Below are 57,364 nucleotides of genomic sequence, written 5' to 3' on the forward strand. Positions count from 1 at the left end.
GCCTAATTTTTAGGCTTGTTTGACGTGCCATAAATTACAAGATTAATTATTTTCTATTTTCTCTTGACATTTGATAGCTGGTCTAAAAACAATCAAGAATCAGCCTTATCCCTATCGACATCTACAATCAATTCCATCTGATTAATCTCATCGATAAGCTTTTTAATATTGCCTATACTTGTATCAAGCATCTCAAATTCATTTTCAAGCAAATCAAGCTTTTCCTTAAACTCATCAAGACCCTTAACCTTGATATTTAAATTCAGGCTTTTAGTTTTTTCCATAATCTTTCCTCACTTCCTAAACCATCTCCTGATAGCCTCTCTCGTACACTCTTCCAAATCCTCCTGATTGATGTCATCAACATCATAATTATCAGCCATATACTTACAAAGCCCTTCAACACTAGCCTTGTAAGCTATAAGCCTAATAGTAACCACAACACTATAAATAATTAAAATCCATTTCATAATCTCTCCTTGCATTAATCTTCATAGAGCTCCCACCAATTAAACTTAAAATATTCACCTAGTTTTTTTGCCTTATCCACTGACAAGGCCCTAATACCTCTTTCATAATTACCTATTGCCCTACCATTAACTCCAATAATTTTGCCCATCTCCTTCTGGCTTAAATTGTTTTTTATTCTCAATTCTTTTATTTTTTTCATACTATATGTTGTGTCCTCCTTTCTCACTTCCACAATATGTGGTATAATAATATCAATATTTTAGAGGAAGGATATTACTATATGTCAGTCAATATAAAACTAGATATCAACAAGCTTGCTGATGATACTATAAGCCCAGTTACTAAAAGAATATCTACAACCTTAATCTCCATCTGGGACTTAACATTCGGTCAAATAGATAACTTTAATGAAAAATACCAGCTTAAAAAAGAAAAAGAATTAAAGGATTACAAGACTCTGTTAGAGTCAGAAATCAATAAAATTAATCCAGATAACCTCGTTGAACCCAAACTATCCATAGTTGGTCCAGCACTTGAGAGCTCTAAATTCTATTATGAAGAAAAGGAACTTAGATCAATGTTTGCTAAGCTTGTTGCATCGGCGATGGACAGTTCAAAAATATCTAAAGTTAGAACTTCATTCACTCACATAATTCAACAATTAGACAAAGTAGATGCTCTAAATCTATTATCGTTCCAAGATAAAACCAGAAAGCCTATAGCAAGAGCAGAAACTGGATACAATTCTTATAAATTTATCAACGACAATAGATATCAATATATTTTCTTTTCTAGTCATGATATAGAACCTCTATCAGATGCTATGTCTTCTTCAATAGATAATTTACAAAGATTAGGACTAATAGAAGTAACCTTTGATAGATGGTATGATAATGAATCTATTTATGATAACTACCATGACAGCTCCTATATATTCTCATATACATCAGGTATACCAAAACAAGGTAATGGTTACCTTCCTGCGGAGCATGGAATAATCTTTTTAACGACCCTAGGAATACAATTTATTGACGTCTGTCTCTAAAATGTTCCTTAAGCACATCAAGAGTTATATTTTTAATCTCTATAAGAAACTCTTGATGTGCTTTTTCTTTCCTTGCATTAAATCTGGTTGATATAAAAACGCTAACTACCAACGAAACTAAAAAACTTATTAATACACATGCCATAATCTCTCCTTTGTTTTAAATTCCTATCTCTTTATAATTCACTAAATTTTTTTGTCTTAATCCTCTCTTCAGCCTTTAGCAGGCAATGATTATAAACTTCATAAGTATGAGCTTCCTCAGGAAGCTCATTTTTTAAAGTTTCCAAAATCTTATCTATGCATTGTTCAATATCTCTAAGGTCATAACTTTCTCCATTACTACCAACCAGTGTTCCATAAATCTCTCCCATAATCTCTCCTTCCTTATTGATTGACAAACGAAATTTACCCTGTCAACCTAAAGTTCTCTATTTGGCAACTTTTTCTTTAAAAAAAATTTTCTCTTTTTCTTCTATACCTAGATTAAGAATTTTTGATAAAGATTGTATTTCACTAGCATAAAACTCTGTTTTCCCATTTATTTTATTGTACAATGCAGTTCGAGAAATATTCATTTTTTCAGCTATAAAGGAAAATCTATATCCGCTTTCTCTTATCTTATAATTTAACAAATAAGAATCTGTCATACATAACTCCTTTCTTATTTTATTAATCACATTATAATATCTAGTTTCCTTTTTGTCAACTTTATTTTTCAAAACTGTTTATTTTTTTAAAATATGTTCATAATTATTGACAATATAGCAACTTAGTTATATACTATTCTTAACAGGAGGATAACCTATGTTACATAAAAAAATAAAACAACGAAGAATTGAATTAAACATGAGTCAAGATGACTTAGCAAGAAGAACAGGATATAAAACAAAAAGTGCAATTTCTAGAATAGAAAGAGGAGAGCGAGACATTACTCAGTCGCAAATCGAATTATTTGCAAAAGCTTTAGAAACAACTCCCTCTTATCTAATGGGTTGGGATAGCGAAGATAAATTAAATAAAGAAGATGAGAAACTACTAAACGCATTCAACCAACTAAATAACGAAGGTCAAGAAAAAGCCATCTCCTACACCCAAGACCTAGTAGACTCAGGTAAATATAAGAAGACCATAAAAGAAGATACTTCCGACTACATTACAACAATAGATGACATGAGATCCTACCTAATGACAATCCCTATGGCAGCCTTCGACGGCAAACTAAACCCAGTCCAAATGAACGACGAAGAAATTATTTCATTATACAAATTATTAAAAGATAACGAATAAGGATTAACTATGAGTAAAAAGGAAATAGATGATACAATCAAAAATCTAATAAATAATGCAGGTTCAAGTGATCTATACGATATCATCTCATACCTTGACATAACCATCAAACCCTACCAGGGCAAGAGCTTCTACTGTCAACTAAATGACCGTAAATATATCTACCTGGATAAAAACCTAGTAGAAAACATCAAGCCCTTTGTCCTAGCCCACGAACTAGGCCACGCAGTCTTACACAAGGAAGAGATATATCACTACTCCCCTCTTTCGATTAATAAAACATCTACAGAAAGAGAAGCAGACTATTTTGCTTTTAAGATTTTAGGTAAGAGTATAGATCCAACTTTAGATTATACAATAAGTCAATATGCAAATCTATTAGCTGTAAGTGAGGATACTATAAAATATATAATGAATTAAAAAGGAGTTTAACATGGAATATATAATAATAGCCATAATTATAATTATTGTTATATCAATAGTTATCAAAGAAGATAAGAAGTTGAAGACCATGAGTGATCCAAATACAGAAGGCTATGATAATACTAGGTTAACGATAGAGGAAAAAAATAACTATGAGGAAATCTATCCAACTGGAGTTAAATATTATACTTCAAACATAGATAAGTTTATGAAAAATTTTCCACATACTGAATGGAATAATGATAAAATAGATAAATTAGTCCATTATAAATACTATGCTCAAAACAATGCACTAGTAAAATTAGAAAACGAAAATCATAAGAATGACCCAAAAGCTATTAAGGTTACTTTAAACCGTAGAACAATTGGATATATTTCTAAAGACCAAAAATCATTAGTGAGACAATTAACCAAAATACCTAATTTAGTTAGAGCTGAAATATATGGAGGTCCTAGGAAAATATACGATTCTGAAAAAAATAAGTATGTAGAATTGAAAGTATATGATTATTCCGTAAGGATATATATTGAAAAATAAATAAAAGCATCCTTATAATTAAATCAAATTAGAGATAAGTCTCAACTCTAAAACAAACTATAAATTTTGAAAAATCTTAATATGTAAACTATAATCATGATAGAATATTCAATGGTCTCGCGAAAGCGGACTGCAATCTCCCTATCACATTATAGTGGTAGGGATTTTTGTTTATACGAATATCAATGAACAAATAAAAAAAGAGACTCCCCTCGTTCCCCAACGCTGGAATCTCTTAGAAATTTAGCAGACGGTATCACTCCGCCTGCTTCTATTATACCACAAATAGGAGGAAACATGACCAAAAAAGATAAAACAAAAAGAAGAAAACTCCCCAACGGCATGGGATCAATAGAAAAAGTGGAATTTACACCCCAAGGCAAAAAAAGAGTAAGCCAATATAGGGCAAGGCTACCAAAAAGTATGGGTAGAAAAGATATAGGCTTTTTCAAATCCTACAACAAAGCCATGGATGCCCTAAAAAATTATAAAAAACCAGAACCAGAAATCACATTCAAACAAATTTATATCAAATTTACAAAATCAAACACATTTTTAAAAGTCAGTCCTAAAACCCAACAAAGGCATCAAAGGTCCTTCGAAAGATTTGAAGAACTCCACGACATGAACATCCACGACATAAAATACTCCGACCTCCAAGACGTCCTAGACCAAATGGAGCTAGAAGGCTACGATAAGCCACTAGGCAATGGAGAATATATCCACATGGACTACTCCCAAAACTCCATCAAAAGATTAAAAATTGTAGTCAGTAAAATCTACGAAAGAGCAATCAAAGACAACCTCATCCAGCTTGATCTCTCAAAATACTTAGAAGTAGGTGGAGTAGGCATAAGAAGGAAAAAAGAAACATTCTCAAAAGAAGAAATCGAAAAATTATTTAAGTCAATCCCCCACAACCCAAACGCCATGCACATCCTCTTTATGATATTTACAGGCATGAGGACAGGCGAATACCTATACCTTAAAACAAAAAACATCGACCTAGCCAAAAATCAAATCACCGACTTCGGAGAAAAAACCGAAGCAGGCAAAACAAGAAAAATGTACATCCACCCAAAAATAAAAGACCTAGTCACATACCTAATCAGCCAAAGCCAAACAGGCAACGTAGTAGAAGTCAAAAAAACAAACGGACAAGCATACGTCCCAAGCGACACCAAATTTTACAAAGACATCTACTACCCAGCCCTAGAAAAAGCCGGCATAGAAAGAAAAATCCCCTACACCTGCCGCTACACCTTCGCAACCATAGCCCACCAATCCGGAGTAAGCGACAAAGCCCTACAAAAATTAATGGGACATACAGATTTTTCAGTCACCGCCAATTCCTACATCCAAGAATACGATGACTACCTCTATAAAGAATTACAAAAAATATAATAAATATCTCAATAAAAAATTAGAAAAAAATATAAAGAGTGTGGGCAACGTGTGGGCAACAAACTCCGATAAACCTCAACAAAGCCCAATAAATATGCCCTAAAATAGCCAACCACAGCAATTCCAACACCCCAAAATCGCACTGATGGTGCACCATTTTTTTGAGGAGTATTTACTCCTCTTTTTTATTTCCTTTTTTAAATTAATAAAATTTTAAATTTCTCCTTTACAATTTTCAAAAAGACGTATAATATCATAAAATATTTATTTCCAGGAGGAATATATGAAATTTGATACAAGAAACCTAACTAGTGTTGGAATTTTGGGAGCTATTGTAATAATGCTTGGCCTTACACCGCTAGGATTTCTACCCCTAGGAGTGCTTACCGTTACAACCTTACATATACCTGTAATAATAGCTGGTATTTTAGAGGGTCCTGTGGTTGGTGGCTTGGTTGGATTAATTTTTGGTTTATTTAGTATTTTTAATGCTATTACAAGACCAGGTCCTATATCGTTTGTATTTTACAACCCTTTGATTTCAATTATGCCAAGGATCTTAATAGGTGTTGTTACAGGACTTGTGTACAAGGCTCTAAAAAATAAGGATAACTCAAAATTAAGACTCTTTATGAATATCTTTTGGTCTGTTGTTGCTATAGTTTTGGCAGTGGTGACTTTTAGGTCTTTTACTGGTGATGTAAAGCTTATAAATAAGATTTTCTCAGTAGTATTTTTAATTCTTGCTATAATTATGCTTTACTTATCTGTAAAGAATAAAAAAGCTAATTTTGCTATTGCTGTATCTTCTTTTATGGGAACTTTAACAAATTCTGGTCTTGTTTTAGGTTTAATATACCTTATATATGCTAAATCATATGCAGAAGCTATTGGAATCAGCCCAGACTTAGCTATGAATGCTATTTTTTCAGCCTTTATTACCAATGCTATCCCAGAAGCTATTGTTGCAATCCTAATAGCAAGTGCAGTTGTAACATCTTTATCAAAGAGAAGAAAATAAGAAAAATAAAAATGCACTCTCCCATCTTTGGGATCGTGCATTTTTATTTTGGAAAATATTGTAATAAAAAGTTATTTTTGTTGAATCATTCTGTTAGCTAAGTCTAAAAATCTTAAGGCAAGATAATAATCATCCCCCATAAGGTCATATATAGCATCTTCTGTCAATATTCCTTGATTTATTGTTGGATCAATCTTACCTTCATTTGAGTCATCAAAATCTTTTCTAAACTGCTCGCTATAATAATATTCTACAAGTTTATCAAAATCTTTCCTATCCTTATCAAGTTGATCTAAGATTTCATTAATCTTTTCCAATAGTTCTTTATAATGTTCATAAGTTTGAGTATGCTTTTCTAAGTGCCTATAATCCATTTTTTTCCTCTTTCAAATTTTTAATTATTCCATCTAATTCATTTTTAATTAGATAAGCTTTATTAACATCGCATTCATTCGTGCTTATTATTATAATACCCAATTTTTGTAAAAATATAATGTATTGTCCACCAGTTCCGCTGGCATATTTTATATTATCTTTACCAGTCCAAAGACTATAGCCATAATAATCATCAGATAATAAATTTGTACTTTCATAATCTTTGCTTGGCCTATATAGGTTTGCCTGCATCTTTTCTATCCAAGAACTAGCTACTATTTTCTGATTTTCATAATAACCATTATTTATTATTATTTTTCCTAATTTAAACATGTCTTCAGCAGATAGGTATAGCTTAGTAGCTCCAGCCAGATACTTACCATAAGAGTCCCATTTTGGTTTCATTATGTCAAGTTTGCTAAAGATATTTTCATCGATAAAAGTATAAAGATCATAGCCTAGGTATTCTTGCATAGTAGCTGCTAGGACATAATAACCAGCATTAGAATACAAAAACTTCTGACCAGGCTTAAAATATATAGGATATGACAAGGCGTAGTCAAGTAGATTATCCTTATTGATATTTGCTATATCTTTACTCATTAGAATTATATCCCTATAGCCCATGGTATGGGTTAAACAATCTTTTACCCTAATTTTCTTAAGTTTTTCTATATTTTTTGTATTAGAAATTCTTAGCTTATCTTTTAAAATATCATATATTAAAGTATCTTCATTAAAATTCCCATTCGATTTATCAATCAGTACCCCACAAGCAAGGCTTGTTACAAATTTTGCTATAGATCTTATATTTATAAGATTATCACTAGCTTCTTTATATAAGATACCTCTATCTTTTGAATATATTATTAAAGAATCTATATGATTTTTCTCAATATTTAGTAATTTATCATTCATTTCTAACCCCTATTTTCACTATACAAGTCTGATTTTAGAAATAAAGATTCAGTTATATGATAAATTTAAAGAAGGAAAGGAGATTTAATGGATAAATTTATAAATTATTTAGAAAAAGATAATTTAGATGCAGAAGTGTTCTTAAAAAGAGACTACTACTATTAGTAATAATCTATGTTTCTTATTTGCTAATGCAATTATTAGGAAAGTTCCTAAGAAAGATTATGAAGAATGAAGCCAGAGTGTCAAAGATAATGCGACTTTTAAGGGTTGTTGTTATTGGAGGAAATTTCGTCTTATTTTTAATCATATATTTTCCTGATATAAGGGCTCTAGGTGTAGTCATCTCGCTTATACTTGCAATAGTTGCCTTGGCTGCTAAGGACTTAATAATTGATATAGTAGCTTATTTTTACATACTTGCTAGAAAACCCTTTAATATAGGCCATGTTATAGAAGTAAATGGAATTATTGGTGAGCTAATAGATTTAGACTTCTTGCAATTTAATTTATTAGAAATGGGTGATCTTACAACTTCTATGACCCTTACTGGTAGGTATGTTTCTGTGCCAAACAGGTATATCTTTGAATATCCTGTCCTAAATTATAATCACACCTATAAATTTGTTTTTGTGGATACCTTCATTGTTGTTGATGTCGAAAAAAGAGATAGGGCGCTTAGGTTAGCAGGAAAAGTTGCTTATGAGAAATATCTGCAGATTATAGATAATTATGATAAGGAAGAAGTAGATGTCTTTGTAGAGTCGATGGATTCTTATGGAGAAGTAGCTAAACCAACAGTAAGGGCAGAGTTAGCACAAAACGGTTATAAAATTTACCTACAGTTTTTTACAACCTACAGTGAAATTGGAAAAAATAAAATGATAATGCAAAATTCAATTTTTGATGAATTTAGAAAAAATAATATAAAGATGCCAAGTCCAAAGCTTGTATATTTGGATAATACATTTGTATAAAAAAATTCCTCTTTTTAGATTATGACCTGAACCCGTAAACACGGAATAATTTAATAATCTTTTAAGCGGAATGTAATCTGTACATAACAGGAGACATTCCGTTTAATTTTGTTTTAATTCTATCTTTATTGTACCATTTAATATATTTTTCAATCTCACTTATCAAATGGTCGTAATTTTTAAAATCTTCACCATAAAACATTTCTTGTTTTAATATTCCAAAGAAGTTCTCCATAGGGGAATTATCTAAGCAATTCCCCTTTCTTGACATACTTTGCCTAATGTTCATTTTTTCTAGTTTTTTAGTCCAAGTACTGTGTTGATAATGGAATCCTTGGTCTGAGTGTATCATTAGATTAGTTTTATTTTTTGTCTTATGTAAAGCCTTATTTAACATTGTATTTGTTAATTCTATTGTTGGGTGATAGCTTAGGGTATAGCTGATTATTTCACTGTTGAATAGGTCTAATATTGGTGATAGGTATAGCTTATTTTCTTGACCTTTTATTCTAAATTCTGTTACATCTGTTAGCCATAATTGATTTGGTTTATTTGCTTTAAATTGTCTATTTAAAACATTGTCTGCTACTTTACCTATTTGTCCCTTGTATGATGAGTATTTTCTTGATCTGGTTTTAAATTTAGTACATAGCAAGGACTCTTCTCTCATTATTCTTAAAACTCTTTTATGGTTGACATTAAGCCCTTTATTTTTCAATACCTGGGTCACCCTTCTGTAGCCATATCTACCTTTTGATGCTTCTATTATGGTTTTAATTTCATCTTTAAGTTCTTTGTCTCTATCTGTCGGATTTTCTAGTTTTATTTTCCATTCGTAATATGATGTTTTTGGAAATTTGGCTATTTCTAGCCATTCGCTTATCTTACTTTTTGGATATTCTTTTAGAAGTTTGAGGATTATCTTTGTCTTTTCCTTGCTTCTGCTTCCTCTTCCAGGAGCAAGGCTTGTAGCTTTTTTTCGTAGATTATCTTCATTTTGAGAAGTCTATTTTCCTCTCTTAGTCTTATTAATTCTTCTCTTTCGTTTTCGTTTATTGGAGTATTATTTTTAGACTCCTTATTTACTTTGGTCATATCTTTTTTATGCCTTCCTCTGTTATCTTCTAGCCCAGATAGACCACGTTCTTGATAAGCTTTTTCCCATCTGTATACCATAGACCCATTAACAAGATTAAAGTGCTCTGCAGTCTCTCTAAGCGAAGTATTATTGATTTGCCTATATTGTATTACAGATAGTTTGAATTCACTAGTGTGATTATTGTTTTTTAACTTTTTAGATAAGTTCTCAAAGCCTCCAGATTTGTATTTGCTTATCCATTCTCTTAAGGTATCTCCTTGAATATCATATTTTTTAGCTATTGATTTATATCCACCAAGTTTACCTGATAAGTATTCCATTACTAGTTTTATTTTAAATTCTTTTGTATATTTTGGCATACTAAAAACCCCTCCATCCGTATTCCGGATTTTGGGGTTCAGGTCATTAACTAAGAAGAGGAATTTTTTTATATAAACTTACTCATTATTTTTAAATTAGAAGAATATTCAAAATCAAGCTTGCTATAAAAATTATCGTGTTTTTATCATTTACAGACGTTAGTTCTATTAGACTAACATTTTTACCTAGTAATTGTTTTTCTAATTCCTTGATAAACATTTTTCCTAGTCCCTTATTTTGAAATTCTTTAAAGATGACTATTTCTTCTAGCATATATGATTTTAAGTCGTCATATTCTTTTATATAACCCATTAAAAATCCTGTATACTCATTTCCATTATTTTGTATAAGGCAAAGAGAACCAGGGGTTAGGAAAACTTGCCTAATCCTCTCATAGGCTTTTTCATAGGTCCAAGATCCACCTTCATTTTCATTATAATATTTAACATAAAGACTTGTAATTATATCCAAATCTTTTTCAGTCATACTTATATAATTCATAAGCTTGCTAATAATTTTTAAGAGCTCTTTCGATTTTTCTCTTATCTTCTTTTTTCTTTAAGCTATCTCTCTTATCATATAATTTCTTTCCCTTAGCTAGGCCTATTTCAAGCTTAATGAGGCCGTCACGCTCATAAACTCTTAGGGGTACTATTGTATAGCCTGTCATGGTTTTCTTGCCTATAAGCTTATTTATTTCCTTTTTATGAAGGAGTAATTTCCTAGTACGAGTTGGATCTATATTTTGATCTGTTGCTTGGCTATAAGGGGTAACGTGCATGCCGTAAACAAACATTTCCCCTTTCTTGTCGGAAATAAAGGATTCTTTAATTGATACCTTACCAGCCTTTATAGATTTTACTTCGCTACCCATTAGGGCCAGTCCTGCTTCGTATTTTTCTTCTATAAAATAATCGTGGTAAGCCTTCTTATTATTGGCTAAAAGTTTCATCTCTTTCCTCCAAATAAAAATCTATATCTTTCTTGTATAGGTCTACATTAGTCACCATTACCCTTACTTCTTGACCTATTTGGTAATATTTTTTAGTATCGACATTAAAAGCTCTTAGGCTATCTTCGATAAATTCGTACCTATCATCAGAAAACTTGTACATAAATAGACCTTCAACTGTATTTTCAAGCTCTATGAACATACCAAATTCTGTAATTGAAGATATTCTACCTGTAAATATTTCTCCAATATATTTTTTCATGTATTTACATTTATAGAAATCTTCTACTTCTCTTTCAGTTTGCTCACTTCTTCTTTCTGTTATGGAAAGGTGTTCTGCAGCATCTTCTAACCTATTTGTTAATGATACTTGGTTTTTGCCCATAAGTTTGTTTTCTATATAAGCCTTTAAGAGTCTGTGGACTATTAGGTCAGGGTACCTTCTGATAGGGGCTGTAAAGTGGGTATAAAAGCTCGTAGATAGTCCAAAGTGGATATCCCTATAGTTAGCATACTTAGCTTTTTTCATGGTCCTAAGCATCAAAATATTAACGATTTGCTCTTCTTTTTTTCCTTCTACTTCCTTTAAAATATTTTGGAAGTCTTTTGGGTGAAGTTCTGCTCCCTTTATGTTATAACCCATCGCATTTAACGCCTTTTTAAAAGCTTCTATTTTTTCATCAGCTGGTTTTTCGTGAATTCTGTATATAAAAGGAAAATCCATATAAGCAAAAAGTGTTGCGACAGTTTCATTTGCAATAAGCATGAACTCTTCTATCATCTTATTACCTGGACCTCTATCAAGTGCTTCTATATTTAAAACCTTACCTGTCTCTGATACATCTATTTGACTTTCTTCAAAATTAAAATCTATAGATCCTCTTTTATTTCTAGCTTCTTTTAAGGTTTTGTGAAGTTTATCAAAGTCACTTAGTTTTTCTTTTAATATTTCATCATCATATACCCCATCTTGGCCTTCTAAAAAGTCGTTTACATCATCATAAACTAGTCTTTTATCAGATTTAATATATGATTTATAAAATTCATAATCTAAAACCTTGCCCTTAGGATCTATGGTCATCCTTGCTGTTAGGGTGAGTCTTATTTCACCTGGATTTAGTGAACAAATTCCATTTGATAATTTTTCTGGAAGCATTGGAATGACAATATTATAAAGATAGGTAGAATTCCCCCTGTCGTAAGCATCTTTATCAAGGGCTGTCCCCTCTTTAACATAATGACTTACATCTGCTATATGCACATATAGGTCGTAATTATCGTCAGATTTTTCTATTGAGATAGCATCGTCGAAATCTTTTGAATCCCTTCCGTCAATTGTGACTGTGTAAAGATTCGTTAAGTCCTTTCTACCTTTAAGTTCATCTGAACATACTTCATCAGCTATATAAAGGATTTCTTTTTTAGTTTGCTTAGAAAATTCTGTTGGAATCTTATTCTGTCTTATTATTGATAAGACATCAATATTTTTGTCATTTTTGCTGCCAATTATTTCTGTAATTCTTCCTTCTGGATTATTATTTTTGGGATAAGATATTATCTCTACTACTACCTTATCCTTATCTTTTGCTCCCTTGGAATATTTTTGATCTACATATATATCATCAGCTAAGACTTTATCAGCGATTACAAAACCAAAACCTTTATTGGCCTGGTAAGTACCTATGATCTCTTCATTTGCTCTTTCTAAGATTTCTACTACTTGGCCTTCAGCATTTTTGCCATCTTCTTTATCCCTTAGGATTTTGATTTTTACCTTATCATTATTATGAGCACCACTTAGTTTATCTTTTGCAATATATACATCATCAAAGTCTTTATTGTCGGATATAAAAAATCCATATCCACCTGAAGCTAGTGAAATTGTACCTTTAAGATTAATCTCTTCTTCAGTTAATGGCATTATTCTTTTTTTGTTTGAGATACGAATCTTATCATTTCTTTCTAGCTCGTCTACTATGTCCTTAATTCCCTTTTTTGTATACTTATCAGCCTTAAGATAGGTTTCAAGTTCTTTTAGAGTCATTGGTATATAGTCATCATCATAGACTAAATTTAGGATTAATTCTTTTATATTCATAAAATCTCCTTAGGATTTTAATAAAAAAAGAGTCAAATAACTTTGACCCCTCTTAGTTTACTGCTATAAATACTATACTTCCTAAAAATAAAAGTACTCCTCCAAAAATTACAACTTTGTCAAGCATTTCATTTTTTGATTTATGTGCACTTTTACCAAAAACATTTGTCTGTGTACCAGATAATGCTCCTAGTCCGTCAGTTTTAGGATCTTGTAGTGTTACTGCAACTATTACAATTACAGATGCAATCATCAATATTACTGCAAGAAAATTAGACATATAGACACCTCCGTTCATACTTTTTTATGATACCACAAATAGGCTATTTTTTCAATCTTAATTGAAAAAGACTTGCTCAATTTATAAGCAAGTCTTTTAAAGATATTATTTTAAGTTGTATAAAGCGTCAAGACCTTTAAATCTTGCATCTTCCCAAAGTTCATCTTCTATTCTTAGAAGTTGGTTGTATTTAGCAACTCTGTCTGTTCTTGAAGGTGCACCTGTTTTGATTTGTCCAGCATTTACTGCTACTACAAGGTCAGCTATTGTAACATCTTCTGTTTCACCTGATCTGTGAGAAACTACTGCTGTATAGCCAGCTTCTTTAGCCATTTCTATAGCGTTTAGTGTTTCTGTTAGAGTACCGATTTGGTTAACTTTGATTAGGATTGAGTTTGCAACGCCTTCTGCTATACCTTTTTCAAGTTTGCTTGTGTTTGTTACAAATAGGTCATCACCTACTAGTTGTACTTTCTTGCCAAGTCTTTCTGTAAGTTTTGCCCAACCTTCCCAGTCATTTTCATCTAGACCATCTTCAATTGAGATGATTGGATATTTGTTAACTAGTTCTTCTAACCAGTCAATCATTTCATCTTCAGTTTTTACTGTTCCTTCTCCGTCAAGGTGATATTTACCATCTTCCTTGTTGTAGAATTCAGATGAAGCACAGTCCATTGCTATATAAACGTCTTTTCCTGGTTCATATCCAGCTTTTTTGATTGCTTCACAGATGATTTCAAGAGCTTCTTCGTTTGATTTTAGGTTTGGTGCAAATCCACCTTCATCACCTACAGCTGTGTTGTATCCTTTGCTTGAAAGTACTGATTTTAGGCTGTGGAATACTTCTGTACCCATTTGTAGGGCGTGTGCAAAGCTTTCAGCTCCTAGTGGGAAAATCATGAATTCTTGGATATCTACTGAGTTATCAGCATGTTCTCCACCGTTTAGAATGTTCATCATTGGTGTTGGAAGAAGTTTTGCATTTGTTCCACCGATATAGTTATATAGTGGCATGCCTAGTTCATCTGCTGCTGCTTTTGCTGTTGCTAGAGATACACCTAAGATTGCGTTAGCTCCGAAGTTTCCTTTATTTTCTGTTCCATCAAGTTCGATCATTCTGTTATCAATACCGATTTGGTCTGTTACATCATAGATGCCTACTAATTCATCAGCTATTTTGTCATTTACATTTTCAACAGCTTTAAGAACTGATTTTCCAAGATAATAATCTTTATCTCCATCTCTAAGCTCTACTGCTTCCCATTCACCTGTAGATGCACCTGATGGTACTGCTGCACGACCGAAGCCGCCTAGTTCTGTTTCTACTTCAACTTCTACAGTTGGATTTCCTCTTGAGTCAAGGATTTGTCTTGCATATACACTTGTAATTAAACTCATAAATATCTCCTTTTTATATATAATATTTTTAAATATAACTTAAACTATTTTGCAAAATTTACTAAAGCAGCAAAGTCGCTTGCTTTTAGGCTTGCTCCACCTACTAGGGCTCCATCTATATTTTCTTTAGCCATAAGCTCAACCACATTGTTTGGTTTTACTGATCCACCATATTGGATTCTTACTTTTTCAGAAGCTTCTTTTCCAAACATATCAGCTATTAGGCTTCTAATATAGCCGCACATTGCATCTGCATCATCACTAGATGCAGTTTTACCTGTTCCTATTGCCCAGATTGGTTCATAGGCTATGATTACTTTTTCTATATCTTCAGCTGAAACATCTTTTAAATCTTTTTCTATCTGAGATTTAACTTTTGCTTCGTGTTCGTTAGCTTCTCTTTCTTCAAGAGTTTCACCGCAGCAAAGAATTGGTACTAGGTCATGAGCTAAGGCTGATTTTACCTTTTTATTGATTAGGCAATCACATTCTTTAAAATATTCACGTCTTTCTGAGTGACCTAAGATTACATATCTTGCTCCGATATCTGTAAGCATTAGTGGAGAAATTTCTCCAGTATATGCACCACTTTCTTCGTAGTACATATTTTGTGCACCAAAAGCAACATTAGTACCTGCAAGTTTTTCTTTTGCAATTACTAAGTCTATAGCAGGTGTACAAACTCCAGCTTCTACATTTTCATCTAGGTCTAAATTTTTGATTTCTTCAAGTAGCTTTTCTGCTTCAGAAACTGTCATATTCATTTTCCAGTTTCCTACTATAACTGGTTTGCGCATTTAAGACTCCTTATTTGTTTTCTATTGCTGTTATACCTGGTAGGTCTTTACCTTCTAGGAATTCCAAGCTTGCTCCACCGCCTGTTGATACATGTGTAATCTTATCTTTTAGGCCAGCCATTTCTATAGCTAGAGCACTATCTCCACCACCAACTATTGTTATAGCATCAGATTCAGCTAGAGCTTCAGCAACTTTGTTTGTACCATCTGCGAATTCTTTTATTTCAAATACTCCCATTGGTCCATTCCATACAACTGTCTTTGCTTCTTTAATTTTTGATGCAAATATTTCAGCTGTCTTTGGTCCTATATCTAGGGCTTCTTTATCTGCTGGAATATTATCTATATCAACAACTTCTGTATCTACGCCTGCTTCTATCTTATCTGCTATTACAACATCAACTGGTAGTAGGATTTCTACGCCATTTGCTTCAGCTTTTTTGATTAATTCTAGAGATAGGTCCATCTTATCTTCTTCAAGAAGTGATTTTCCTATTTCTTTACCTTGAGCTTTAAGGAAGGTGTAAGCCATACCACCACCGATTAGGATTGTATCTACTTTTGTTATAAGATTTTCTATAACACCAATCTTATCTGATACTTTAGCTCCACCAAGGATTGATACAAATGGATGCTCTGGTGCCTCTAGAGCCTTGCCCATTATGTCAATTTCTTTTTCTATTAGAAGACCAACAGCTGATGGTAGGATGCTTGCAACTCCAACATTTGAAGCGTGTGCCCTGTGGCTAGTACCAAATGCATCATTTACATATAGATCAGCAAGTGAAGCTAATTCTTTTGCAAACTCTTCACCATTTTTTGTTTCTTCTTTTCTATATCTTGTATTTTCTAGTAGGGCAATTTGTCCATCTTCGAGTTTATTAACTTCTTCTTTTACTTTTTCATCAACTACTACTGCTGATGGTAAAAATTTAAATTTATCGCCATAGACATTTTCTAAGTAATCTGCAACTGGTTTTAATGCGAATTCAGGATTTGCCTCTCCCTTTGGTCTACCTAAGTGGCTCATAAGTATAACTTTTGCACCATTTTCTGATAGGTAATCTATAGTAGGCATAGCTGCTTTTATTCTTGCATCATCTGCTATTTTACCTTTTTCTTCTTTGGATAAAGGTACGTTGAAGTCTACTCTTACTAAAACTTTTTTACCCTTTACATCTAAGTCTTTTACTGTTTTTTTATTCATTATTCACCTCGAAAAAAAGGCGAGAGTGTATCCCGCCTATTTAATAATCTTAAAGATTTGCTAGATAATCAAGTGTTCTAACTAGGTTAGATACGTATCCCATTTCGTTATCATACCAAGCTACAGTCTTAACAACTTGTGTTCCGTTTGCTCCTTCAACTATTTTTGTAAGTTGTGAGTCAAATACAGAACCAGCTGGGTAACCGATAATATCACTTGAAACTATATCATCTGTTTCATATGCAAATGCATCGTTAGAATATTTTTTCATAGCTTCGTTAACTTCTTCTACAGTTACTTTCTTTTCAAGAACTGAGTAAAGTTCTGTAACAGAGCCTGTGATTGTTGGAACTCTTAGAGCTGATCCATCAAGGATACCATTAACTTCAGGAAGTACTTTACCTACTGCTTTAGCTGCACCTGTTGAAGCTGGGATTGTATTTTGAGCTGCTGCTCTTCCGCCTCTAAGGTCTTTTTTAGAAGCTGGTGTATCTTGGATAGCTTGAGTTGCTGTATATGCGTGAATTGTTGACATTTGTCCTGAAACAAAGCCAAATTCTTTTAATAGTACATTAACCATTGGTGCTAGACAGTTTGTTGTACAGCTTGCGCCTGAAACTACTGTTTCTGAACCATCAAGTTCTTTATGGTTTACACCAAATACTATAGTTTTCATGTCACCTTTACCTGGTGCTGAAATAAGAACTTTTTTAGCTCCGGCTTTAAGGTGAGCTTCTGCTTTTTCTTTTTCTGTAAAGAATCCTGTACATTCAAGTACTATATCTACGTTTAATTCTCCCCAAGGAAGATCTTCAGGATTTCTTTCTGCAAAAACTTTGATGTCTTTACCATTGATTTTGAAGCCTTCATCTGTTAGTTCAGCTTCACCATTGAATCTGCCTTGTGCAGTATCATATTTGAAAGCATATAGTAGACCTGCTTTATCAATAAGGTCGTTGATTGCTACAACTTCTATGTTGTCTTCTACTTCTGCTATTCTTCTTAAGGTAAGACGTCCTATTCTACCAAATCCGTTAATTGCTACTCTTGTTGTCATTATTTCCTCCTAAATTCTTTCTACATATTAAATATACTGACTTGTTATTTGCTTGTCAATATTATTTACCAGCTTTTGCTCTCAATATACCTGTTTGCCATTACAGCTGCTATACATCCATCACTTGCAGCAGTCACTGCTTGTCTAACTGATTTTTTTCTTGTATCTCCCACTGCGAAGACACCTTCTATATTGGTTTTCATATCTTCATCTGTTATAATATAACCCTTTTCCATATCAAGTTTACCTTCAAATATTTCTGTAGAAGCTACATTACCTACAAATATAAATACCCCAATTGGAGAATTATTATCACCTTTTATGATTTTTTCTTCATTTGTTTTGACATTTTCTAATACTAATTCTTCAACTTTCTTAGAACCACGGATTTCCTTTAGTACAGAATTTAATTCAAATTTTATTTTTGGATTTTTCTTAACATTTTCTACTACTACACCGCTAGCTCTAAATTCATCTCTTCTATGGACTATTGTTACAGATTTACCATATCTTGTTAGGAAGTTTGCCTCTTCAAGGGCACTATCACCCCCACCTATAACATATATGTCAAGTCCTTGATAAAATGGTCCATCACATGTTGCGCAATATGACACTCCCCTATTTGCAAACTCTTCTTCTCCAGGCACTCCAAGGTGTCTATGTCTTGCACCAGTTGAAATTATTATAGTCTTTGCTTCATAGGCATTAGAATCTGTTACTACTTTCTTAACTTCACCTTCAAGTTCAACTTCTTTAACATTTTCAAAAACAATTTCTGCATATTCTTTTGCTTGCTCTTCCATTCTTTCTGATAGAGCCATGCCTGTTGGATCTTCAATTGATCCTGGATAATTTTCTACAAAAGCTGTTCCGGAAATTTGGCCGCCTGCTATATCTTTTTCAATTATTAATGTCTTTAGCATACTTCTACCTGCATAAAGACCAGCGGTAAGTCCAGCAGGACCACCACCGATTATTATTAAATCGTACATATATCTCCTTTAAAAATTAAAATCTACTTGTCTTAAGGCTTCATAGACCACTATTGAAACTGAATTAGCAAGATTGAGCGATCTATTAAGTTTTGTTGTCATTGGTATTGTTATGATTTTATCCTGATATCTTTCAAGTAGGATAGGGTCTATACCTTCCTTCTCCCTTCCAAATATCAAAAAATCTCCATCTTTAAAATCTATATCGGTATATCTTTGCTTACTTGGTGTTTCTACAAGATAAAAGTTTTTTCCTTCAAGATAAGATAAAAATTCTTCTAAGCAGTCATGAATAACTAAGTCTACCTTATCCCAATAATCTATGCCAGCTTTTTTAAGATATTTATCTGATAAATTAAATTTGAAAGGTCTAACCAAATGCAGTCTTGATTCGGTTAAGACACAGGTTCTTGCTATGTTACCAACATTACCAGGATGTTCTGGCATTAATAAAACTATGTTAAACATCTTTATTAAACCTTAGAACATAATCACAAGCTTCAACAATTCCAGAAGAATCGTTATCTCCTACAATTATATCAGCCTTTTCTTTTAGAGTTTCATTGGCATTGCCCATAGCAAAGCCGATTTTAGCATTTTCTATCATAGGTAAATCATTGTATGAATCTCCTACAGCTGCTACCTCTTTTCTACTTATACCCAAAATCTCACAAATCTCACTAATGGAATTCCATTTGCTAGAATTTTTGTTAGATAACTCTATAATATTTGAACCTGATGAGGTTATATAAAGCTTATCTCCAAATTCTTTATCGACTATTTTTACAATTTCTTCTTTGCTTAATTTGTTAGTATCTATTCCTGCAATTTGAAATTTATTAGCTGATTTTCCTTGTCTTAAAAGGTATGACACAGGGTCTTTCTTGATAATTAAATCTACTTGATAGTTCATACCATAGTCATTATTTATCTTAAGATGCTTGATCCTATCCAAAGTCACCCTATTTGTGTAATAATTTTCCTCATCGTAGAAATGAAAATCAAGTTTATAAGACTTGCAAAATTCATATAGGTCTTTTAAAATTTCATCATCAATATAGTATGACTTGTGTATGTTTTTTGAATCAAGAGCAATCACTGTTCCATTTGTGGCAATCATCGGATTATCATAGCCTATTATATTCTGATAATACTTTATAGATGCTAAGACCCTACCGCTTGCAAGTACGGTTTTAACGCCTGATTCATTTAATTTTCTGAGGGCATTTATATTTTCTTTTGGCATAGAAATAGATGAATCAAGTAAGGTTCCATCTATATCAAAAGCAAATAATTTAATCATTTAGCCTCCTATAATATTCGCATATTTCATTTATTGGACATTCCTCACACAAGGGATTTCTCGCCTTGCAAAGGGCCCTACCATGGGTAATAATCTGGTGGTGAGTCTTAGTCCATCTTGACTGATCTATATTTTTTTCTAGTTGATCTTCTGTCTTATCAACATTTGTGGCATTTGCAAGGCCAATCCTGTTAGATACCCTAAAGACATGGGTATCTACCGCAATAGCTGGTATACCATAGGCATTTGATACAACAACATTTGCAGTTTTTCTCCCAACGCCAGGAAGCTTCTGTAATTCCTTTTTATCCTTTGGTACTGTTGAATTGTAGTCATTAATAAGAATCTTGCTTGCAGCCTTTATATTTTTGGCTTTATTTCTGTATATCCCTATTGACCTAATATAATTTTCTAGGGTCTTAATATCCATATTTGCAAAATCTTCTGGAGTATTTGCCTCCTTAAACATTTCCTTTGTCACTTTATTTACGCTTACATCTGTAGCTTGGGCTGAAAGTATTGTAGCTACCAAAAGCTCAAAGGGGGTTGTAAAGTCAAGCATTGAGTGATCCACATCTGGATACATAATATCTAGAAGATCTAATACTTTTTTTATGTCTTTTTTAGATAAAATAATATCACCAACTTTCTTATTTATTATACTTTACTTATTTTTACCCGCTAAGAATTGTTTTTGTTAGCCATCTGCTATATAATAAATAAGAATTGGAGTGATAATATGTTTAATTTAAAAAAGAAAAATTTTAAAGACTTTGATATCATTTTATTCTTGGTAACAATTTGTCTTTCAGTTTATGGCCTGATAGTTTTATATTCTGCTTATGGAGGGAATTTAGCATCTATCAAAACACAGATTTTTGCAACAATATTAGGGTTTTTAATAATAGGAGTACTTTGTACGATTGATTTAGATGTTATAAAAAAGCCCTACATGATTATGTATGCTGGTATGATAATAATGCTGATTCTAACCTTATTTTTAGGAAGAGGCCTTGATGAATGGGGTGCTAGAAGCTGGATTTATATCGGATCTTTTTCTTTTCAACCAGCTGAAATTGCAAAAATAATTCTGATTTTCTGCTTAGCAGCCTTTCTTGATAAATACAAATATACAATAAACAATATCAAAACACTTATCTTGACTATTTTATTTGCTGGATTTCCAATATTTCTTATACTTTTACAGCCGGATTTTGGAACATCCATGGTGTATTTGTTTTTTATAGCTGCAATGATTTTTATTGTAGGAATCTCTTGGAAGTGGATTGGAATTTTACTAGCTATTGGACTTGTTGTAGGAGTTGTGCTTCTTACCAATTTAAGTGGATTTAGGGCTGATAGGATAGAAAACTTCCTTAACCCTAATAGAGATACATCCGGATCAAACTGGCAGCAACAACAAGGTATGATAGCCATTGGCTCAGGAATGGTTGGTGGAAGAGGTTACCTCAATGGAAGTCAATCCCAATATGGTTATATACCTGAAAAAGAAACAGACTTTATTTTCTCGGTTTTAGCTGAAGAACTTGGTTTTGTTGGGGCTATAATTATGCTAGTCCTATTTGCAATTTTAATTCTTAGATTAGTATTAATTGCAAAAACTTCAAATAATACTTTTATTAGCTTACTTGTAACAGGTATTGCTGGACTGATTTTTATACACGTATTTGAAAACATTGGAATGACTATCGGCCTTATGCCTGTAACTGGTATACCTCTTCCATTCTTTTCAAATGGAGGTACCTTCCAGCTGATTATTTTATCCTGTATAGGTCTTGCCCTTTCATCATCCATGCAAAAGAACCAGTATGATGATGGTATTGTCGATAATAATAGGGTTTCACCACTAGAAGTAAGAATGGTTAGACCATCCAAAAGAAAATAACAAAGCAAAAAGCCATCGTAATATTTTACGATGACTTTTTTTCTTTGTTTCTTTTAACAATTTTTGTTTTAGAAAATTCTTCTCTTTCTTTTTCTTCAATACTTTGAGAAATACTTTTAATGAGTTCTGATTTTTGTGGTATCTGAATTTTTTCCAAAGAATTAACTTTTTTATTTGATTTCCTTATTTCGATTTCCAAATTATTTATAGTACTATCAAGTTCTGCCAATTTGAAAATATCTGCTTTTAATTTATTAAAAGCTATTAATGCCTCATCAAATAGAGAGTTTGTCTGATAAAATGAATAAGATAAGGATAATTTCTTTGGACTAAAAGTTACTTCTGCTATATCAGTTTGCATGAACTTTGTATTCTTTGTTTCGATTGAATTATCAATTGGTATAAGACCGGCTAAATTTTCAAGTTTAGCCTGGCCTATGCTTGTCATAGCCTTATTAAAACTATGGCTTACCTCATTCATTGTTTGGTTTACTTTTTTATTTAAGGCATCCCTGTCTTTAATTTTGCTCTCATGAGCATTCATTAAGGCTTTTCTTTTCTTATCAAGGATGTCAAGACCAACATCTAATAGCTTTAGCTCTTCCTTAGCTTTTATGAGATTAGCTTTACTTGCTATTTGCTCATTATTCATTGGCCTTACCTATAAATTTATCAAGATTTTTCTCAGATACCCTGTGAAGTTCATTTCTTGGTAGTATTTTTAAAATGTCCCAGGCTAAATCTAAACTTTCTTCAAGCTCTCGATTCTCATTTTGAGCCTGTGATAAAAACTTACTTTCAAATACGTCACCAAATTCTAGGTATTTTTTATCAACAGCTGACAAATCATCCTCACCGACAATTTGGGCAATATTTCTAACATCTATTACCTTAGAATATGATTCATATAATTGGTTCATTACATCTTCGTGATCACTTCTTGTATAGCCTTCACCAATACCATCTTTCATAAGCCTTGATAAAGAAGGCAAGACATTTATTGGTGGATAGACTCCCTTGCTTGAAAGGTTCCTATCTATTACTATTTGTCCCTCAGTTATATAACCAGTCAAATCTGGAACTGGGTGAGTAATATCATCATTAGGCATGGTTAGGATTGGAATTAGGGTTACTGACCCTTTTACTCCTTCAATCATACCTGCCCTTTCATAAAGGCTAGCTAGGTTTGAATAAAGGTAACCTGGATATCCCTTTCTTGAAGGAATCTCTCCTCTTATAGAAGATACTTCACGCAAAGCCTCACAATAACTTGTCATATCGGTTATGATTACAAGTACGTGGTAGCCTTTTTTGTAGGCTAAGTATTCAGCTGCTGTAAGTGCGCACTTTGGAGCTAGAAGCCTTTCCATTATTGGAGAATCAGCTAAGTTCTGATACATAACTAACTTATCTTTAACTCCTGCTTTTGAAAAAGCATCCTCAAAAAACATTGCTTCATCTTTTTTTATACCCATAGCTGCAAAGACGAAGGCGAAGTCTTCATCTGTTTTTAATTTAGCTTGTCTAATGATTTGAGCAGCTATTTCATTGTGTGGTAGACCTGAACCAGAAAATATAGGTAATTTTTGACCACGAATAAGAGTAGTCAAGGTATCTATAGCTGATATACCTGTTTGGATAAAGTCCCTAGGATATTCTCTAGCAACTGGGTTTAGGGCAAGACCCTCAACTGGATAAGTTTCTTCTGCATAGATTTCCCCACCATTATCAATAGGTTGACCTATACCATTAAATGTCCTACCCAAAATGCTCTCGTTTAGAGGTAATTCTAGTGGTTTTTCGTAGAAACTAACAACAATATCTTCTACAGAGAAATTGTCGGTGTTGGCATAAACTTCAATTGTTACGGTATCATCATCAACCATTACCACTGATCCTACAAACTCCATACCTGCTGCATGAACAGAAACAAGGGCGTTGTAGGCTATATCGCTTACCTTCTCTATTTCTATGATAGAAGATTCTATTTTTTTGATTTTTGTATATTCTTTTCTCAACAGCTTACCCCCTCAAATTAGCAAAATAATTTTCAATCTTAGAGCCTAGCTGGTTAAGCTTTTCTAATTTATCATTTTCGACATTGTATTTCATCTGGCTTATTTCGTTTAATAGGTCAGAATCATAAATCTTTTTATATGAAATACCATCTTTTAGAGCTTGGTCACTTAGATTATTGTATTTATCGATTATATCAAGCATCATTATTTGCTTATCTACAGGCACGTACTTATCTATTGCATTATAAGCATTTTGTTGCAAGAAACCATTTCTAATAAGTGCTGCCACATCTAGAATATTTTTTTGTTCATCTGATAAGGCATCAGATCCAACTAGCATCATGATTGACTTGACTTCTTCTTCTGCAATTAATACATTCATAAGTTTATTTCTTATAGCTATAATATCTGAATTGTAATGCTCTTTATAGTAGTCTTGCATCTTATCTAGATAGTTAGTATAAGAAGTTAGCCAGTTTATAGCTGGGTAATGTCTTGAATAAGCAAGTTTCCTATCAAGACCCAAAAATACATTTACGCTACGTCTTGTTGCTTCTGTAACAGGTTCTGAGAAATCTCCACCAGATGGTGATACAGCACCTATTAATGTTACTGAACCCTTTGTGCCATTTAAGTTTTCAAAGAAACCTGCTCTTTCGTAGAATTTTGAAAGTCTTGATGCAAGATAGGCAGGATAGCCTTCTTCTGCAGGGATTTCTTCAAGCCTTGCGGAAATTTCCCTTAATGCTTCTGCCCATCTAGAAGTAGAATCTGCCATTAAGGCTACGTCATAGCCCATATCCTTATAGTATTCAGCTATTGTTATACCTGTATAGATACTTGCCTCTCTTGCAGCAACTGGCATGTTTGAAGTGTTAGCTATAAGGATTGTCCTTTGCATAAGGTCCTTGCCTGTATTTGGGTCAATCAGGTCTGGGAATTCCTCAAGTACCTGAGTCATCTCATTACCCCTTTCACCACAACCAATATATACTATGATATCAACATCAGAATATTGAGCTAGCTGGTGTTGGAGCATAGTCTTACCTGTACCAAATCCTCCAGGAATTGCAACTGTACCTCCCTTTGCTATAGGGAAAAATACATCTAGTACCCTTTGACCTGTAACCAATATATTTTGTAAGGTCAATGCTTTTTTAACTGGTCTTGGATTTCTCACTGGCCAATATTGGTAAAGCTTAAGGTCAAAAACACCCTCATCATTTTCTACTTTAAGAATGGTATCTTCAAGCTTATATTTACCATCTTCCTTAGCTTCAATTATTACACCATCATAACTAGACATTAGTCTATGTTCTATGACTTCAGTCTCTTTGATAGTGGCGTAAATATCAGCTTTTTTGATCTTATCACCTTTTTTAAATTTAATTTTAACATCCCAATCTTTTTCAAGATCTAGGTTATCAAAACCAATACCAGATGGTATAAAGGCACCGTGTTTATCCATTATATCTTTGAGAGGTCTTTCTATACCATCAAACATATTTCCTAATAGACCTGGACCTAGCCTTACTGATAAAGGCATAGATGTAGAGATGATATCCTCTCCTACTTTTAGACCTGATGTATCCTCATATACCTGAATTGTCGCAAGGTCACCTTCAACAGAGATAACTTCACCAATTAGTTTTAAATCACCAACTGAAACCATCTCTCTAATTTTTAAGCTTCTTGCATTTTGAGCATAAACAACAGGTCCATTAATTGTTTTAATTATTGGATTCATTAAAACGCTCACTTTCAAGAACTTGGTATAATTTTTTACCAAATTCATATTTTTTGTCTCTAATTCTTTCTTTATAGCTAAAATTATATCTAAATTCATTATTGATATCTTTTAGTATAAAGCCACCTATATAAGTGTTATCCATTGCTTGCTTATTTTTAAAATCTATTAAAGCTAGGTCATCACTAACTACACATACGACAATCTCATCTTCTGATAAAGAAAGTTCTCTCATAACCTTTTTTATTTCCACAGGTAAAGATTCTTTGTAAGCATCTGTTTTTTTATATGATCTAAGTTTACTAATTAATCTATTATAAAAATCATCAAGCAATTCTTCTTTGTAAGCATAGAAGTTGTTTTTTTCTTCTTGCTTAATTTTTGATACTTCTTCATTTTTTCTTATTTTTAGAAAGTTTTTACGATCTTTAAGCTTAGCTTCAAATTCTTGACTTCTTTGCTTATTCTTATTGTCGATATAGGATGAATTTTTTTCTGTAGATAAGAATAATTCTTGATCTGTTTTTACCTTCTCTTCATCCCAAACCATCTTTCTAAAACTTGATAGTTTTGCTTCTAAGTCTAGCATAATTAATCCTTTCAGCCATCAATAATTACAATCAAAGGCATTGTGTAATCTCTTCTATAATTATCAATCCTATTATTATTTTTATTATAAACTGACCTTGTAATTATCAATATAGCAAGATTCTCATCCTTGTATGAATTTTTAAATTCCTCTTCAAAATTATTCTCATCAACTAAGCTTGCTTCAATCGCTCCTAGTCGAAACATTGTAAGCAAGCTATTTGAATCTGTTAGAATCTTTGCTTTCATTTTATGCGTATAGGATTAGGATTGAAATAATTACACCAAAGATTGCAATACCTTCAGCAAGACCAACAAAGATGATTGTTCTACCAAGTATTGATTGGTCTTCAGAAATTGCTCCTAGTGCTGCAGATCCTACTGTACCTACTGCATAACCAGTACCAATAGTTGCAAGTCCTGTAGATAGGGCTGCACCTATATATTTAAGTCCATCACTTGCTGTAGCTGTTGCAGCTGCAGCTTCTCCTGCTGCTTTTGATGTTGATGGAAGAATTAAAACCATAATCATCAACATAAGTGGTACAAAGGTAAATAAATTTATCTTTAATGCTTTTTTTATCTTTGCTTTTGAACTATCTTCGTTATTTTTAAGTAGGTATAAACCTGAATAAATTGTCATAATGACAACTGCTAATGCAAGTAATGCTGTGTATTTAATCATATTCTTCTCCTTATAAATTAGTTTTCCTTAATTGGTCTAAATTTACGACCATTTCCTTGATAATACTTACTAAACATTTCATAAAATTCTAGTCTTAGACCTTGGATAAAGACAATCATTCCTTCAAGGCCAATGATTAAAACATTACCAAATATTAATATTATTATTCCAAATATTCCACCACCAACAAGTTTACTCATAACTTCAAAGGCCATATAAAGACCTACGTGGTTAATGGCAAATGCTCCAACCCTTGTAAATGAAACAAGATTTGAAAAAACTGAAAGTAAGGCTTCTATTATTGAAAATGAACTTTCAACATAATAATCAGATGCGCTTGATTCAAAAACTTCATCTCTTTTTTCAATCTTAGCTGCTATAGGCTTTGAAAATACAATCATTATAATTGATATTATCAATAGACAAAGAGCGACAGGCATTGGAAGCGGATTTACTTTTACTATATTGAGTATCAATAAAACAAATGAAATCATCATCAAAAGTCCAGCAAGACCTTCCTTGCCGAAGATTCCTTCTTCGATATTTTTTTGTTTTACTAATTTGTTATAAATTCCTAGACAATATGCAATTACAAGTAGCATTATACCAAAAGCTACTGATGCTATAAGGACTTTCATTATATTATCAAATGGTTTGATTAGTAATGTAGGAATTAATGTCTCAATTCCAAAAAATGATCCATACATTAAACCAAAGAAACAGGCTGAAAATCCAATTCTTCTAATAAGTGATCCAAAGGTCTTATTTATCTTATCTACAAAGAAGCTTAGAAGGATGAAAATTAATCCTTGACCTAAATCACCAAACATCATTCCGTATAGGAGCATATAAGTTACTGCGAAAAATGGTGTTGGGTCAATTTCGTTGTAATTAGGTGCTCCATACATATTTACTAGGAATTCGAAGGGTCTAAATAGCTTGTTATTTCTTAACTTAGTTGGTGGTTCTTGATTATATTTTTTTTTTACTTCTACGTTAGTTTTAGCGTATTTTCTGGCTAAAGATTCAAAATCTTTTACCTTAGAATTTGGAACCCAACCTGTAAGATATAAGTATTTTTCACCCTTGGCCATCTTACTAATGATATCTTCGCTCTTTTCATAGTATTCAACAGTACTAGGTAAAGCTTCAAATGTTTCTTCATTTTTGCCCTTGAAATTATCAATGTCTTTTTCTAAAGAATCCAATTCCTTATCTATATTCTCTAACTTAGCCTCTATTGCATCAAGATTTTCATCAGGAAGTTCCATATCGATAAAGCCCATTGTATTTACTGCCCTACCTATATCTGCACTGACCTGTTTTGGATAGACTAATAGATAATTTTCTTTTGAATTTTTAATTTTATCTGTCATTGCCATCCTCCTTTATTATCTTTCCAAAAGCTTCATCTACTAACAAGTCAACCTTGTCCTTGTATAAGCTTTCAATGCTAGATTTCTTGTCAGAAAAAGATTTTTTAATTTCACTAGCTTCTTTATTAATTTCATCTTCGTTGTTTTTATTTAGTTCTGCTACTTCTCTTGTGATTTTTTCAAGATAAGTTTGATCAATCTTATTAGCAACTTTTAAGCTTTCAGCTTTTTCATTTTCGATTATTTCATCAACACTTTTTCTTCTCTCGCTAGTCTTATTATCTAGTTCTATTAAAGTATTAATTGCATCAGCACTTTTTGTATCTTCATCATTTAGGTGGATGATTAGTGATGGTATATTTTCGTAGTTATTTTTTAGAATAAATCTACCATCTTTTGTTACCTCGCCATATCTAAAGTCGAAATAGTTTAAGTGCTTAATCTTATCAATATCAACATCTGCCCTATTTAGAATTTCCAAATTATTCTTATAAGATAATAATTTTTCTCTTTCTTCAACAAGGTCTTCTCGTCTTTTAATCATCGGCTCAAGTCTAGTATATAGTCTGTCAAGCTCTTCTTTGTCAATAACTTTTGTTATTTTACCGATTTTTTCATCATCTTTGATATCAAAAAATTTCTTTAGATAGTCAAGTTTCTCAAGTTCTTCTTTAGTAAGACCTTGAAAACTTGTAATACTATTCATATCCTCGGTCAGTTCGACATTCTCACTGCTAGCCTTGACAGAGAAAGCTCTACTAGCCACTTGACCAAAAGCATCAATTGGTTCGATTTGACCTATATTTATTACATCCTTTAATAAATCGGTAAGATTTTCTAGTCTGGATGTAATATTGACTAGGTTCATTTTTTCTACTGCCATATCTACCTTCCTATTAACAATTCTCTTTTCTGATTGTAATCGTATCTTTCATCCATTTCTAATATAGAAATAATATTTTTAATATCCAAGTATAAAAGATTCATTGCAGAAATAACATATAGGATGTCACAATTCTCATTGATTATTTCATCTCTAGAATTTTTCCAGCGCCTATCTTGTATTCTTTTATAAACTAAATCTTCATTTTCAAAAATATTTTTATACCTACTATCAGAAAAATACTCTATAAATTCGTCCTTATTAAGATTAGATATCTCTCTAAGTCTGTCTGCATTAAACAGATATCCACCCTCTATAAGGTAGTTAAAAACTTCATTATTATTTATTTCAAAAAATGATTTTAACCTGTAAAGCATTTCAAAATTTAATAAATTTATTTCTTCAGCTATATATTTGCTGATGTACTTATAATCACGACTAGGGAATTTTTCACTCATTTTTAGTAAGTCTCTATAGTATAATTTAATAAGCGCATTAGAAGATAGGAATATCAATTGGTCTTGATCCATATTTTCATTTAAAAATGGTTTTAGGACTCTATTAATATGCTTATCTTTTATAGATTCAACAAAATCATGTAATGAAAAATTAGCTGAAAGCTCCATACCTTCAAAAAATGGGCTACTAACAAAATATTTATAGTTATCTGCTAAAGAATTATTTAAGATACTTGTAATTATTTCTTGTATCAAATAAATCTTATTTATTGAGAAGTATAATTTGTAAAATTTCTTATCTAAGCCTCTTAAAAAGAACTCGATTGACCTAATTTGCTTGAAGAAATAATTATTTAATTTTTCTTCCACAACAAGTTTGTCATCATTAGCTGATAAAAATTCGTAATTTTTCTTTAAATATGAAACTTTTCTATCTAAATCATTCTCATTTATAGTTCTTTCAAGCAAATAATCATCCAAAAGTTTCCCTAATTTAGCCTTTGCTTTTACAGAAACATCTTTCATAAAACCTCCTTTCCTGACAATAACATATTGTACCGTACTTTTTTTTATAAAAAAAGCTTTTTAGATAACTATTATCATTTATATATTTATTCTAAATAGCAAAAGCCCAGCTAAGGCTGGGCTCATTCTACTAAGTCTCCTGATATTGTAAAGGATGTATTTTCATTTATTTTTACTTTTACAAACTCGCCAATTAAGCTTTTATCAGCCTTTACGTGGACGAGTTTATAATCATCAGTTCTACCTGTGAGAACTTCTGGATTATTTTTACTCTCTGATTCTAACAAGACCTCTACAGTTTTACCTATATAAGTTTTATTTTTTTCATAAAAATGAGGATATAAGACATCTAAGAGCCTATCAAATCTTTCTTGGACTACATCATCATCTAAAGGCCTAAGTTTTGCAGCCCTGGTCTTTGGTCTAGGTGAGTATTTGAAGGTAAAGGCTGTGTCATAGCGGGCTATTTCGCAAACCTTAAGAGTTTCCCTAAAGTCTTCTTCTGTTTCTGTAGGATAGCCTACAATTATATCTGTTGATATAGCAATTTCTGGTATCTCTTCCTTAAGTTTCCTTACCCTTTCGAGATATTTTTCTTGATCATAGTGACGATTCATATCTTTTAACACCTTTGATGAGCCTGATTGAAGTGGCAAGTGGAAATATTTACATATATTATCATTTCTCTTTATCACTTCTATAAGCTCATCGGATAAATCTTTTGGGTGACTTGTTGTAAATCTAAGTCTCTTAAGGTTTGGTATTTGAGCAACTTTTTCTAAAAGCTCTGGGAATGTGTGTTTGAAATCGGCTTTGTTGCCATAAGAGTTAACATTTTGGCCAAGTAAGGTTATTTCTTTATAGCCATTGTTAACCAAATATTCTACCTCTTCTATAATCGATGAAGGGCGTCTTGATTCTTCTCTACCTCTTGATTCAGGAACTATACAATAGGAGCAGAAATTATCACAACCTGTCATTATATTTACATAGGCTTGAAAATCATTTGGAGTGTTGTATTTTACAAAATCATCTTTGACATTGTCTGTTGATATATCCACAACTCTTTCATTTGTTTCAAGGTATCTAAAGATTAAATCCTTAAGGGAGTTGATATTTTTAGTACCAAAGATGATATCTACTTCCTTATGTTTGTCAATTATAACATTTCTGGCTACTTCAGTTTGCATCATACATCCTGAAACAGCTATTATTTTTTCAGGATTTTCTTTTTTTAACTTCTTTAATGATGATACTTGACCATAAAGCTTTAGCTCTGCATTTTCTCTAACTAAGCATGTATTAAACAAGATAAAATCTGCCTTATTCCTATCTTCCTCATATCTATAACCTAAATCTTCTAGGATATAGGATATTCTTTCAGAATCATGCTCGTTCATTTGGCAGCCAAAGGTTGTTATATTGTAGGTCTTTCCACTAAAGAAATCTTTGTATTTATCTAATTTATCAGACATGTTCCTCCTTTAAGTAAAAAAAGAGATGATAAAAATCATCTCCATTTTTTTTAATCTTACTCAGCGTCTTCTTCAATAGATCCAAGTAAATCTTCTGAGCCTTGTGCTGATAGAGCTTGTGCAAGCATATCACCAAGGTTGTTATTTAGATCATCATCACCAAATGATGCAGAAGAGTTATCTCTCTCTACTTTTCTTCTTGGTCTATCGTTTGTTCTAGCTTGTCTTCTAGGTTTTCTTTCTGGTCTTTCTGGAGCTTCTTTTAAAGCTTTGATGCTAAGACCAACTTTTTCATCTTCAGTATCAATTGAGATTATCTTTACTTCGATTGTATCACCAACTGTAAGCTCATCAGATGGTTTTTCAACATGATCCCAAGAAATTTCAGAAACGTGAACTAAGCCTTCTACACCATCAGCTACTTCTACAAATGCACCAAAGTCAAGTAGGTTTACTACTTTACCTTCAACTACATCGCCAACTTTGTGGCTATTTACAAAGCTTTCAAATGGTTTATCAAGAAGTTGTTTACGACCTAGAGATATTCTATTTTTCTCTTTGTTAAGTTTTAGGATTTTAACTTCGATTTCATCATCAACATTTAGGACATCAGAAGGATGTTCAACTCTTGTCCAAGCTATGTCTGAAACGTGAAGTAATCCGTCAAGTCCGTTAACTTCTACGAATGCACCAAAGTCAGTTAGTCTTGCTACCTTACCTGTAACTACTTGACCTTCTTCTAAATCTTCCCAAAGGTCATCAAGTTCTGCTTCAAGTACGTCTTTTCTAGATAGAACAAGTCTATTTTTTCTTTCGTCGATGCTGATGATCTTAAGATCCCATTCTTCACCTACGAATTTCTTTAAGTTTTTAACAAAGTATGTTGCTATTTGGCTAGCAGGTACGAAACCATTTACACCATTAACTTCAACAGTTAGACCGCCCTTATTAAAGCCAACAACTTTACCATGTACTAATTCGTCATTTTCAAACTTTTCAGCTAGTTCTTTCCATGCTTTCATACCTTCTACTCTTCTTGTAGAAAGGCTAACATTTCCTTCACCATCATCAAGTTTGATAACGAATACGTCTATATCATCACCAACTTCAAAACTGTTTTTAGGATCTTTTTGTTCCTCTTCAGTCATTTCGTCTAGTTTAACAATACCATCTGCACGATATTGGATATCTACAAATACCTCATCATCCTTAACGTTGATTACTGTACCTGTGATCACCTCTTTAGGGTAAATCTTCTTTAAACTATCCTCTAGACTGTTCATAAATTCTTCTTTTGTGAATTCATCCATACTACTTACTACCTCCTTAATAATCGAATCAGGCGTAGATGCACCTGCGATTATTCCTAATTTTTTAAATTTAGAGAGCTTTTGCAAAGGTAGATCTTTAACAGTTTCAATCCTTAAAACATTTTTACAATACAAACTTGCTACTTGATATAGCTTGTTTGTGTTAGAACTATTAAAACCACCAACTACAATCATACAATCTACAGAAGCCGCTAATTTTTTAGCAGACTCTTGCCTTAATTTTGTAGCATTGCATATTGTGTTTTCTATTACTACACTATCATTATTTTCTTCTAACTTGTTAGCAATATTTACAAAAAATTCAAACCTATTTGTAGTCTGGCTAACTACATATAGCTTCTCATAATTCTTAATATTTTTTGCTTCAGTCTCATCTGATATTACTATACCATTGTTTATAAAAGATTCCATAGCAATTATTTCTGGATGCTTCTTATCTCCAACAATTATTACCTGATAACCTTCTTTTTCTTTTGTTTCAATCTTCTTATAGATACTATTTAAGACAGGGCAAGTTGCATCATAAAGCTCGTTACCATTAGCAATAAGCTTATCTTTGAAGCTTTTATCTTCACCATGGGCCCTTATAACTATCAAAGAATCTTTGATTTTTAGAGCCTGTTCATGATCAATAACTTTTAGTCCTTTTTTTTCAAAATCTGCTACTAATTGTGGGTTGTGGATTAAAGGACCTAGGGTATATTTATTTTTTTTTGATTCCAGAGCTTTCTCAGCAAGGTCTACACTTCTTTTTACCCCAAAGCAAAATCCAGAATTTTCTGCAATTATAATTTCCATTACTTACTCTCTTTCAATTCTTTCCTATGTTCATATAAATTTATGAAAATGTGGTCAGAAATTTTTTCCATTGCTTCTTTATTTTTAAATGTTGAATACTTTTCTATCTTAATAGGCTCCTTAACATAAATATCCACCCTAGAAAATACCTTATAATTTGTAACAATCTCTATTGGTAAGATATCAGCCTTAGCTTTCAAAGCTATGAATCCAACTCCCTCTTTCATGTTTTCCCTATCAATAGTTTTAACCCTAGTACCTTCAGGGAAAATTCCAAGAGTATGGTCTTCCTTAATAAGGTTTATGGCATGTCTTAAGGCCTTTAGGTCATTTCCTTGTCTGTCTACTGGAAACATTCCTGCTTTTTTTAAAAGAGTTCTGAGGACTGGGACTTCAAAAAGTTCTTTCTTTGCCATAAAATAAAATCTTATAGGTAGGGATATAGCAAGGAAAAATGGATCGAGATTTGACCAGTGATTTGCACATGCTATAAAATTTGCATCCTTTGGTATAAATTCCTTACCATGAACGTGGATCCTGTAAAAAGGAAAAAGTAAAATCCTTACAAGTATTACCAAAAACTTATAAAACATCACTTTCCTCCACATATGAAAGTATCAGGTCAATTGTTTGGTCAATATTAAGTTCTGAGTTATCAATTAATATTGCCCCCTCTGCCACCTTCAATGGCGAAATTTCTCTATGGGAATCATAGTCATCTCTTTTTATAATTGCCTTTTCAATTTCTTCTACACTTAAGTCGGATTCACCTTGGTCAAACCTTCTTTTAGCTCTTGTTAGGGCAGAAGCAGTTAGGTAAAATTTATATTTAGCATTTGGAAATACTACACTTCCAATATCCCTACCATCTAGGATAAAAGAAGTATTTTTAGCTATTTGTCTTTGAAGATCTACCATCTTCTCCCTAACGTAGGATTTAGCAGACACCCAAGATACATTAGCTGTTATTTGATCATTTCTTAGGTCTTTAGTGACATCACTTCCTAAAAGATATAATCTTCCATCCTTAAAATCAATCTTTATATCATCAATCATCCTGGTTAATACTTTATCATCAGTACTTTCATCCATGCCCTTATCTAAGAAAAACTTGGTTACAGCCCTATACATTAGGCCAGTATTTAAGTATTCAATTCCTAATTTTTTAGCCAAAATTTCAGAAACTGTTGATTTGCCAGAACCACTTGGTCCATCCATTGCTATAATATATGTCATATCTTCTCCCTTATATATTGTCCGCATGCGTAAGCTGTAGAAAAGTAAATTTGAAGATTGTATCCTCCTGTAAGGCTATCAACATCGAGAATTTCTCCTACAAAAAATAAATTTTCAATCTTTTTTGACATCATGTTGCTTGGGTTTATTTCAGATAAGTCTACACCTCCCCTGGTGACAACCGCTGATTCATAACCACCAAATTTAAGGAAATCTAGCCTGAATTTCTTTAAATTTCCTACTATTGACATCCTCAAGTCCCTACTAAGCTCACTTGCCCTTAGATTATTATCAATTTTAAGTCTTTGACCGATTACCCCTACCAAGCTATCTTTAATTATAGATTTTAGTATATTTATAATAGATTTTTTAGGGTTTTGATTTATTAAATCGAGTAAGAGGTCATCTAATTCATTATAAGTGTATTTTGTAAAAAAATCTATATAAATATTATTTACCTTATCTGTATCAATTAATGAACTTGCCCTAAGTACAACAGGACCTGTAATAAAATTAGAATTTATTAATATATCTCCCACTTGACTTACATTATTTTTATCAGACTCTAGGCTAAGACCTACATCCTTTAGGGACAGGGCTTTGACCTTAAGTTTATCTTTAATAAAGATTGGAACTAGTACAGGACTCGTTTTTCTAATATGGTGGCCAAGTTTTTTGCATAGCTTATATCCTAGACCATCTGATCCTGTTTTAGGATACGACTTACCTCCAGTAGCTATAACGAGACTATCAAATTCAAATTTATGATTATCAGTTTTGACAATATACTTTTTATTCTTCTTAATATCTAGAACTTTTGTATTTGTTAATAAATTTATACCTAAGTCGTTTATTTTTTTATAGAAAAAGTCAATAAGGCTTTGTGACTGTTGTGATTTAGGAAATACTCTTCCATCATCTTCAACAATTGTCCCAATTCCTTGACTTTCAAATAAGTCTATCAAGTCGTAATTATTGAATTTAGCAAAGGCAGAGTAGACAAATTTCTTGTTTTTTACTACCTTATCTAGGAAATCTCCATCATAAGATAAATTGGTGATATTGCACCTTCCCCCACCAGTCATTTTTAATTTTTGACCTATTTTAGAATTTCTCTCAAGGATGTATACTTCGTTATCTTCATTTTTTGCAAGTATTGCTGTCATAAGTCCAGCTGGTCCTGCTCCAATAATTCCTATTTTATTCATATGATTTTTCCCACAAAAAAAGATAGTTTCCTACCTTTTAACTTTTTTAACAAAGAGCATCTCTTCCTTGTCAAAGTACCTATAGTCTTTTTCTTTAAGATCTGAGAGTCTAATATCTCCTATTCTTATTCTTTTTAGCCTATTTACATTGATATTAAAATATGCAAACATTCTTCTAATCTGTCTATTATATCCCTGATGAATTATCACCTGATATTTTTTATTTCCAATTAGCTTTATATAGGCATCTGATGTATGTTCACCATTTCCTATGTCTAGACCTTGCATAAAAAGATTTTCTTCTTTTTTGCTTAAGGTTTTATCTACATCTACAATATATTCTTTATCCAGTTTGAATTTAGGGTGAATGATGTTATTGGTAAATTGACCATCATTAGTAATAATCAATAGCCCTTCGCTATCCTTATCAAGTCTACCAGCAGCGTAAAACCTCTTATCTATATCTACCAAGTCATTTAAGTCTAATTTATTATAAGGGTCAAAATTTGATGTGATATAGCCAACAGGTTTGTATAATTTAATATAAAATTTTTCTTCTAACTTAAGGACTTGACCATCTACTGAGACCTCATCAGTCTCTTTTACTTTATAACCAGGTTCAGTTACTAATATGTTATTTACTTTTACCCTAGCTTCTTTGATTAGATCATCAGCTTTTCGCCTAGAAGTAAAGCCAGTATTTGCTATATATTTATTTATCCTCATTATCATCACCAATCTTTATTTCAGGTAAATCTTCAAGTGAAGATATTGAAAAATATTTTAGAAACTCATCTGTTGTTCCAAATATTATTGGCTTACCTATCTTATCTAGCCTCCCTTTTTCAACAATTAGTCCCCTATCAAGGAGCGAATCAATTGTTGATTGAGAATTAACTCCCCTTATTTTATCTATTTCTGCCCTTGTAATTGGTTGTTTGTAGGCAATTATTGATAGGGTCTCCAGGGTTGAGTTTGAGAGTTTTTTTTCTGACTTGGCCACTAATTTTTCTAGGTATTTGTCAGTTGATTTTCTTGTTGAAAATTGATAGGACTTGCCATATTTTCTAATGATTAGACCAGTATTTCTGTTATTTCTCTCTTCAATAGATTCTTTAAGAGCTGTTTTTATTTCTTTTTTGTCAATATCGAATAATATCTTTGATAGGTCATCAAAATCTAAGGGTTCGCCCCAAATATATAAAATTTCTTCTATAAGTCCTTTTATTTCATCACTTGTCATTTTCCCTCTTAACTATTTTAAACGAATTAACATCTTCTTGACTTAGGTATATCTCTTTGAGTTTTACCATTTCTAATAAGGCTAAAAAAGTTGCTATACACTCTGCTTTGGTAATGATTCTTTTTGTTATATCATTTAGCTTTAATTCTCTGGAAAAATTCAAAGTTTTCCTAAGGCTAATAAGATAATCATTAACATCTGGCATAGTCTCTTGCTCAAATATCTTGGATTCAGATTTTTCTTCATTTTTAAGCCTATTTAATAGTTTCTTAAATTCTCTAGATAGGATGTCTATATCTTGATTAATGATTATTTCCTCTTTTTCAAAGCTAGTCAAATCTTCTTGATACTTTACATGAATTTTACGAGCTTCATCTTCAAGGTATTTAAAATCTTCTTGGACAGACTTGATTTTTTTATATTCTATCAAGTAAGCCAAAAAATCTTCTTCCAAGCCTTCATTTTCTTCTTTTGGTAAGAGCTTATTTGCCTTTATCGTCAAAAGTATAGAAGACGTATATATAAATTCAGAAAGAGAAGGCAAATCGATATTCATTTTGCCGACTTCTTCTAAAAATGGGCCTGTAATATCTTCTATTTTTACATCGTATATATCTATCTTTTGCTTATCGATTAGCTTCAATAAAAGGTCAAAAGGCCCTTCAAAGGCCTCTAGTTCGATATTAAGCTTCATTTAATAATTTTAAGCAATATAAAATAGCTATAATTGTTTTGGCGTCAGTAATTTCACCATTTTCAACCATTTTGTAAAGTTCCTTTATTTCTATTGAAAGTGCTTCAACATTTTCATCCTCATCTTGGTCAAGACTAGACTTAACTAAATTCTTGGCTAGAAAAAATGATAGTTTATCATTTGTAAAGCCAGGAGAAGCGTGCATATCAAATAGATAAGATATAGTTTCCGGAAAATATCCAACTTCCTCTTGTAATTCTCTTTTCGCAGTTTCAATAGGCATTTCACCTGGATCAACAAGACCAGCAGGAATTTCTAAGGTTATTTTATCAATAGCCTTTCTATATTGTTTTACCATCCAGATTTTGTCTTCACCATCAAAAGCGATTATTCCTACTCCTTTTTGGTGGTCAACAATTTCTCTTTTAGAATATCTCTTATTTTCAAGCTCTACAGTTTCAACCCTCAATTTAAGAATCTTTCCATCGTAGATTGTATCTGATTTAATGGTTTTTTCGTAAAATTTTTGCTCATTCATTTCTTAATTCCTCCGCCATCTTTAAGATTTCTCTTGCTGACTTTTTAGTAGTTTCCGTAATATCGACACCTGCAATTAATCTTGCTATTTCGAGGGTTCTTTCTTCCCCTTTTATTGTTTTTGAGTAAGAAATCGTGGCATCTTTATCATCTTCCTTGCTAACTAATATATGGTTATTAGCTAGGGATGCTAGCTGCGGCAGGTGACTTATAGCTATTACTTGTCTTTTCTTAGATAAATCAAGGATTTTTTCACCAACTATTTGTGCAGTTCTCCCACTTATTCCAGTGTCTATCTCATCAAAAATCATTGTATCTATATCATCAAAGCTTGCAAAAACCTCTTTAAAGGCAAGCATTATCCTGGAAATTTCACCACCTGATGCAGTTTTAGTTAGGGATGATAGGTTTTCTCCTTTATTAGTTCTTATCAAGAAATCTATATCATCATATCCATCACCATAAATTGTGTCAGCCTTTTTAAGGTCAACTTTAAATTTACCATTTTTTATATTTAATTCCACAATTTCTTTATTGATTGACGACTCAAGTTCTTTTATTTTCTTAACTCTAATAGCATGTAACTTATCAGCCTTATCTAGCATTTTTTTGTCTATATCTGCTATTTTAGAGTCTATATTTATTCTTAGGTCTTCTATTTGATTTAACTCATCAAGACGGTCTTTCATTCCTTCATAATAGGCTTTGATATCATCTATACTGTTGCCATATTTTCTCTTAAGGTCAAAGAGTTTTTTATTTAAATCATCAAGAGCCTGCAATCTTTCAGGGTCAGTGGATAAAATTTCCACATATGAATCAGCTTCTGAATATATATCATTAAGCTGATCTGATATTGAAATTAGCCTATCATATAAGTCTTCCGATTTTTTATCTATACCTACATAATTTGAAATTGCTGAGGATGCTTCATTTAATAAACTACTGATAGATGGGATCTGATAATCATCAGAATCAATGATCTCAATCATTTGATAAAAGCTGTCTCTCAAACTTGATATATTTGATAGCCTCTGATATTCACTTTCTATTTCATCTTCATTTAAATTAAATAAATCTATAGCTTCAATCTCTTTTATTTGATAATCAATAAGATCTCTTTCCCTACTTAACTCTTCATCTGTTAAGTCTAAGTCTTGAAATTTTTTTATAAAATCAGTTTTCTCTCTAGATAAGTCTTTTAACGATTCTCTTAAAGACTTTGTTTCTTGGTCATTTTGGTAAGAATCTATCAAGTTTATATAATTAGACTTATTCATATAAACATTGCTATCACCTTGCCTATAAATGTCAATTAAGAATTCTCCTATATCTTTTAAGATGTTTAAATTTGAAAGCCTACCATTTATCCTTATAGATGAGGACTTATCGCTTATTTTTCTGGTAATAATAAGTTTGTCATCATCAAAACTTATATCTTTATTCTCAAGATATAATTTTTGATCTTCAGCTAGGATAAATACAGCTTCAATAATTGTAGAGTCCTTAAATTTGCCAATAATATCCTTACTGGCTCTCTTTCCTAAAAGCAAATTTATTGCTTCAAGTATTATAGACTTACCTGAACCAGTCTCGCCTGTTATTACATTAAACTTGTCCTCAAAAAATATATGGTCTTTTTTAATTATTATAAAATTATCTATATAAAGCTCGGCAAGCATTATTTTACAAGATCTCTTAATTCTTCTACTAAATCGTCAATAGTTTTTGAATCTTTTGGAGTGATAAAGATTGTGTCTATACCGGTTACGATTCCTCCAACATTCTCTAGCTTGGCATTAGTAATATATTGTCCGCAAACAGTTGCACAGTATGATATAGTCTTGATAACTACAAGTTGAGAGGATTTTTCAACTGATAGAACAGCTTCCTTAAAAATCTTCTCAATCCTTTCTGTAAGCGTATCATAAACTGCATCAACTACTGTATACTTATATTCATAGTCATCACTTTGAACCTTTGATATTCTTAGCTCTTTTATGTCCCTAGAAATAGTAGCTTGGGTAGCGTTTACTCCTTGATCTCTTAGGATCTCAGATAATTGGCTTTGCGTTTTGACATCATTATTCTGAATGATATCTAATATTAATCTTTGTCTAGTGTATTTTTTCATAATATCCCCTAATAACTTCGCTTTGATAAATAATCTATAAGATAAGTTAGAAATTCGTTATGGCTAAAATTAGAAATAGCTTCTCTTGCGTCTTTATTAATTGAATCAAGGAGAGAAATAGCTTCTTCTTTAGTCATTATATTAAGTATATTTAGTTCATCTTCATATGTATCTTCGAGTAAATCATCTTGTATTTGGAAGGCTAGGCCTAGGTTTTCAGCATATAATGTAAGTAGTTTAATTTCTCTATCATTAGCCTTAGCTGAAAGTGCTGCTCCAATGCATGCTGCCTTAAAAAGATCTGAAGTTTTCTTACTATAGACTTCCAAAAGATAGGATTTATCCACTTTGACATATTTCCTTAGATCTAGGATTTGGCCCTGAATCATGCCTCTCTTAGAGGCTCTTTCCATTATATACTTACCAGCTTTAAGATATGTATTGTTATTAATAGCAATATCAAATAGGATAATGGCTGCTTCATTTAAGAGGGCATCGCCAGTTAATATAGCTATGTCTTCACCATATTTTTTGTGAAGGCTCTCCATCCCCCTTCTATAGTCATCATTATCCATGGCAGGCAAATCATCATGGACCAAAGAATAGGCGTGAATTAATTCAATAGCTAGGGCCATCTTATAATCGTCTTCACTGAGAGAGTCTGAAAACATTTTCTTGCTTTCCAGATACAGACTAGCCCTTATTCTTTTGCCGCCATCTGAAGCATAGGTCATTGTCTCATTAATAAGACCCTCTTTTGGAAAGTAGGCTCTTACCCTCTCATCAATGTCCTTCTTATTCTTATTTAATATCTTAATAAATTCTTCTTTATTCATCACTATCAATTATTTCTACCTTAGCCCTATAATCTTCTAAATTTCCTTCTAATTTCCTATAGAGTTCTTTAGCTTCTTTATAAAGTTTTACACTCTTATCTAAGTTATCTTTGTTGTCTTCTATTTCTTCTAATAAGTTTTCTATTTTCTTATAATTTTCTTCAAATGATTTATCCATCAATAATCCTTGCTAGTACTTCTCCATCGCTAAATATAAGTTTTACAAGATCATCAGTTTTAAGTGAATGTTTAGAAAAAACCAATCTATCATCATATTCAATTTGTATCTGTTTTATTGAATATTCAATAATTTTTTCTACTGCCTTTAAATTAAAGGACAGGCTTTTAAGCTTTTGATCGTTATAAACTAAATTATCCCTTATTGCCTTATCTATTCTTAGGCCTAATTTAGAAAGATCCTTAAATTTAGAATCTAAGATAAGCTTTGGATTGCTAATAGCGATTCTTTTTTTAAGGTATTCTAATTTTAAGGCATAGTTGTCCAGGATATTTTCAATTTCCTTAGCTTTTTGCCTAAATAAATTATCTAATTTTTTATGATAGTCCTCATAGAAGCTGATTAAGTAAGAACCAGCTTCAGTTGGTGTTTGAAGACTTAGATCGCTTGCTAAATCCGAAAGAGTCCTATCTATGTTGTGGCCTATTGCTGTTATAATAGGTGTTTTCGCTTTATGTATAGCCTCTATAACTTCTTTTTGATTGAAGCTTGAAAGGTCTTCGTTTGACCCTCCTCCTCTGGTTATAACAATCACATCCAGTTCTAGACCATCTAATCTTCTAATTGCCTTTTCTATTAGCTCAGAAGATTCTTCTCCTTGAACTTTTACAGGATTTAGAAAGATCTTTATATCATTAGGTCTTGAGTTAATCATCGATATAAAATCTACTATAGCTGCCCCATCTTTCGAAGTAATTAGACCTATTTTTTTGACTAGCTTATCGATTGGATTTTTATTTTCCTGATCAAAATATCCCTTTTTTATGAATTCTTCTTTTAACTTTAAAAATTCTAAATAGGCTTTAGAAATACCTTCATCTTCAACTTCATTTGCTATTATTATGAGTCTTGAGGAATAATTATTATAGGATAAGTTACCTTTAACAAGAATTTTCTTTCCGGTCTCAAAGTCAAAGGAAATATCCTTATCCTCATAATAATATATTACACAATCTATTAGGTCTGTTTCTTCCTTTAATGAAAAATATAAGTGATGGTTATTTATCCTTACATTGGCTAGTTCTCCACTTATATAGATTCTTCTAAAAATAGGATCATGTTTGATATTTGATTTTATATACTCATTAAATTGCTTAACTGTCAGGGGCTTTTTCATTTTTTATCTTTTCTAACTATGTCACCTAATATCTTATTTATAATCTTATATTCATCATTGGTCGAATATTTTTTAGCAAGATCAACCGCTTCATTTATTGAGACTGAAACAGGTATATCCAAATAATAGATTTCATTTATAGAAAGATAGATTATTGATTTTGCAATCCTGCTCATATTAGAAAATTTAGTAGATAGATTATCTTCTAGCTTTGCTACAATCTCATCATAATGATCTTTGTATGAATTTATAGACTTAATTATATATGTTTCATCCTCACTTAGGTCGTGATTTTGATATAAATCATTATTATCTTTTATGTCGTTAATTGAATCTTGGTAGATGAGCTTAAAAACCCACTCCCTCTGCTGCCTTCTATTCATCAAATTTCTAATCTATTAACGTTAATATTAACCCTGCTAACTCCAATTCCTGTCATTGTTTCTATTACATCTTTGACATTTTTTTGGACTTTTTTCACGGTCTTTCTAACGTTTATATTCTTATCTAGTGATAAATCTATATCTATCACAAGATTACCAGCTACTTTTTTAATACTTGTTTTGGTAGCCTTATTTTGTAGGGAATGCATGAATCCTTCTTCGGAAGTATCCTCATATACCCCATAGACTTCTTCAGCAGCTGTTGTTGCAATTTGATCTAGAATTTCATCTGCAATTTTGACTGATCCATCTTTAAAATTGTTAGTCATCTAATACTCCTATACTCTAGATAGATACTCTCCACTTCTTGTATCTATTTTGATAACATCACCTTCATTGACAAATATTGGAACGTTTATTACTGCTCCAGATTCAACTGTTGCTGGCTTTGTAACATTTGTAGCTGTATCACCTTTTACACCTGGTTCTGTTTCTACTACCTTAAGTTCTACGAAGTTTGGTGGATCAATTGAGAATGGTTTGCCTTCATAAAATTTAATAAGAACATTATCATTTTCTTTTACATAGATGATAGCCTCTTTAACTGCCTCTTCTTCTATACCAATTTGTTCAAAGCTTTCTGGGTCCATAAAATAATATAGTTGACCATCATTGTATAAATATTGCATTTCTTTTGTAGAAATAACGGCATTTTCAAATTTTTCATTTGGGTTAAAGGTTACATCCTTTGCTCCACCATTCATTACTGATCTTATTTTGGTTCTAACAAATGCTGCACCCTTTCCTGGTTTTACGTGTTGGAAATCTACAACTTGATAAACATCCCCATCGTATACAAATGTTACACCTTTTCTTAAATCGTTAGCTGAAATCATAATTCCTCCTTGGCTGTATTCTTACATTATTATACCATATATAAGAGATAATTGAAAATTTTATTCATCAGCTTTTATCATTTTACATCTAGAATAGATGTATAAAATAGGGCTTATAAGTATAATGAATAAAAAGAGGTGCGTATGAAAAAACTTGCCATAATTTCAGAGTTTAATCCTTTTCACAATGGCCATAAATACTTGCTTGATAAAGCTAAAGAAGAGCTTGCCTGTGATTTTGCTATATCCTTTATGAGTGGTGATTTTGTCCAAAGAGGTGAACCTGCTATCAGCGACAAATTTATAAGAGCCCAAACTGCAATAGAAAATGGTTTTGATCTTGTTATAGAAATGCCTAATTTCATTAGTCTACAGGCAGCTGAATTTTTTGCTTTTAAATCTATTGAGATCCTAAATAAAATGGGAATTGATTACCTATGTTTTGGTATTGAAAACCTAGATGAAAAAGATTTTTTGGAAAAAGCCAAAATAGCAATTAATAATTACAATTTTATTAATCAAGAGCTTAAAAAGTATCTTGCAGGTGGTTTATCATATACAAAAGCTCTTAACACTGCTATTGCTAGGCTTGTGGGAGATGATTTTATTTCAGCCAATAATATTTTAGCTCTTGAATACATGAAGGCTCTTCATAGATTAGATTCACAAATTAAGCCATATCCAATTTGTAGAATTGGAAGTCTTAATAGGGATATATTTATTAATGATAAATGTTATGCCTCATCTACCGCTATAAGAAATAATATTTCGTCTCAAATAAGAAACCTTATGCCTAAAACATCTTATAAGAATCTCTCTAATTTTTTAAAAATATATGATAAAATCGATGATGAGATTTTCTATAAAATTTTTACCTATAAGCTAATTGTTGAGAAAAAGGCTATGACTGATATTATAGGTTATGAAGAGGGTATTGAAAACTATTTAATAAAACTTGTAGATAAAAACAGGTATTTTAACGATTTTATTAATAAGGCCACAAGTACTAGGTATACTAAATCTAGGATAAGTAGGCTTATCCTAAATTATATTCTTGATAATAGCTTTAAGCTTAATGATATAGATATTAATTTTATAAAAATTTTAGCCTACAATAAAACATCAACCAAAATATTTAAAGATTTCAACGATAAGGTTGATATTGTTATAAATAAGTCCGATTCAAATAAGTTAGACCAAGATAATTTAATTATTTTTCAAAAAATGATCAATGCTTCTAATCTCTATAATTTAGCTATTGGAAGAGAAATAAACTATGATTACATCCATAATAATAAACCATTTAAATAAAAACGTCCAAGAACATAACTTTTATGTCTTGGACGTTTTATCTTATTTATTTTCTAGCATATTATTTCTAATTTTTTCTAATTGTTGAACTAGGCCGCTAAAATTATCTATTGAGCCTGAGAATAACTTATCTACATACTCATAAGATTGAGCCTTTATATGTTTAGCCTCAGCAGCTGCTTCTTGTAAAATTCTATCAGCTTCAGCTCTAGCTTGTTGGGTTATTTCATGTTCGCTAACCATTCTTTGGAATTGGCTCTTTGCTTGTTCTTTAAAGTTTTTGATTTCACCTTCTGCTTGATTAAGTCTGCTATCGGCTTCATTACTTGCTTCAGATAAAATTCTTTCTTTCTCCTCTGTTACCCATTGAGCTTGTTTTATTTCTTCTGGTAATGAGTCTTTCATCTCATTAAGTACATCATAAATTTCATCAGGATCTACTGCTACCTTTTTAGAAAATGGTACAGAGCTTGCTTCTTCCATTATGTCTTCCATCTCATAGATAAGATCAGTTATTTTGTTTGCCATACATCCTCCTAATAATTATATTTATCTTTTATTCTTTTCTCGACGCTTTTGCTTACAAAGGCTGAAACATCACCTTTAAAGGCTGCTATTTCACGCACTCCACTAGATGATACAAAGGAATATTTAGGATTACTTAATAAAAATATAGTTTCTAGACCCTCATATAAGGTAGAATTTACTCTGGCTATATTTTTCTCATATTCATAATCTGTAACAGCCCTTAGGCCCCTAGCTATAAGCTTAACATCTTCTTCTTTAGCGAAATTAACTAGTAAACCATCAAATGATTTAATGGTCACATTGTCTAATTTTTCTTCTTCTATAGCCTCTCTTATTATTTCTTCCCTTTCTTTGAGGGTAAATAGAGAGTTTTTGTTTTCATTTCTAATAACTGCAACTATGACATGGTCAAAGTGAATTGATAGCCTCTTAATCATATCCATATGGCCATTTGTTAGTGGGTCAAAGCTGCCTGGATAAATTATTTTCATATTGTGTATATTTTAATATATTTCCTTCCATAGGACTTATCTTTTAATATATGTAAATCATATTTTTCGGAAAAATCTAAGTCCATGCTCGATTCAGTTATAATTATACCATCATCACTGGATAAGTCATATTCTTTAATATAAAATAGAGCTTTATCTAAAAAATCACTTTCATAGGGTGGATCTAAAAATATATAGTCAAACTTAAGATTCTTTTGACCTAAGTCTTTAAGAGTTTTTACAAAGTCGTTTTTAATCATTACAGCTTTGTCCGTTCCAATTTTTTCTATATTTTGTTTCAAAATTGAAAAATTAGAATAGTTCTTTTCATTAAAATATACTTCAGATCCTCCCCTAGAGAGAAATTCTATGCCCATCTGTCCAGTTCCCGCGAATAAATCTAAGGCGATAAAGTTTGGTTTGAAAGGATAAAGCATATCAAAGACTGCTTCCTTTACCTTATTGTCAGTTGGCCTTGATGTTTTTGATTTTGGACTAGCTAAATTGAAGCCCTTATATTTTCCTGCTACTACTTTCATTAGTTTAAAATAATATCCTTATCTTCATCAAAAAATTTCTTTATGAAATCTATATTCACTCCCTCAAAATTAATGGATTTTAGGTAGTCAAAAATTTCAAAACTTCTGTCAGTTTCTTCTTCGGTCATGTTTAGGTATTCTATTTCAGATAGGTTTTTACCATGCTGGATAAGAGAAAGAATCTTTCCACCGCCTCTTAATTCGTAATCTTTTCTAGCTATTTCAAAGCCATCATTGGTTTTCTCTAAGATCTTAAGTTTAGGATTATCATCTACATTTTTATTTATTAGAAAACAATAAGACTTATGCTGGCCTCTACCAACCCTTCCCCTTAGTTGGTGGAGTTGAGATAGACCAAAATTACTTGCATTATAGATTGCTATAATATTAGCATTTGCAACATCTATGCCAACTTCTATTACTGTCGTTGAAATTAATATATCTATATCTCCATTTGCAAAATTATTTAAGATTTCCTCTTTGATTGCTGGCTTTAGCCTACCATGTAGTATTTCTACCCTATAGGCTTTGAAGTTCTTTTTATATCTCTTATAAAGATTTTCTACCGAATTATCATCTTCAGAATCTATGTTATTACTTACAACATAAACCTGCCTTTTAGCTTCTAGATTTCTAGATATTTCTTCAAATAGGATTTTTTCCCTATTTTGCATTATGATATGTGTATCAATAATTTCCCTGCCCTTTGGTAGTTCATTTATGATGCTTAAATCTAACATTTGATTTATCTTCAAAGATAGGGTTCTAGGAATAGGAGTGGCTGTCATTGTTAAGTAATTTACTGCTTGACCTTTTTTAGCCAAGGCTTGTCTTTGTTTCACCCCAAAACGATGTTGTTCATCATTTACTACAAGTCTTAAATCCTTAAACAATACATTATCTTGAATTAAAGCATGGGTGCCTATCACTATATCTATTTCCCCATTTAATAATTTAGCTTTAATTTCATCTTTTTCTTTGCTAGAACCAGTTAAAAGACCTACTCTTAGAGAAAAAGACTCAATTAAATCTTTATTCTTCTCATATTGTTGGATTGCCAAGACCTCTGTTGGCACCATCATGGCTGATTGGTAAGAATTTAGACCGAATATAATCATGGCTAGGATTCCTACGATTGTTTTACCAGATCCAACATCACCTACCAATAGCCTATTCATGGCAAAGTCACTAGTAGAGTCTGCTAATATTTCTTTAAGGGATCTTAACTGTGATTTTGTAAGCTTAAAAGCTAATCTATCTAGAATATTATCCAAATTATAATTAAGCTTAATATCCTGACTTATCTTGGCATTTTTTCCAATATAATATAAAAATATTAATTCTCTGAGTAGGTCTAAAATCTTCACATCAGATTTTGCCCTTAATAAATCATCAACATTATCAGGAAAATGAACTGTATTTAAGGATTTTTGTCTTGATAAAAGATCAAATTTCTCGCAAATTTCAGGGCTTAAGAGCTCTTCATCTTGATCGTAGAAAGATAAGGCTTCCTTTATAAAAGTCCTTATATTTTTCTGACTTAGTCCGCTTGTTAATGGATAAATAGAATAAATTCCACCTATCTCGCTTCCACTTAGGTCTTCAAAAATAGGATTAACCGATTCATAAAATCCATTTTTAAAAGCTACTTTAGTATAGAATTTGTATTCTTTATTTATATCTATTTTCCTAATTGAAAATCTATCATTAAACCATACAACCCTTATTTTATTACCTATGTTATCCTCAAAATACATGTAAGATAGTGAAAGATTTTTAAATCTTTTAAAATAGGGCTTTGACACACATTTCCATACAAAATAATAGGCCCTATCATCTTTAGCCTGACTAGCTGAGATCTTTTTGCTCCTATCTTCATAGGCTCTTGGATAATAATTATATAAGTCACTGACTGTGTATATATCAAGCTTGCTAAGAGTTTTGGCCTTTTTAGGGCCAATACCTCTTAGGTCCGTTAGTTCCTTATTCAAGGGTAGCTTGGTAGTAATATACTGGCTGTCCGCCGTAGATTAGTTCTACATCTATATCCTTATGGTCTTTAGAAAGCTTTTTGACAAGGTCTTTAGCCTTTTTCTTATCAGCTTCTTCACCATAATATAAGGTAACTAAAGATATATCTTCATCTTCCTCTATGGCTTTTTCTAGGGCAAGCTTTAATGTTTCTTCTATATTTGAAGTACTTACCACAATTTTACCATCGAGAATTCCGATAAAATCATCTTTCTTAATTTCTACGTTATTTACACTTGTATCCCTAATTGATATAGAAACTTCAGCTGTGTGCATATCAGCAATTACATCAGCCATGTTTTCGACGTTTTCTTCTATTGATTCAGACTCATCAAACTCTAACATAGCAGTGAAAGATTCTGGTATTGATCTTGTTTCTACAACCATAGCATTCTTATCTGTAAGTTCGCATGCTTGCTTAGCTGACATTATTATATTTTTATTATTAGGGAAAATAATAATATTTTCAGCATTTATTTCTTCTATATTTTTATAAATATCCTCTGTAGAAGGATTCATTGTTTGGCCGCCTGAAATTATCTTATCAATATTCATTGATTTAAGAATATCGTCGTATCCATCACCCCTAGATACTGCTATAAAACCATATTTTTTAAGCTTAACTTCTTTTTCTTTTTTTGCAATTTCCGGTTTAGTGTTTTCAATTTCAACCTTTAACAAAACTCCGTCTAGTAATAATATAGATATAACTTGATGAGGGTGATCTGTCTGTAGACTCGCCTTTATAACATTATCATTAAATTCTGACTCGAGGTGACTAGAAAGATTTCTAATTGAATCAATTATTTTTTCATAATCAGATTCCTTACATGATAGGCTAAATGATAGCTTATAAGTCTTTTCTTCTTCGCTTGCATCTGATAAGTCTATGTCCCTATCTATATCATTATTTAGGGCATTTAGAGCACCCCTTAAAAGAAATAGCAAGCCTTGGCCACCTGAATCAACTACACCTGCTTCTTTTAAAACCGGTAGTTGTTTTGGTGTATTATCTAAAGCCTTCTGTCCTTCACCAATAATATCTATAAGATAATCATCCAAATTTATATCTTCTGAGTAGGACTCTTCTGCTCTTTCAGCCATCTTTCTTGCTACTGTTAGAATTGTTCCTTCTGTTGGCTGCATAACTGCCCTGTAGGCAGTCTTAGAGGCATTTACAAAGATTTCTTTTATATCACTTGCTTCTATTGCATCCTTATTCTTTAGAGCTTTTGACATACCCCTGACAAGTTGAGATAAGATTACTCCAGAGTTTCCTCTAGCTCCCATAAGAGTACCTTGGCTTAGGGCCTTTGAAATTTCGTATACATTTGATAAGCCTGATGTATTAACCTTATCAACACCAGATTTCATTGTCATGGTCATGTTTGTTCCTGTATCACCATCTGGAACAGGAAATACGTTTAGCTCATCAACTAAAGATTTGTTTTCTTCTAAATATTTAAAGGCTCCAATGACCATTTGTTGGAGCTTATTTGCATCAATAACTTTCATATTTCTCCTATCTATTGATTCCTTGGACATAGATATTTACTTCAGAAACATTTACATTCAAAGAGTTTTCTATATTATATTTAACATTTTCGATTATATTTTGACATACTACCGGTATTCTAATACCATATTCTAAAAATAGAGATATAAATATTGCTACTGTACCATTGTCCCTTCTTATAACCTTAACTCCTCTTTGCATGTTATTTACACCTAAGAGTTTATATATACCATCCTTTGCCGATCTACTTGCAAGGCCAACAACACCATAAGATTGCATGACGCTTGCTACTGCAATATTAGCAATAACGGAATCATCGATTGTTATTTTTCCTAAATTATTTACATATCTAATTGTCATAATACCTCCACATAAATATAAGTATTAACGATTGTACTTAAAAGATTGAAATTAATATTTATAAAAATATCTATAAAACTAAACCTACTATCAAAGATAATGGTAACTTTAATTTTATAAAATCTTTGTAAGTATTCCTTTAGTTCATTATACCATAAATTCCTACTACTGATAAGAATATACCTATAATTATATATATTATATATTTATAAATTATAGGAATTATGTATTTAGGCAAGAAAAAATCGCCCTAAAGGCGATTTTCTCTTGCTTATATTATTTTTATTTGCCAGCTAATTTCTTGTAAGATTCATATCTTTCTTTAGCAGCTTTTTCTGCTTGTTGATATAGTTCATCAGCTGTTTCAGGGAATGATCTCTTAAGTGATGAGTATCTTACTTCACCTTGAATGAATTCTTGGAATGATTCTGTAGGTTCTTTAGAGTCTAATTGGAATGGATTTTTGCCCTCTTCAGCAAGTCTAGGGTCAAATCTCCATAGGTGCCAATAACCAGCTGCTACAGCTTGTTTTTCTCTAAATTGTGATTTACCCATACCAATTCTGATACCATGGTTAATACATGGAGCGTAAGCTATGATTAGAGATGGTCCATCATAAGATTCTGCTTCTCTAATAGCTTTTAGAGTTTGGTTTTGGTTAGCACCCATAGCTACTTGAGCTACGTATACATATCCATAAGATGTCATCATTAGACCAAGGTCTTTCTTTCTTACCTTTTTACCTGCTGCAGCAAATTGTGCTACTGCTGATAGAGGTGTAGCCTTAGATGATTGTCCACCTGTATTTGAGTAAACTTCTGTATCGAATACGAAGATGTTGATATTTTCACCACTTGCAAGTACGTGATCTACACCACCAAATCCGATATCATAGCTCCAACCGTCACCACCAAAGATCCATACAGATTTTTTGATTAGGTAATCTTGAAGTTTTAGTATATTGTTTAGGTATTTCTTAGCATCTTCATTTGCTAAATCTTCTTTTACATTTAGGATAGCTGCTGTTGCTTCTTTAGAAGCTTTAACATCATCTTTTCCTTCTAGCCAAGCTTTGAATGCTTCGTTGTAAGCTGAATCAAGTCCTAGTTCTAGGAATTTGTTCATGTTATCTTCTAGGATATGTGTATTTGCTTCTGTAGCAAGTTTCATACCATAACCATATTCAGCAGCATCTTCGAATAGTGAGTTACCCCAAGCTGGACCTTTACCTGTTGCAAGGTTTTTAGTATATGACATTGCTGGTGCACTAGCTCCCCAAATTGAAGAACATCCTGTTGCGTTTGCTATATACATTCTGTCCCCGAATAATTGAGTAATTAGTTTAGCATATGGTGTTTCACCACAACCTGCACAAGCACCAGAGAACTCGAATAATGGTTGTTTGAATTGGCTGCCTTTAAGTGTCATAGGATCCATAACATCTTCTTTGTAGCCAATTACATTATGAGCATATTCCCAGTGTTCTTTTTCTTTTTCTACTTCTTCTTCGAAAGGTTTCATTAATAGGGCTTTCTTTGGAGCTGGACATACATCTGCACAGTTACCACAGCCTGTACAATCTAGTGGAGATACTTGGATTCTAAATTCATAGCCTTCCATACCTTTACCGATTGCTTTTTTAGTATCAAAACCTTCTGGTAGATTTGCTTTTTCATCTTCTGTAACTAGGAATGGTCTTATTACTGCGTGTGGGCATACATAAGAACATTGGTTACATTGGATACAATTATCTATTTGCCATTCTGGTACGTTAAGAGCGATTCCTCTCTTTTCGTAAGCAGTTGTACCTGATTCGAATTCACCATTTTCGATTCCTACGAAAGCAGATACTGGTATATCGTCTTCTTTTTGTTCAAGCATTGGTTTAACGATGTTTTTAATGAATTCTGGAAGTTCTTTTTCTTCTTTAACTTCATCAACTGCATCTTTCCATTCAGCTGGAACTTCTACTTTGATTGGTGCTTCAAGTCCTTGATCTACAGCGTTGTAGTTCATGTTAACTATATCTTCACCCTTATGACCGTATGATTTAACGATAGATTCTTTTAGGAATCTTACAGCATCTTCTACTGGTATAACTTTTGTTAGGTTGAAGAATGCTGATTGCATAATCATGTTTGTTCTTCCACCAAGACCGATATTTTGAGCTATATGGCTTGCGTCTAAGATATAGAAGTCAATGTTCTTTTCAGCAAGAACTCTCTTCATCTTAGCTGGAAGATGGTTTTCAAGATCTTCAACTGACCAAACAGTGTTTAATAAGAAAGTACCACCTTCTTTAATACCTGCTAGTAGGTCATATTGGTTAACATAAGCTTGTTTTGAACAAGAAATAAAGTCAGCTTCATCCAATAGATATGTTGAAAGAATAGGTTCTTTACCAAATCTTAAGTGAGATACTGTTAGACCACCTGATTTTTTAGAGTCATAGTCAAAGTATCCTTGAGCATACATGTCTGTATTATCACCTATGATTTTGATAGCTTGTTTGTTAGCACCTACTGTACCATCTGAACCGAATCCCCAGAATTTACATCTGCTTGTACCTTCGTGTCTAACTTTAAAGTCATCTCTTGGAAGTGATTTATTTGTAACATCATCTGTGATTGATAGTGTAAAGTCATGTTTTGGTTCATCTTTAGCAAGATTATCATAAACTGCTTTAACATCTGCAGGAATTGTATCTTTTGAAGATAGACCGTAGATACCACCGATTATAAGTGGTCTTTCGTCACAATCATAATAGCTTGCTTTAACATCTAAGTATAGTGGTGAACCGATTGCACCTTTTTCTTTTGTTCTATCAAGAACTGCTATTTTCTTAACTGATTTTGGTATAACTTTTAGTAAGTGTTCTGCAGACCATGGTCTGTAAAGATGAACTTCTACAAGTCCTACTTTTCTGCCTTCTTTTAGTAAAACATCGATTGTTTCTCTAGCTGTTTGGCATACAGAACCCATAGCGATAATGATATCTTCTGCATCATCAGCACCATAGTAATTAAATAGACCATAGTTTGTACCAAGTTTTTCGTTGATTTGGTTCATGTAGTCTTCTACAATACCTACTATGTCTACATAAGCATTGTTGCTTGCTTCTGTTCTTTGGAAGAAGATATTTTTCTCAGCTGTACCCATGTGTTTTGGTCTTTCTGGGTTAAGTGAGTGGTTTTTGAATTCTTCTACTGCTTCATAGTCAAGCATTGGAGCAAGGTCTTTGTAATCCCAAACTTCAACTTTTTGAATTTCGTGGCTTGTTCTAAATCCGTCAAAGAAGTTGATAAATGGTACTCTACCTTTAATAGCTGCCAAGTGAGCAACTGGTGAAATATCCATAACTTCTTGTACTGAGTTTGAAACTAGCATTGCACAACCTGTTTGTCTTGCTGCCATTACGTCTGAATGGTCACCATAGATTGATAAGGCGTGTGTTGCAAGGGTTCTTGCTGATACGTGGAATACACCTGGTAATCTTTCTCCAGCAATCTTATACATGTTAGGAATCATTAATAATAGACCCTGACTTGCTGTATATGTAGTAGTAAGTGCTCCTGCTGCAAGTGATCCGTGCATAGCTCCTGCTGCACCAGCTTCTGATTGCATCTCTTTAACTTTTACCTCTTGACCAAATAGGTTTTTACGTCCGTTTGCTGCCCAAACGTCTACGCTTTCTGGCATTGGTGAAGAAGGTGTAATTGGATATATAGTAGCTACATCAGTAAACGCATATGATACGTGAGCTGCTGCAGTGTTACCATCCATTGTCTTCATTGCTCTAGTAATTGTCATCTAGACCTCCTAAAATAATTATAAGCAATTATCGTTAACACTAATATAATTATAAATATTTTTTCATTAATTGTCAAGAGAAAAAGAAAAGATTTTCTTATATTTTCCAGTATTTTTCAATTGATAATGATTATCAAGACCATTCTTTGTCTTTTTCTATTATGCAAAATATTCATTTTAAGCCCTGTTAAACCATATATTTATGAATAAATATGCTATTTGGCTAAAGTAAATAATACTATGTAAATATAACAAGAGGACAGACATAAGTCTGCCCCCTTAATTTGCAATTATTTTCCCGCTAATCTCTTATAAGTATTGTACCTAGCTTTTGCTGCTTTTTCTGCTTGGTCATATAATTCATCTGCACTTTCTGGGAATGATATCTTTAATGATGAATATCTTACCTCTCCTTGGATAAATTCTTGGAAGGATTCGCTTGGTTCTTTAGAATCTAATTGGAATGGATTCTTACCTTCATCTTCTAGTCTTGGGTCATATCTCCATAAGTGCCAGTAGCCCGCATCTACCGCTTGTTTTTCTCTTCTTTGACTCTTGCCCATGCCTATCCTTATGCCGTGGTTTATACATGGTGCATAAGCTATTATAATTGATGGGCCATCATAGGATTCTGCTTCTCTTATTGCTTTTAGGCATTGATTTTGGTTTGCTCCCATTGCCACTTGCGCTACGTAGACATAGCCATAATTTGTTAGCATTAATCCAAGGTCTTTCTTTCTTACCTTTTTACCTGAAGCAGCAAATTGTGCTACAGCTGCAAGTGGTGTTGCCTTTGAGCTTTGACCACCTGTATTTGAATATACTTCTGTATCAAATACTAGGATATTGATATTCTCTCCTGATGCTAAGACATGGTCCACTCCACCATAACCTATATCGTAAGCCCAACCATCACCACCAAATATCCAAACTGATTTTTTGATTAGATAATCTTTTAAGTCGTAGATATTTTCTAGTATCTCCTTGGCCTTTACACCTTCTATTTTTTCATCTTTTAGATTTAAAATCTTAGCTGTTGCTTCTTTGGAGCCTCTTACATCTTCTTTATTTGCTATCCATTCTTTAAAGGCTTCATTTAAGTCTGTATCTATATTTAGATCTATGAATTCCTTCATATAAGTTTCTAGCAAATATTTATTAGAATCTGTAGCAAGTTTCATACCATAACCATATTCTGCGTTGTCTTCGAATAAGGAATTCGCCCATGATGGTCCCTTGCCTTCGCTATTTTTGGCATAGCATACTGATGGTGCGCTTGCTCCCCAAACAGATGAGCATCCTGAAGCGTTGGCTATTAACATCCTATCTCCATATAATTGAGTTACTAGTCTTGCATAAGGAGTCTCGCCACATCCTGCACATGCACCAGAGAATTCTAGAAGTGGTTGTCTAAATTGGCTAGCCTTTACTGTAGTAGGATCCATTAAGTCTTCTTTATAACCTATTTCTTCGTGTGCATAGGTCCAATTGTCTTTTTCTTTTTCAACTTGTTCTTCAAAAGGCTTCATAATTAAAGCTTTATTTGGTGCTGGACAAACATCTGCACAGTTGCCACAACCTGTACAATCAAGTGGTGATATTTGTATTCTAAATTCATAGCCTTCAAGGCCTTTGCCTATGGCTTTTTTAGTTTCAAAACCTGCTGGAAGATTTGATTTTTCATCTTCTGTAACTAGGAACGGTCTTATTACTGCGTGCGGACATACAAATGAACATTGGTTACATTGGATACAATTGTCAATTTGCCATTCTGGAACATTTAGGGCTACACCACGTTTTTCATATTGGGTTGTTCCTGTATCCCAAGCACCATTGTCTAGATCTTTAAATAATGAAACTGGAAGTTCGTCTTCTTTTTGTTCTTCCATTGGTTTTACAATTTTTTCAATAAAGTCAGGAAGTTTTACTTCTTCTTTTTCTTCATCTTTTGCATTTAGCCATTCTTCAGGTATTTCTATTTTTTCATAAGCACTAGCACCCTTATCAACTGCTTCATAGTTCATAGCTACTATGTCTTCACCCTTATGGCCGTAGGCTTTAACTATAGAGTCTTTTAGATATTTCATGGCATCATTTACATCTATTACTTCTGTAAGATTGAAGAAAGCTGATTGCATGATCATATTTGTTCTAGAACCTAATCCAATATTTTCAGCTATATGGCTTGCATCTATGATATAAAAATTAATTTTATGTTTTGCTAGGTAGTTTTTAATTGAAGATGGTAGGTGATTATCAAGTTCATCTTTTGACCAAACTGTATTTAGTAAGAAAGTTCCTCCATCTTTTAAACCTTCTAGTAAGTCATACTTATAAACATAAGCTTGTTTAGAGCAAGATATAAAATCAGCTTCATCTAATAGATAGGTTGAAAGTATAGGCTCTTTACCAAATCTGAGGTGAGAAACGGTAAGGCCTCCAGATTTTTTAGAATCATAAT

At 32.3% G+C, this 57,364-nt stretch carries 64 protein-coding genes and 1 pseudogene (1 of these 65 cut by a window edge); 9 read left to right on the top strand and 56 right to left on the bottom strand.

Going from position 1 to position 57,364, the window contains the following annotated elements; all coding sequences use genetic code 11:
* Positions 1-92: 92 nt before the first annotated feature.
* From RRB46_RS05525 to RRB46_RS05535, 3 genes are read right to left on the bottom strand one after another with little or no spacing between them, the layout of a single operon-like run.
* Positions 93-284: a hypothetical protein gene (locus RRB46_RS05525; RefSeq protein WP_311537786.1), complete on the bottom strand. Its 192-nt coding sequence runs from the start codon at positions 282-284 to the stop codon at positions 93-95.
* Positions 285-293: 9 nt separating this feature from the next.
* Complete coding sequence (locus RRB46_RS05530) at positions 294-470, bottom strand: hypothetical protein (RefSeq protein WP_311537787.1); 177 nt, start codon at positions 468-470, stop codon at positions 294-296.
* A 14-nt stretch (positions 471-484) separates the two neighbouring features.
* On the bottom strand, positions 485-670 hold the full coding sequence (locus RRB46_RS05535) for a helix-turn-helix transcriptional regulator (protein WP_311537788.1): 186 nt from the start codon (positions 668-670) through the stop codon (positions 485-487).
* A gap of 81 nt (positions 671-751) precedes the next feature.
* On the opposite strand from RRB46_RS05535, the gene RRB46_RS05540 reads away from it, so the two are divergent.
* Positions 752-1,516 carry a DUF4393 domain-containing protein gene (locus RRB46_RS05540; protein WP_311537789.1) on the top strand — a complete coding sequence of 255 codons (765 nt, stop codon included), beginning with the start codon at positions 752-754 and terminating at the stop codon, positions 1,514-1,516.
* On the opposite strand, the gene RRB46_RS05545 is transcribed toward RRB46_RS05540, so the two are convergent.
* Genes RRB46_RS05545 through RRB46_RS05555 form a run of 3 tightly spaced genes read right to left on the bottom strand, consistent with a single transcriptional unit; the run spans position 1,497 to position 2,166 of the window.
* The gene (locus tag RRB46_RS05545; RefSeq protein WP_311537790.1) at positions 1,497-1,661 is read right to left on the bottom strand and encodes a hypothetical protein; all 165 of its coding nucleotides are present in this window, start codon (positions 1,659-1,661) and stop codon (positions 1,497-1,499) included. The two genes, RRB46_RS05540 and RRB46_RS05545, sit on opposite strands and share 20 nt — an antisense overlap.
* 31 nt (positions 1,662-1,692) lie before the next feature.
* Positions 1,693-1,890 carry a hypothetical protein gene (locus RRB46_RS05550; protein WP_311537791.1) on the bottom strand — a complete coding sequence of 66 codons (198 nt, stop codon included), beginning with the start codon at positions 1,888-1,890 and terminating at the stop codon, positions 1,693-1,695.
* Positions 1,891-1,947: 57 nt separating this feature from the next.
* Entirely contained in the window at positions 1,948-2,166 is a 219-nt protein-coding gene (locus RRB46_RS05555; RefSeq protein ID WP_311537792.1) for a toxin-antitoxin system, antitoxin component, Xre family protein, read from the bottom strand.
* Between the two features lie 157 nt (positions 2,167-2,323).
* On the opposite strand from RRB46_RS05555, the gene RRB46_RS05560 reads away from it, so the two are divergent.
* From RRB46_RS05560 to RRB46_RS05580, 5 genes are all read left to right on the top strand, one after another.
* A complete protein-coding gene (locus RRB46_RS05560) occupies positions 2,324-2,806 on the top strand; it encodes a helix-turn-helix transcriptional regulator (RefSeq protein ID WP_311537793.1) in 483 nt (160 codons plus the stop codon).
* A gap of 9 nt (positions 2,807-2,815) precedes the next feature.
* Positions 2,816-3,226, top strand: coding sequence for an ImmA/IrrE family metallo-endopeptidase (locus RRB46_RS05565; protein ID WP_311537794.1), 411 nt, complete (start codon positions 2,816-2,818; stop codon positions 3,224-3,226).
* A gap of 13 nt (positions 3,227-3,239) precedes the next feature.
* Positions 3,240-3,767 carry a hypothetical protein gene (locus RRB46_RS05570; protein WP_311537795.1) on the top strand — a complete coding sequence of 176 codons (528 nt, stop codon included), beginning with the start codon at positions 3,240-3,242 and terminating at the stop codon, positions 3,765-3,767.
* A gap of 297 nt (positions 3,768-4,064) precedes the next feature.
* The gene (locus RRB46_RS05575) at positions 4,065-5,171 is read left to right on the top strand and encodes a site-specific integrase (protein WP_311537796.1); all 1,107 of its coding nucleotides are present in this window, start codon (positions 4,065-4,067) and stop codon (positions 5,169-5,171) included.
* A 283-nt stretch (positions 5,172-5,454) separates the two neighbouring features.
* A complete protein-coding gene (locus RRB46_RS05580) occupies positions 5,455-6,192 on the top strand; it encodes an ECF transporter S component (RefSeq protein WP_297688797.1) in 738 nt (245 codons plus the stop codon).
* 71 nt (positions 6,193-6,263) lie between these two features.
* Here the strand turns inward: RRB46_RS05580 and RRB46_RS05585 are convergent, their stop codons facing one another.
* Together RRB46_RS05585 and RRB46_RS05590 are read right to left on the bottom strand one after the other, a co-directional pair.
* Positions 6,264-6,566, bottom strand: a complete 303-nt coding sequence (locus tag RRB46_RS05585) for a DUF4298 domain-containing protein (protein WP_311537797.1) — start codon at positions 6,564-6,566, stop codon at positions 6,264-6,266.
* The gene (locus tag RRB46_RS05590) at positions 6,556-7,485 is read right to left on the bottom strand and encodes a serine hydrolase domain-containing protein (RefSeq protein WP_311537798.1); all 930 of its coding nucleotides are present in this window, start codon (positions 7,483-7,485) and stop codon (positions 6,556-6,558) included. Before RRB46_RS05590 ends, RRB46_RS05585 begins: the two co-directional genes overlap by 11 nt.
* 224 nt (positions 7,486-7,709) lie before the next feature.
* On the opposite strand from RRB46_RS05590, the gene RRB46_RS05595 reads away from it, so the two are divergent.
* On the top strand, positions 7,710-8,462 hold the full coding sequence (locus RRB46_RS05595) for a mechanosensitive ion channel domain-containing protein (RefSeq protein ID WP_311537799.1): 753 nt from the start codon (positions 7,710-7,712) through the stop codon (positions 8,460-8,462).
* Positions 8,463-8,523: 61 nt separating this feature from the next.
* On the opposite strand, the pseudogene RRB46_RS05600 reads toward RRB46_RS05595, so the two are convergent.
* From RRB46_RS05600 to nth, 14 genes and pseudogenes are all read right to left on the bottom strand, one after another.
* Positions 8,524-9,387, bottom strand: a pseudogene (locus RRB46_RS05600) (IS3 family transposase); the annotation flags it as partial.
* Positions 9,381-9,920: a helix-turn-helix domain-containing protein gene (locus RRB46_RS05605; RefSeq protein WP_311537800.1), complete on the bottom strand. Its 540-nt coding sequence runs from the start codon at positions 9,918-9,920 to the stop codon at positions 9,381-9,383. The pseudogene RRB46_RS05600 and the gene RRB46_RS05605, both read right to left, overlap by 7 nt.
* A 91-nt stretch (positions 9,921-10,011) precedes the next feature.
* On the bottom strand, positions 10,012-10,422 hold the full coding sequence (locus RRB46_RS05610; protein ID WP_311537801.1) for a GNAT family N-acetyltransferase: 411 nt from the start codon (positions 10,420-10,422) through the stop codon (positions 10,012-10,014).
* A gap of 7 nt (positions 10,423-10,429) precedes the next feature.
* Positions 10,430-10,873 carry an SsrA-binding protein SmpB gene (gene smpB / locus RRB46_RS05615; RefSeq protein WP_311537802.1) on the bottom strand — a complete coding sequence of 148 codons (444 nt, stop codon included), beginning with the start codon at positions 10,871-10,873 and terminating at the stop codon, positions 10,430-10,432.
* Positions 10,854-12,971, bottom strand: coding sequence for a ribonuclease R (gene rnr, locus RRB46_RS05620; RefSeq protein WP_311537803.1), 2,118 nt, complete (start codon positions 12,969-12,971; stop codon positions 10,854-10,856). The genes smpB and rnr overlap by 20 nt, the downstream gene beginning before the upstream one ends.
* 52 nt (positions 12,972-13,023) lie before the next feature.
* Positions 13,024-13,251, bottom strand: a complete 228-nt coding sequence (gene secG / locus RRB46_RS05625) for a preprotein translocase subunit SecG (protein WP_296129274.1) — start codon at positions 13,249-13,251, stop codon at positions 13,024-13,026.
* Between the two features lie 105 nt (positions 13,252-13,356).
* Positions 13,357-14,649 carry a phosphopyruvate hydratase gene (gene eno / locus RRB46_RS05630; RefSeq protein ID WP_311537804.1) on the bottom strand — a complete coding sequence of 431 codons (1,293 nt, stop codon included), beginning with the start codon at positions 14,647-14,649 and terminating at the stop codon, positions 13,357-13,359.
* A gap of 44 nt (positions 14,650-14,693) precedes the next feature.
* Positions 14,694-15,446, bottom strand: a complete 753-nt coding sequence (tpiA, locus tag RRB46_RS05635) for a triose-phosphate isomerase (RefSeq protein ID WP_311532321.1) — start codon at positions 15,444-15,446, stop codon at positions 14,694-14,696.
* Between the two features lie 10 nt (positions 15,447-15,456).
* Complete coding sequence (locus RRB46_RS05640; protein ID WP_311537805.1) at positions 15,457-16,653, bottom strand: phosphoglycerate kinase; 1,197 nt, start codon at positions 16,651-16,653, stop codon at positions 15,457-15,459.
* Between the two features lie 49 nt (positions 16,654-16,702).
* Positions 16,703-17,710 carry a type I glyceraldehyde-3-phosphate dehydrogenase gene (gene gap, locus RRB46_RS05645; RefSeq protein WP_296129284.1) on the bottom strand — a complete coding sequence of 336 codons (1,008 nt, stop codon included), beginning with the start codon at positions 17,708-17,710 and terminating at the stop codon, positions 16,703-16,705.
* A 65-nt stretch (positions 17,711-17,775) separates the two neighbouring features.
* Entirely contained in the window at positions 17,776-18,702 is a 927-nt protein-coding gene (trxB, locus tag RRB46_RS05650) for a thioredoxin-disulfide reductase (RefSeq protein WP_311537806.1), read from the bottom strand.
* A 9-nt stretch (positions 18,703-18,711) separates the two neighbouring features.
* On the bottom strand, positions 18,712-19,170 hold the full coding sequence (locus tag RRB46_RS05655; protein ID WP_296129288.1) for a tRNA (cytidine(34)-2'-O)-methyltransferase: 459 nt from the start codon (positions 19,168-19,170) through the stop codon (positions 18,712-18,714).
* Positions 19,163-20,005 (bottom strand): HAD family hydrolase, encoded by an 843-nt coding sequence (locus RRB46_RS05660; RefSeq protein ID WP_311537807.1) that lies wholly within the window; start codon positions 20,003-20,005, stop codon positions 19,163-19,165. Before RRB46_RS05660 ends, RRB46_RS05655 begins: the two co-directional genes overlap by 8 nt.
* Positions 19,998-20,642 carry an endonuclease III gene (gene nth / locus RRB46_RS05665; protein ID WP_311537838.1) on the bottom strand — a complete coding sequence of 215 codons (645 nt, stop codon included), beginning with the start codon at positions 20,640-20,642 and terminating at the stop codon, positions 19,998-20,000. Before nth ends, RRB46_RS05660 begins: the two co-directional genes overlap by 8 nt.
* Before the next feature lie 102 nt (positions 20,643-20,744).
* On the opposite strand from nth, the gene rodA reads away from it, so the two are divergent.
* On the top strand, positions 20,745-21,911 hold the full coding sequence (rodA, locus tag RRB46_RS05670; protein WP_311537808.1) for a rod shape-determining protein RodA: 1,167 nt from the start codon (positions 20,745-20,747) through the stop codon (positions 21,909-21,911).
* A 25-nt stretch (positions 21,912-21,936) separates the two neighbouring features.
* On the opposite strand, the gene RRB46_RS05675 is transcribed toward rodA, so the two are convergent.
* From RRB46_RS05675 to efp, 26 genes are all read right to left on the bottom strand, one after another.
* Entirely contained in the window at positions 21,937-22,563 is a 627-nt protein-coding gene (locus tag RRB46_RS05675; RefSeq protein WP_296129296.1) for a V-type ATP synthase subunit D, read from the bottom strand.
* Positions 22,556-23,929, bottom strand: a complete 1,374-nt coding sequence (locus RRB46_RS05680) for a V-type ATP synthase subunit B (protein ID WP_311537809.1) — start codon at positions 23,927-23,929, stop codon at positions 22,556-22,558. The genes RRB46_RS05675 and RRB46_RS05680 overlap by 8 nt, the downstream gene beginning before the upstream one ends.
* Positions 23,930-23,933: 4 nt before the next feature.
* The gene (locus tag RRB46_RS05685) at positions 23,934-25,676 is read right to left on the bottom strand and encodes a V-type ATP synthase subunit A (protein WP_297688354.1); all 1,743 of its coding nucleotides are present in this window, start codon (positions 25,674-25,676) and stop codon (positions 23,934-23,936) included.
* Entirely contained in the window at positions 25,660-26,265 is a 606-nt protein-coding gene (locus RRB46_RS05690; protein WP_296129304.1) for an ATPase, read from the bottom strand. The genes RRB46_RS05685 and RRB46_RS05690 overlap by 17 nt, the downstream gene beginning before the upstream one ends.
* Positions 26,266-26,276: 11 nt before the next feature.
* Entirely contained in the window at positions 26,277-26,513 is a 237-nt protein-coding gene (locus RRB46_RS05695) for a V-type ATP synthase subunit F (protein WP_296129306.1), read from the bottom strand.
* 1 nt (position 26,514) lies between these two features.
* Positions 26,515-26,949: an ATP synthase subunit C gene (locus tag RRB46_RS05700; RefSeq protein WP_199792146.1), complete on the bottom strand. Its 435-nt coding sequence runs from the start codon at positions 26,947-26,949 to the stop codon at positions 26,515-26,517.
* Between the two features lie 17 nt (positions 26,950-26,966).
* Positions 26,967-28,331, bottom strand: coding sequence for a V-type ATP synthase subunit I (locus RRB46_RS05705; RefSeq protein ID WP_399529981.1), 1,365 nt, complete (start codon positions 28,329-28,331; stop codon positions 26,967-26,969).
* The gene (locus RRB46_RS05710; protein WP_311537810.1) at positions 28,315-29,208 is read right to left on the bottom strand and encodes a hypothetical protein; all 894 of its coding nucleotides are present in this window, start codon (positions 29,206-29,208) and stop codon (positions 28,315-28,317) included. Before RRB46_RS05710 ends, RRB46_RS05705 begins: the two co-directional genes overlap by 17 nt.
* A gap of 2 nt (positions 29,209-29,210) precedes the next feature.
* Positions 29,211-30,191 carry a V-type ATPase subunit gene (locus RRB46_RS05715; protein ID WP_311537811.1) on the bottom strand — a complete coding sequence of 327 codons (981 nt, stop codon included), beginning with the start codon at positions 30,189-30,191 and terminating at the stop codon, positions 29,211-29,213.
* Positions 30,192-30,313: 122 nt separating this feature from the next.
* Complete coding sequence (gene miaB, locus RRB46_RS05720) at positions 30,314-31,666, bottom strand: tRNA (N6-isopentenyl adenosine(37)-C2)-methylthiotransferase MiaB (protein WP_311537812.1); 1,353 nt, start codon at positions 31,664-31,666, stop codon at positions 30,314-30,316.
* Between the two features lie 56 nt (positions 31,667-31,722).
* A complete protein-coding gene (locus tag RRB46_RS05725; RefSeq protein ID WP_297688365.1) occupies positions 31,723-33,795 on the bottom strand; it encodes a bifunctional 4-hydroxy-3-methylbut-2-enyl diphosphate reductase/30S ribosomal protein S1 in 2,073 nt (690 codons plus the stop codon).
* Positions 33,795-34,388, bottom strand: a complete 594-nt coding sequence (locus RRB46_RS05730; protein ID WP_311537813.1) for a lysophospholipid acyltransferase family protein — start codon at positions 34,386-34,388, stop codon at positions 33,795-33,797. The genes RRB46_RS05725 and RRB46_RS05730 overlap by 1 nt, the downstream gene beginning before the upstream one ends.
* The gene (cmk, locus tag RRB46_RS05735) at positions 34,378-35,031 is read right to left on the bottom strand and encodes a (d)CMP kinase (RefSeq protein WP_311537814.1); all 654 of its coding nucleotides are present in this window, start codon (positions 35,029-35,031) and stop codon (positions 34,378-34,380) included. Before cmk ends, RRB46_RS05730 begins: the two co-directional genes overlap by 11 nt.
* Positions 35,028-36,239, bottom strand: a complete 1,212-nt coding sequence (locus tag RRB46_RS05740) for an NAD(P)/FAD-dependent oxidoreductase (protein WP_311537815.1) — start codon at positions 36,237-36,239, stop codon at positions 35,028-35,030. The genes cmk and RRB46_RS05740 overlap by 4 nt, the downstream gene beginning before the upstream one ends.
* Positions 36,240-36,269: 30 nt before the next feature.
* Positions 36,270-36,965, bottom strand: coding sequence for a pseudouridine synthase (locus RRB46_RS05745; RefSeq protein WP_311537816.1), 696 nt, complete (start codon positions 36,963-36,965; stop codon positions 36,270-36,272).
* Positions 36,952-37,482, bottom strand: a complete 531-nt coding sequence (gene scpB, locus RRB46_RS05750; RefSeq protein WP_296126694.1) for an SMC-Scp complex subunit ScpB — start codon at positions 37,480-37,482, stop codon at positions 36,952-36,954. Before scpB ends, RRB46_RS05745 begins: the two co-directional genes overlap by 14 nt.
* Entirely contained in the window at positions 37,472-38,176 is a 705-nt protein-coding gene (locus tag RRB46_RS05755) for a ScpA family protein (RefSeq protein ID WP_296126696.1), read from the bottom strand. Before RRB46_RS05755 ends, scpB begins: the two co-directional genes overlap by 11 nt.
* On the bottom strand, positions 38,166-38,714 hold the full coding sequence (locus tag RRB46_RS05760; protein ID WP_311537817.1) for an NUDIX hydrolase: 549 nt from the start codon (positions 38,712-38,714) through the stop codon (positions 38,166-38,168). The genes RRB46_RS05755 and RRB46_RS05760 overlap by 11 nt, the downstream gene beginning before the upstream one ends.
* Positions 38,707-40,395, bottom strand: coding sequence for a DNA repair protein RecN (recN, locus tag RRB46_RS05765; protein WP_311537818.1), 1,689 nt, complete (start codon positions 40,393-40,395; stop codon positions 38,707-38,709). Before recN ends, RRB46_RS05760 begins: the two co-directional genes overlap by 8 nt.
* Positions 40,395-40,847, bottom strand: coding sequence for an arginine repressor (locus tag RRB46_RS05770; protein ID WP_296126702.1), 453 nt, complete (start codon positions 40,845-40,847; stop codon positions 40,395-40,397). The genes recN and RRB46_RS05770 overlap by 1 nt, the downstream gene beginning before the upstream one ends.
* Before the next feature lie 8 nt (positions 40,848-40,855).
* The gene (locus RRB46_RS05775) at positions 40,856-41,683 is read right to left on the bottom strand and encodes a polyprenyl synthetase family protein (protein ID WP_311537819.1); all 828 of its coding nucleotides are present in this window, start codon (positions 41,681-41,683) and stop codon (positions 40,856-40,858) included.
* Positions 41,676-41,861 (bottom strand): exodeoxyribonuclease VII small subunit, encoded by a 186-nt coding sequence (gene xseB / locus RRB46_RS05780; RefSeq protein WP_297688382.1) that lies wholly within the window; start codon positions 41,859-41,861, stop codon positions 41,676-41,678. Before xseB ends, RRB46_RS05775 begins: the two co-directional genes overlap by 8 nt.
* On the bottom strand, positions 41,854-43,038 hold the full coding sequence (gene xseA, locus RRB46_RS05785; protein WP_311537820.1) for an exodeoxyribonuclease VII large subunit: 1,185 nt from the start codon (positions 43,036-43,038) through the stop codon (positions 41,854-41,856). The genes xseB and xseA overlap by 8 nt, the downstream gene beginning before the upstream one ends.
* Positions 43,035-43,421 (bottom strand): transcription antitermination factor NusB, encoded by a 387-nt coding sequence (locus tag RRB46_RS05790; RefSeq protein WP_297688386.1) that lies wholly within the window; start codon positions 43,419-43,421, stop codon positions 43,035-43,037. Before RRB46_RS05790 ends, xseA begins: the two co-directional genes overlap by 4 nt.
* Positions 43,421-43,750, bottom strand: a complete 330-nt coding sequence (locus RRB46_RS05795) for an Asp23/Gls24 family envelope stress response protein (protein WP_296126712.1) — start codon at positions 43,748-43,750, stop codon at positions 43,421-43,423. Before RRB46_RS05795 ends, RRB46_RS05790 begins: the two co-directional genes overlap by 1 nt.
* Positions 43,751-43,759: 9 nt before the next feature.
* Complete coding sequence (efp, locus tag RRB46_RS05800) at positions 43,760-44,317, bottom strand: elongation factor P (RefSeq protein ID WP_296126714.1); 558 nt, start codon at positions 44,315-44,317, stop codon at positions 43,760-43,762.
* Between the two features lie 144 nt (positions 44,318-44,461).
* On the opposite strand from efp, the gene RRB46_RS05805 reads away from it, so the two are divergent.
* Positions 44,462-45,628 carry a nucleotidyltransferase family protein gene (locus RRB46_RS05805; RefSeq protein WP_311537821.1) on the top strand — a complete coding sequence of 389 codons (1,167 nt, stop codon included), beginning with the start codon at positions 44,462-44,464 and terminating at the stop codon, positions 45,626-45,628.
* A 42-nt stretch (positions 45,629-45,670) separates the two neighbouring features.
* Here RRB46_RS05805 and RRB46_RS05810 read toward each other — a convergent pair whose 3' ends face one another.
* The 8 genes from RRB46_RS05810 to nifJ (RRB46_RS05845) form a co-directional block, all read right to left on the bottom strand.
* On the bottom strand, positions 45,671-46,156 hold the full coding sequence (locus RRB46_RS05810; protein WP_296126719.1) for an ATPase: 486 nt from the start codon (positions 46,154-46,156) through the stop codon (positions 45,671-45,673).
* An 8-nt stretch (positions 46,157-46,164) separates the two neighbouring features.
* Positions 46,165-46,647: a pantetheine-phosphate adenylyltransferase gene (coaD, locus tag RRB46_RS05815; RefSeq protein WP_296126721.1), complete on the bottom strand. Its 483-nt coding sequence runs from the start codon at positions 46,645-46,647 to the stop codon at positions 46,165-46,167.
* Positions 46,644-47,186, bottom strand: a complete 543-nt coding sequence (rsmD, locus tag RRB46_RS05820) for a 16S rRNA (guanine(966)-N(2))-methyltransferase RsmD (RefSeq protein ID WP_297688393.1) — start codon at positions 47,184-47,186, stop codon at positions 46,644-46,646. Before rsmD ends, coaD begins: the two co-directional genes overlap by 4 nt.
* Positions 47,186-49,177 carry an ATP-dependent DNA helicase RecG gene (locus RRB46_RS05825; protein WP_296126725.1) on the bottom strand — a complete coding sequence of 664 codons (1,992 nt, stop codon included), beginning with the start codon at positions 49,175-49,177 and terminating at the stop codon, positions 47,186-47,188. Before RRB46_RS05825 ends, rsmD begins: the two co-directional genes overlap by 1 nt.
* On the bottom strand, positions 49,170-50,732 hold the full coding sequence (locus tag RRB46_RS05830) for a DAK2 domain-containing protein (protein ID WP_311537822.1): 1,563 nt from the start codon (positions 50,730-50,732) through the stop codon (positions 49,170-49,172). Before RRB46_RS05830 ends, RRB46_RS05825 begins: the two co-directional genes overlap by 8 nt.
* A 7-nt stretch (positions 50,733-50,739) precedes the next feature.
* Positions 50,740-51,093 (bottom strand): Asp23/Gls24 family envelope stress response protein, encoded by a 354-nt coding sequence (locus tag RRB46_RS05835; protein WP_106460344.1) that lies wholly within the window; start codon positions 51,091-51,093, stop codon positions 50,740-50,742.
* Between the two features lie 282 nt (positions 51,094-51,375).
* Entirely contained in the window at positions 51,376-54,903 is a 3,528-nt protein-coding gene (gene nifJ, locus RRB46_RS05840) for a pyruvate:ferredoxin (flavodoxin) oxidoreductase (protein ID WP_311537823.1), read from the bottom strand.
* Positions 54,904-55,193: 290 nt separating this feature from the next.
* Positions 55,194-57,364: the 3' portion of a pyruvate:ferredoxin (flavodoxin) oxidoreductase gene (nifJ, locus tag RRB46_RS05845; protein ID WP_311537824.1), read on the bottom strand. It continues 1,354 nt past the right edge of the window; the window shows 2,171 of its 3,525 coding nt (coding positions 1,355-3,525); the start codon falls outside the window, past its right edge; its stop codon occupies positions 55,194-55,196.

It is taken from the genome of uncultured Anaerococcus sp. (assembly GCF_963512375.1).
Lineage (GTDB): Bacteria > Bacillota > Clostridia > Tissierellales > Peptoniphilaceae > Anaerococcus.

Excerpts from the sequence above, each read along its gene's own strand:
- RRB46_RS05525 (WP_311537786.1), bottom strand. The coding sequence starts at position 284 with ATGGAAAAAACTAAAAGCCTGAATTTAAATATCAAGGTTAAGGGTCTT.
- RRB46_RS05530 (WP_311537787.1), bottom strand. The coding sequence starts at position 470 with ATGAAATGGATTTTAATTATTTATAGTGTTGTGGTTACTATTAGGCTT.
- RRB46_RS05535 (WP_311537788.1), bottom strand. The coding sequence starts at position 670 with ATGAAAAAAATAAAAGAATTGAGAATAAAAAACAATTTAAGCCAGAAG.
- RRB46_RS05540 (WP_311537789.1), top strand. The coding sequence starts at position 752 with ATGTCAGTCAATATAAAACTAGATATCAACAAGCTTGCTGATGATACT.
- RRB46_RS05545 (WP_311537790.1), bottom strand. The coding sequence starts at position 1,661 with ATGGCATGTGTATTAATAAGTTTTTTAGTTTCGTTGGTAGTTAGCGTT.
- RRB46_RS05550 (WP_311537791.1), bottom strand. The coding sequence starts at position 1,890 with ATGGGAGAGATTTATGGAACACTGGTTGGTAGTAATGGAGAAAGTTAT.
- RRB46_RS05555 (WP_311537792.1), bottom strand. The coding sequence starts at position 2,166 with ATGACAGATTCTTATTTGTTAAATTATAAGATAAGAGAAAGCGGATAT.
- RRB46_RS05560 (WP_311537793.1), top strand. The coding sequence starts at position 2,324 with ATGTTACATAAAAAAATAAAACAACGAAGAATTGAATTAAACATGAGT.
- RRB46_RS05565 (WP_311537794.1), top strand. The coding sequence starts at position 2,816 with ATGAGTAAAAAGGAAATAGATGATACAATCAAAAATCTAATAAATAAT.
- RRB46_RS05570 (WP_311537795.1), top strand. The coding sequence starts at position 3,240 with ATGGAATATATAATAATAGCCATAATTATAATTATTGTTATATCAATA.
- RRB46_RS05575 (WP_311537796.1), top strand. The coding sequence starts at position 4,065 with ATGACCAAAAAAGATAAAACAAAAAGAAGAAAACTCCCCAACGGCATG.
- RRB46_RS05580 (WP_297688797.1), top strand. The coding sequence starts at position 5,455 with ATGAAATTTGATACAAGAAACCTAACTAGTGTTGGAATTTTGGGAGCT.
- RRB46_RS05585 (WP_311537797.1), bottom strand. The coding sequence starts at position 6,566 with ATGGATTATAGGCACTTAGAAAAGCATACTCAAACTTATGAACATTAT.
- RRB46_RS05590 (WP_311537798.1), bottom strand. The coding sequence starts at position 7,485 with ATGAATGATAAATTACTAAATATTGAGAAAAATCATATAGATTCTTTA.
- RRB46_RS05595 (WP_311537799.1), top strand. The coding sequence starts at position 7,710 with ATGAAGAATGAAGCCAGAGTGTCAAAGATAATGCGACTTTTAAGGGTT.
- RRB46_RS05605 (WP_311537800.1), bottom strand. The coding sequence starts at position 9,920 with ATGCCAAAATATACAAAAGAATTTAAAATAAAACTAGTAATGGAATAC.
- RRB46_RS05610 (WP_311537801.1), bottom strand. The coding sequence starts at position 10,422 with ATGAATTATATAAGTATGACTGAAAAAGATTTGGATATAATTACAAGT.
- smpB (WP_311537802.1), bottom strand. The coding sequence starts at position 10,873 with ATGAAACTTTTAGCCAATAATAAGAAGGCTTACCACGATTATTTTATA.
- rnr (WP_311537803.1), bottom strand. The coding sequence starts at position 12,971 with ATGAATATAAAAGAATTAATCCTAAATTTAGTCTATGATGATGACTAT.
- secG (WP_296129274.1), bottom strand. The coding sequence starts at position 13,251 with ATGTCTAATTTTCTTGCAGTAATATTGATGATTGCATCTGTAATTGTA.
- eno (WP_311537804.1), bottom strand. The coding sequence starts at position 14,649 with ATGAGTTTAATTACAAGTGTATATGCAAGACAAATCCTTGACTCAAGA.
- tpiA (WP_311532321.1), bottom strand. The coding sequence starts at position 15,446 with ATGCGCAAACCAGTTATAGTAGGAAACTGGAAAATGAATATGACAGTT.
- RRB46_RS05640 (WP_311537805.1), bottom strand. The coding sequence starts at position 16,653 with ATGAATAAAAAAACAGTAAAAGACTTAGATGTAAAGGGTAAAAAAGTT.
- gap (WP_296129284.1), bottom strand. The coding sequence starts at position 17,710 with ATGACAACAAGAGTAGCAATTAACGGATTTGGTAGAATAGGACGTCTT.
- trxB (WP_311537806.1), bottom strand. The coding sequence starts at position 18,702 with ATGTACGATTTAATAATAATCGGTGGTGGTCCTGCTGGACTTACCGCT.
- RRB46_RS05655 (WP_296129288.1), bottom strand. The coding sequence starts at position 19,170 with ATGTTTAACATAGTTTTATTAATGCCAGAACATCCTGGTAATGTTGGT.
- RRB46_RS05660 (WP_311537807.1), bottom strand. The coding sequence starts at position 20,005 with ATGATTAAATTATTTGCTTTTGATATAGATGGAACCTTACTTGATTCA.
- rodA (WP_311537808.1), top strand. The coding sequence starts at position 20,745 with ATGTTTAATTTAAAAAAGAAAAATTTTAAAGACTTTGATATCATTTTA.
- RRB46_RS05675 (WP_296129296.1), bottom strand. The coding sequence starts at position 22,563 with ATGAATAATGAGCAAATAGCAAGTAAAGCTAATCTCATAAAAGCTAAG.
- RRB46_RS05685 (WP_297688354.1), bottom strand. The coding sequence starts at position 25,676 with ATGAATCCAATAATTAAAACAATTAATGGACCTGTTGTTTATGCTCAA.
- RRB46_RS05690 (WP_296129304.1), bottom strand. The coding sequence starts at position 26,265 with ATGCTAGACTTAGAAGCAAAACTATCAAGTTTTAGAAAGATGGTTTGG.
- RRB46_RS05695 (WP_296129306.1), bottom strand. The coding sequence starts at position 26,513 with ATGAAAGCAAAGATTCTAACAGATTCAAATAGCTTGCTTACAATGTTT.
- RRB46_RS05700 (WP_199792146.1), bottom strand. The coding sequence starts at position 26,949 with ATGATTAAATACACAGCATTACTTGCATTAGCAGTTGTCATTATGACA.
- RRB46_RS05705 (WP_399529981.1), bottom strand. The coding sequence starts at position 28,331 with ATGGCAATGACAGATAAAATTAAAAATTCAAAAGAAAATTATCTATTA.
- RRB46_RS05710 (WP_311537810.1), bottom strand. The coding sequence starts at position 29,208 with ATGGCAGTAGAAAAAATGAACCTAGTCAATATTACATCCAGACTAGAA.
- RRB46_RS05715 (WP_311537811.1), bottom strand. The coding sequence starts at position 30,191 with ATGAAAGATGTTTCTGTAAAAGCAAAGGCTAAATTAGGGAAACTTTTG.
- miaB (WP_311537812.1), bottom strand. The coding sequence starts at position 31,666 with ATGTCTGATAAATTAGATAAATACAAAGATTTCTTTAGTGGAAAGACC.
- RRB46_RS05725 (WP_297688365.1), bottom strand. The coding sequence starts at position 33,795 with ATGGAAATTATAATTGCAGAAAATTCTGGATTTTGCTTTGGGGTAAAA.
- RRB46_RS05730 (WP_311537813.1), bottom strand. The coding sequence starts at position 34,388 with ATGTTTTATAAGTTTTTGGTAATACTTGTAAGGATTTTACTTTTTCCT.
- cmk (WP_311537814.1), bottom strand. The coding sequence starts at position 35,031 with ATGACATATATTATAGCAATGGATGGACCAAGTGGTTCTGGCAAATCA.
- RRB46_RS05740 (WP_311537815.1), bottom strand. The coding sequence starts at position 36,239 with ATGAATAAAATAGGAATTATTGGAGCAGGACCAGCTGGACTTATGACA.
- RRB46_RS05745 (WP_311537816.1), bottom strand. The coding sequence starts at position 36,965 with ATGAGGATAAATAAATATATAGCAAATACTGGCTTTACTTCTAGGCGA.
- scpB (WP_296126694.1), bottom strand. The coding sequence starts at position 37,482 with ATGACAAGTGATGAAATAAAAGGACTTATAGAAGAAATTTTATATATT.
- RRB46_RS05755 (WP_296126696.1), bottom strand. The coding sequence starts at position 38,176 with ATGAAGCTTAATATCGAACTAGAGGCCTTTGAAGGGCCTTTTGACCTT.
- RRB46_RS05760 (WP_311537817.1), bottom strand. The coding sequence starts at position 38,714 with ATGAATGAGCAAAAATTTTACGAAAAAACCATTAAATCAGATACAATC.
- recN (WP_311537818.1), bottom strand. The coding sequence starts at position 40,395 with ATGCTTGCCGAGCTTTATATAGATAATTTTATAATAATTAAAAAAGAC.
- RRB46_RS05770 (WP_296126702.1), bottom strand. The coding sequence starts at position 40,847 with ATGAAAAAATACACTAGACAAAGATTAATATTAGATATCATTCAGAAT.
- RRB46_RS05775 (WP_311537819.1), bottom strand. The coding sequence starts at position 41,683 with ATGAATAAAGAAGAATTTATTAAGATATTAAATAAGAATAAGAAGGAC.
- xseB (WP_297688382.1), bottom strand. The coding sequence starts at position 41,861 with ATGGATAAATCATTTGAAGAAAATTATAAGAAAATAGAAAACTTATTA.
- xseA (WP_311537820.1), bottom strand. The coding sequence starts at position 43,038 with ATGAAAAAGCCCCTGACAGTTAAGCAATTTAATGAGTATATAAAATCA.
- RRB46_RS05790 (WP_297688386.1), bottom strand. The coding sequence starts at position 43,421 with ATGAATAGAAGGCAGCAGAGGGAGTGGGTTTTTAAGCTCATCTACCAA.
- RRB46_RS05795 (WP_296126712.1), bottom strand. The coding sequence starts at position 43,750 with ATGACTAACAATTTTAAAGATGGATCAGTCAAAATTGCAGATGAAATT.
- efp (WP_296126714.1), bottom strand. The coding sequence starts at position 44,317 with ATGATTTCAGCTAACGATTTAAGAAAAGGTGTAACATTTGTATACGAT.
- RRB46_RS05805 (WP_311537821.1), top strand. The coding sequence starts at position 44,462 with ATGAAAAAACTTGCCATAATTTCAGAGTTTAATCCTTTTCACAATGGC.
- RRB46_RS05810 (WP_296126719.1), bottom strand. The coding sequence starts at position 46,156 with ATGGCAAACAAAATAACTGATCTTATCTATGAGATGGAAGACATAATG.
- coaD (WP_296126721.1), bottom strand. The coding sequence starts at position 46,647 with ATGAAAATAATTTATCCAGGCAGCTTTGACCCACTAACAAATGGCCAT.
- rsmD (WP_297688393.1), bottom strand. The coding sequence starts at position 47,186 with ATGAAAGTAGTAGCAGGAAAATATAAGGGCTTCAATTTAGCTAGTCCA.
- RRB46_RS05830 (WP_311537822.1), bottom strand. The coding sequence starts at position 50,732 with ATGAAAGTTATTGATGCAAATAAGCTCCAACAAATGGTCATTGGAGCC.
- RRB46_RS05835 (WP_106460344.1), bottom strand. The coding sequence starts at position 51,093 with ATGACAATTAGATATGTAAATAATTTAGGAAAAATAACAATCGATGAT.
- nifJ (WP_311537823.1), bottom strand. The coding sequence starts at position 54,903 with ATGACAATTACTAGAGCAATGAAGACAATGGATGGTAACACTGCAGCA.